Below are 42351 nucleotides of genomic sequence, written 5' to 3'. Positions count from 1 at the left end.
CTGGCGTGGCCAGGCCGACCGGCAGCGCCGCGGCACCGGCCTTCAGCGCCAGAAGGCAGGCACTCGACCTCGACCGGCTCGGCGCTCGCCAGCGGCGGCCCGGCGAGCAGCGGCAGCACCTCGAGGTCCGGCGCACTGGTGCGGCATGTCCAGGCTGACCGGCAGCGCCGCGGCACCGACCGGCAGGCCCTCGACCTCGACCAGCCCGGCACCGACCCGGCCAGTAGCGGCAGCGCCTCGAGGTCGGGCGCACTGGGCAGCGCAGCCAGGCCGAACAGCCGCACCGCCCGGCCAGAAACCAGAAAGCCGGCACGGGGCCGGCTCAGGTGGAGGCAAGGGGCCGCAGCCCCGGGAGTCAGGACAGCAGCGCCGCCCGGACCGTGTAGCACCTCGCCACGCTACCGCCAGGGAAGCGCCGGTTGCGCGTCAGGCGGCCCGCCTCATGGACAAGGTGCCCGGCATCCCGCAGCGCCGCAGCCACGGCAACCGCGTTCCAGCCCTTGCAGATGACTGAAGAGAACGTATGCGGGCTTATGACGTACTCGCCCCGGGCTTCGTCCATGAAGTCGGCCGCGGCCATGCGCTGCCCGGGTGTCGCTGCTGCTGCGGCCTGCAGCGTCAGCAGATCAGGCAGCGCCGGCCCGTGCTGGGTCAGCCAGTCCCGGACGACGGCCACCAGATCGGCCGGGCTCGGTCCTTCGGGTGCGCCCTTCAGGGGCGGCCGATCCGGCACCAGGTGCAGCAGATCGGGCGCGATCTCTTCCAGTACGCAACGAACCGCCGCATCCCGGGCCGGCCCCCGCAGCCCTCGGGCCTTCACTGCCTCGCCTGCCACGTTGAACACGTCGCGCACCCGTCGGGCGTGATCGTCCATCTTGTATCCGCCCGTCTTGCGGATCGACGGCAGAACCTCGCCCGTGACCCAGCGCCGGAACTGCCGCGCCTCGGGCTTGCGGCTCTTCAGGATCGCCGCATACAAGCCGGATTCACTGATGATGGTCATCTCCTGATCTCCGCCAGGGGTACGCACAATCTGCGTACCCTTTTCGTCGTCATCAAGGCTGCGCGTCATGTCCGGTGCATTGCGGTATTCGAGCACCGCCGCCAGGTCAGCAGCCACGAACCACGGTTCACCCTTGATCCGAAGGGACCGCACAGGCAGCCCGTCGAAGTTGAACAGCATCGGCGCAGAGGATGAGGCGCGACGGGTCGGCCGCGGCGTGCCGGTGTCGGCGTGGCTGGGCTGGTCGGCAGATGACGCCGGGACGGCCGGAAGCAGTGCACCGGACACCTGCACCTCGAAGGCCGGCGCGATCCATGCCGCATAGCGAAGGACCACCAGGCGGGCGCCGTAGGTGCCGCCGTAGCGGCCGGGCTCGGTTTTAATTGCTGGAATTCCAGCAGTTAGATCCGACGCCTCCAGGGCATCAAGGAAGGCTTGCACCCCGGCGGACTGCATGAAGTTGCCCGGTTTATGCGACTCCGTGGCACTGCCGGCAGCCATCGCCGCCCGGTGCAGATCGTTCAGGCTGTAGCGCCCGTGGTCGTCCTGCGCGATGTCCACGCCCACGACAGACAGCGGGCGGGCGTTCATGGTCTTGGTTTCTTTCATGGTGGTTCCCTTCAGTGAATGGACGGCCGCGCATCCGTGCCCGGCCCTTCTCGCAGGCATGCCGCCCGCATCAACATGGTTCCGTCAGGCCCCGTCGCGGCCATGCAGGCGAGTGCGCCGCGCAGGTCAATCCGGAACACGATCGCCCCGCTTTCGGCCTCGACCGACTGCGACAAGGCGACCAGGCGCCCGGCCGGCCGCCGCCCGCCCGCACGGGCCACGCCGACCACGCGCAGCAGCGCCAGGAAGACGGGTGGCAGCTCGGCGGCCAGGTCATCGGGCACAGGCACCGACCTGCAGCGGTCGCCGTCGTGGCCGGCCTCGACCACCTGCAGCAGCAGCGCGCACCGATCGACCGGACCCGACAGGGTGAACCGCAGCGCCGCATCCCCCAGCGCCACGCGCTGCAGCAGTTCGGGCGCGCTGGTCGGTCGTTCTCGCCCCAGAAGTCGGCGGGCGGCATCCTCTGCCCAGATCAGCACCGCCTCAGCGGCATCCGCCGCGGGCGCCAGCTCGGCAGGTGGCGTGAATGTCTCGGTCATGCTTCCAGCCCTTCCACGTCAACAGAGAAGATGGCCGGCAGGATGTGGAATACCCGAGTAACCCCCATGCCCGGTATCCGATGTTTCCTGTGCAACCGGCCCTTTTCATGGTTCAGGCATCCCGCATCCTTCAGCACCTGCGCCACGAAGTCGGGCCGCAGCCCCTTGCAGACCTCGCCCCGGAACTGCTCGGGAAGAATCAGGTACTCGAGACACAGCGAATCGTCATCCATGCTGCGCGCGCCATCCGGCGCGCGGGCGTCGCAGTAGTCGTCAGCCGATGTGCGTTTGACGGGCTCGCCTTGAGCGTTCACCCATCGCTTGAAACCGACCCGAAGGGTCGTATTCGGCCGATGGTCATCCGCTGCGCGGTGCCACCAAGTGAACAGCGCATCCCCGTTCTTCTCCAGGAAGGCGCGGACCTGCAGCAGCGCCGCGACCTTCTCACCGCTGCCGGTGTGACCGCGATTCGATAGCCAAGCCTCGAAGCAGCGCCGCGCCCCGGCCATCGCTTCGCCCTCGGGCCAGCCGGTCAGGCCGGCGCGGGTCGCCATCTCGCCGGCAGCAGCGGCCAGGGCGAAGCGCCGGGCCACCCGCCACACCTGCGGGTGCGCGTACTGCGGGACGGCTGCGGCCTCGAACTGGCCGACCAGCTCGCCGGCTTCGCCTTCCAGGCTGTCCATCCGGTCGGCCAGGTGCTGCAGCCAGCGCCGGCCCGCGTGCCCGTGGTGCGATGCCGTGACCCGCTGCAGGGTGTCGGAGAAGTCGCGCCCGCTCGGCAGGTCGTGCAGGGCTTCCAGCATGCCGAGCCCAGCGCCAGCATCCGCGACGATCGACGGCATGCGCACTTCCTGCCCTTCCTGCACCTTGCGGCCGGCCTCGCGCATGTAGTCGGACAGGCTGCGTTCCCCGCTGCTCAGGAACAGCAGGCGCCAGGTGCGCACACGCCGGGCCATGCCGCCCCGCGTGGCGCGGCCCTTCTCCATCTCGTTGCCGAGCATGTAGACGCACTCCCCGACGATGCGCCCGTCAGCCTGCCCGATCTCGTCAAGGATCAATGGCAAGTCGCAGTGTTGCGCCGCGACCGACTCCAGGGCGTTATCGGTCTGTCGCCATTGGCGCTTGTACTTGTGCGACCCCCACACGCTCGCCGCGACAAGTAGGGCGGTCGTCTTGCCCAAGCTCGAATCACCTTGCAGGTGAAACCCGCCCGTAGGCACGCCCAGCACATGCGCCAGGGGGGCCGCGAAGGCGCAGGACAGCACGAAGGAAAGACGGCTGTTGCCCACGCAGCGCCGCGCCACGGCATCGCGCCAGGTGTCGAAGTCGCCCGACGTGGACAGGGTATCTTCCACGCTGCTTTCGGACTGGAAAACGAACTGCCGGCCCGCCCCGGTTGGCCCGATGCTGGCACTCGGCGTCACGAACACGCCGTCATGCCAGCCGGTGCGATCGGTGCTGGTGATGCGCTCCGACGGATTGCGGGTGTCGATGAACTCCGCCAGCAGCGACCGCGCGCCGCGGGTCACGCTGGTGCGTAAGCCCATGTCACGCAGCCGGGCGAACCATTCGGCGCCATCGCTCGCCAGCAGCGCCGACGGGATCGCCCAGGACTTCGGCCGGCCGTCGCGGTCGGTGAACTCGACCAGCGCACCCCAGCCGTTCCCATCGGCGGCCCGGCTCACCGCCGTCACATGCAAGGGTGCCGACAGCCAAACCGGGGCCTTCAGTCCGCCTTCTGCATCGCGTGGCGTGTGCCACACACCATCGTCATCAAGCCTGAAGCGCCGATCCTCGGGGCTGACTTCGCCGGCGGATTCGCCGCGCCCCCCTCCGCTGCGCGGGCGGGACTTGCCGCGAGGCTTGGCGGGCTTGGCTGACTTGTTGGCCTTGCCGTCGGCTTCATCCTCGGGCGGGGGCTCGGGTCGCTGATCGTCGCTGTTCGGGGCCGGGTCATCGCTCCAGGGGGGCGAGGCATCGGCCGGCGCATCGTCGGGGGTGTCGGCCAGCTCGGCGGCATCGGCCTGCAGCAGCTCGGCGACCGCCGCGCCGACCTGATCGACCACCGCAGCCAGGCCGGCCGACTGGTGCAGGTCGTTGAAGTCGGACCCGCCATCCGGCAGGCCCTCGGGGAAGACGACACGGGCCAGGGCGCCAGCCGCACGGGCGGCCCGTGCTGCAGCCGCTGCAGCCTTGCGCCCCGGGTTGCCCTTGCCGCGTGCCTCGGTCGGCTTGTCGTCATCGCCGCAGACCAGCAGCCGCGCCGCAGGGAACCGCTCACGCAGCGCCGCCGCGACGTGCCGCAGGTTGCCGCCATCGAAGGCCACGGCCACCGGGTGCCCGTGCGCTTGGTGCAGGCTGGCGCCGGTCGCGTAGCCCTCGCAGACCAGCACCAGGGACACGGCCAGGGGGTCGGCATCGGCCTGCAGTCCGACCAGGTGGAACAAGCCGGTCTTGCGGGATCGCACCTTGTCGCGCCCACCCTTGCGTGGGGGCGGCCCGTAGAGCTTGCAGCCGATCACCTCGCCCGTGTCCTTGTCCACCAGGTCGGCCGGCAGAAGGCGCTGAAGGCTCCACAGCTTGCCGGCAGCGTCCCGCATGGGCACCAGCGCCGTGCCGTCGCGCAGGTAGCGCAGGCCCAGCCCCTGCACGCCCTTGCGCTGCAGGTAGGGCACGCCCTCGGCTGCGGGTGTCTCGCTGGCCTTCTCCCACAGCTCGGCGCAGCGCCGGGCCGCTTCCTCGTGTTCGGCCAGCAGCGCCGCCGCTTCCTCGGCTTCCAGGCGCTCGCGCTCGGCACGCTGCGCCGCGATCTCGTCAGGGCTCGGCGCCGGCCGGCCGGCCCGCTGCGGCTGCCCGTCCCGCTCGGCACGCGGGAACCGGAAGCCGTGCTGCTTGGCGATGTGAAACAGGGTGGACACCTTGACCGGGCCGCCCTTGCAGGCGCTGCGCCAGGTCGCGGCGTCTTCCGCATCGCTCGGGTTCTGGCGCCGGCCTGCCCACGCCTTCCAGGCATCGCCGCCGCTCGTGCCCAGCCCATCGAAGACCGCGAAGGCGACCCTGACCCGTTCATCGTGTCCGATGTCGGGCGGGATGAAGGACAGGGCCTGTTCAACCAGGTCGGGCGTGATTTCGTGGTGATGGCGCAGGGTCACGGCCGCCCCCCGCACTCAGATCGGGCACCAGGGGCCAGCCGGCCGGGCACACCGGCGGCAGACCGGGAAAAGGTCTTCAGTTTCATCGGGGATTTTCTGGAGGGTTTCGCCGGTCCGGCGCGAGGGGGCTAAGAGATACCCCGACCGGCGCGAGAAAGGGAATCGGCCTTCAGTCGGCTGCCGCGCCGACCTGCCGGGATTTGCCGGAATCTGCCGAAGGCACAGAACCGCCGTTCGTTTTCCGGTTCATCCATGCGATGACTGCCCGCTGATCCCAGACCGCACAACGTCGGGAAAGCTTGATGGCTGCGGGGAAGGGGTCGACCGCATCGCTCATCCGGTCGTAAATCCAGGTCTTGCCCATCCCCACCCGTTCAATGACCTGCGGGAGTCGCAGCCACTGCGGGGCGGTTTCGGCTTCGTTGCTCTGGGTGTGCATGCTCATGGCGCTAGTGGTTGAATGAGTCGTCATGGTTCGTTTGTCGTGCTGATTTGGGTTTGGTGCAAGGGATTCTTGAAGAAAGGCCGATTGGCTTCAAGACAATCATCCGGGGTCAGGCGAGGGGGGATCTTTGGGGGCCAGCACCAGGCCACGCCTCGCGTAGTCGTCTCGCCATTCCTTGACGAAGTAGCGCAGCGCCCCGACAGGACTCCCGCCCGGATAACCCGCAGAGAAGACCGCAGCACAGAGGCGACCGAAGCGCCCCCCCTCTGCCGCGATCACGCCGTAAGGCATGAGAAGGTGAGCAAGACCGGCGATGAAGCCAGCCAAGCGCGGTGTGACTGGAGGGCGGGACGATGGCACACGCCCGCGTTTCTCTGCCTCTTGCGCTGCGGCCTCCGCCAGTGCGGCCAGCAGATCGGCCGCCACGGACATGCGCCGGCCGATCTGCTCATCATCATCCAAGCCGATCAGCCCGACCAATTCGGCATCAATGCCAAGAAACACCCCGGTATCAGAGTTCGCCAACAGGGCATGAAGGTGAAGGGCGGATATGCGAATCTGCCGCGCTTGTTCTTCCAGATCGCGAGGCGTCGGCAGCTTTTCGAGTTGCTCCGCCCGGAATGAAGCCAGCTCGCGAGCGAGTGCCAACAATTCGCCGTCGACCTCTTCCGGCAGGCCCTCCAGTTCTCGAGCCGTGCGCAGGGCTTCCACTCGGGTGGGACTGATCTCCGGTGCAGGCGAATCGGCGCCGACCCGCTCGGCAGTTCTCCGGACAGTAATCCGCCACGGGGGGCGGTCTTCACCTAGAATCTCGCTCATGGTCTTCATCGTCGTGGTGACGAGGGGCGGCACGGCACCGGTGCCGCCCCAATTTTTTTGATTCGGGGAAATCCCCCGAAAACCTACTCACTGCCAGCCGATGCACGGGCCTGTGCTTCCTCATGCGTGATCCGGCCCGCAGCCAGCAGCGCCGCGACGTGGCGAGGGTTACGGCGGCAGCTTGGCGGCCTCGATGGCGGCCCGCAGGAAGCGGGATGCGACAACGGCAAGCGGGTTCGACCGCGCGGCCTCTTCCAGCTCTTCAAGCGCCATCTCAGCGCAGCGCAGCAGCTCAGGCGCTGCGGCGACCAGCCGGCCATTTGCATCGGCCTCTTCCAGCGTGGCGCATGGCCCACTGAAGATTGATGCGATGCACTGGCCGTCGGCGGTCAGGATGTCGCGCCCGTCACAACGCCACGGGCCGGGAGTGTGAGCGGTGCTCATGCGGCCCCCTTCGCTTTCGCCCAGGCGCTCGCATCCTCGGCGGTGATGCGGCCAGCGGCCAGCAGCGCGGCGACGTGGTGGGGGTCTAGGCAGTCGTCCCCCTCGGCATCGAACTCGCGCAGGGCACGAGACAGCAGCGCCCCTTCCATGTCGCCCGTGACGTGGTTGTCATCGGCGAGCATGCGCGCTTCGTCCTCCAGGGCGGCCAGCGCATCGGCCAGCGGTCGCCCGCTCCAGACCGCCCGCAGGCTGTTGGACGAGAACAGCCATTCGTCAGCAGTCCAGACGGCAACCAGGTTGTCCGGGTCGGCGCCGAAGTCGCGCAGCATGCGTTCCAGGTCATCGCTCGCGGCCCGTGCCTCGTCAGACAGCCGGCCGGAGTAGTTCCCGGCTTCGCGCCCATCGTGGACACGCTGGAACAGCTCGGCGTGCTCGCGCAGCAGGTCGGCCAGCCGGCCGGGCTTGGCGCATGGCTCCACGCTCCAGCGCAGCGACAGCCCATCAGCGACCTTGGAAGAGGTGCTGTACCGGCTCGGGTCCGGGTTGTAGCCGGCCGACACCTCGCCGTGCTGGTCCATCTCGACGTGCGCCGGCTGCGGCCGGTACTCGCGCGGGTACTGGCAGAACAGCGGCACGGCATCGGCGCCGGTCAGGTTGTCCAGGTTGAATGTGACGGCGCTCATGCTGCACCCCCTTCCGCCTTGATGCCGGCAATGCGCGCATCGTGCAGGGCGTCGACCAGATCAAGCCACATCGCCTTGATGGCGCGGTCGCTGGCAGCGTGGGAGAACGGCACGGCTTCTGCCTCGACGTCGCCCATCAGGTGCGACGCCGGGCCGTTGGTGGTGTAGACGGTCGACAGCTTCTCAGCGGCGGCCAGGATCGCCAGCAGCTCCGGCGCGTGGGTCTTCTTGCGGCTCATGCTGCACCCCCGACACGCTGAAGGACGGCGGCGCCGATGAACTGGCGTGCGGCTGCGCTGGTGGTGTCGGCTGCGTCGGTGGCGATGCCTTGCCCGAAGGCCAGGCGCCACGACATCAGCGCCAGGGCATCGCTCGCGACGGCATGCACTGCGGTCGGCTCGGCGCCGGCCAGCAGCTCGCGCAGTGCGTCGGCGTCGGTGCGCAGGTCTTCCAGAAGCAGCGCCAGGGCGGCCAGGGTGCCGGCCGGTGCGGTGTCGTCCGGCGATGGTGTCAGGCGGTCGGCGCTCATTGCAGACTCCCCGCCGCGACACCAGCCGGGAACACGATCACCACGAAGCCGGCCGGCAGGTCGGCGCCATCCTCGGCGGCCCGGGCCTTGATGGTCTGCAGGTCGGCGGGCTCATCCGACAGAATCGGGCCGATGCCGGCGCGGCCATCGTCGAAGACCGTCACCACAGTTCCGGCACCCGCGACAGCCAGGGCCAGCCCTTGCAGGTGTGCAACCTTTCGACCGTCTCGACGCATGGCGGCCAGGTCGGCAGCCAGGTCGGCCCGCTGTTTTGGGCTCATGCGAGCGGCCTTGCCGATGGTCGCCACGAGGGCGGCATCCGTCTTGAAGGTCTGCACCATAGCGTGCAGGAACAGGCCAGCCGGCGCAGGGCTGGTGATGTTGTCGGTGTGCATGCTCAGGCCCTCCCGCAGGCGGCCAGGCGGTCGGCGGCCACCAGCTCGGCAGCCTTGGCGCGCAGCTCGGCGCGACGCTGGGCGCGGCGCGCGGCGTTGCGCTCGGCACGCTGGCGAGCGATGCGCAGGGCGAAAGCCCGGGCGTACTCGGCGACAGGAACAGCAGGACGGGGAAGGGGCTGCGCAGGAAGGCGCAGGATCAGGCGGCCCGATGCGGGCGCGATGAGGGTGTCAGCCATGTGAAGGCTCCGAACAGACAGGTGTGCAACCTGCAACCCCCCCGACCAAGAGAGGGTGGCAGACCGTGCCGGGTTGGTCGACCGGGTTCGGACCGGCAGGGGTCTCCCCCTCCCAACACGGCCCGCCATAGACGGAACCATGCACGCAGTCTCACGCCATACAGACGTGAAAAAGCCGCGACGGGCGCGGCTACTGCGCCGAACTGCCGAGCGACCAAGCCCGGTCCGCCTTTCAGCGGTGAAGCCATCGTAAGCGAACAAGCGCGAACGATCAAGGGCGCACAGATCGCCTGCGCTCGATATTGTCGACTTGTTCACTGTCGGTGCTCCGCGGTGTTGGCTTGGTCTCGGATCTGTCGACCTATACGGTCGGCCGCCTGTTCGGCCAGGGTCTGCCGCAGTCCTTCCAGGCGATGCCCCTGCGTGCGCCGCTGCGCCAGGTAGGCACGGCGCAGTGAATCCGGCTCGGCGCTGAAGGCGATTCGGGCCGGGTCAGACACCCAGGTGTCGACCGCAGCGGCGCCGAAGATGCGGCGCAGCTCGGTCGCGGTGCATATCTGGCCGGTCGCAGCCTCGACGGCAAGGGCGGCTTGCCGGTGCCATATCCAGCCGTGAACCAGCCTGTCGACGCTGTCGACGCTGTCGACGCCGTGGTCTTCGTGGTCGTGGTCTTCCATGTGGGTCAATCCCCCTTGTCTGGCGCTGCTGCAAGCTGCGTGAACCGCTGCACCATGCGCTGCAGAACTGCGCGGTGTTCTTCATCAAGGACGGCTTGCACTTCGCGAGGGCTGCTCAGTCCGATGCAACGGCCAGCCGCGCGGCGGCCCATGCACGACAGAGCGTCGCGAACCTCGGTCATGATCGTTTCGACCGCCCGCCGCACGGGCTCGGCTTCGATCAGGGCGCCTTCCCGCTCCGCCAGGTCAATGGCCTTGATGCGCGCTTCTGTGCGCTCACGCTCCAGGCGGATGCGGTACAGCTCATCCCCTGAAGATGTCGGCGCCGCGGTGCCCTCGGCAATGGCCGATGCACGGGCCGCGGCAGCCTTGCCCGTCGCTCGCTTGGGCCGGGTGTTGCGCGTCCATTCGGCGTCCGCTGCATCAGGATGAATCCCGCCCTCGATGAGCGAGATTCGCCGCTCACGGATCGCACGACGCACGGCCCCTTCTGATACGCCGCGGTGCGCGGCGTACTCCTTGATGGACATGAGCATCTGACCACCCGGCGCCCGATCAAGCCGAAGGGCGCGCGGCTCGGCGTTCGCCCACATGGCGCGCGACTTCAGCGCGGTGCGCGTCTACCTTCGCCAGCAGCGCGGCGGCATCGTTGCGCCAGCTCGCCCAGCTCACGCCACCTTCCACCATCTCAGCCAGGCGCGGCAGGTCTCCGGCGTTGATGCACCGATCAGGGCCGGCCTGATCTCCGCCGAAGACGCGGGCCGGATCGAAGACCGGCAGCACCAAGCGCGCCAGGTCGTGAGAGTGCGGCAGGTCGCCACGCCATCCGGCCTGCAGCAGTGCGGATGCCGCCTGATCCCACGCCAGTTCCTGCGCCGACCGCTCGACCTCGGCGACGCTCTTGCGGGCGTGGTCTGCCGCCGCGGCAAGCTCGGCTTGCCGGCGCTCGAAAGCGGCGCGCAGCTCAGCCAGTGCGCCCGCCAGGGCTGCGGCGTCGCTCCGCTCGGCATCCGCCTCGGCGCGAAGCCGTGCAACCGCCGCACGATCGTCGCCGCGCTTCAGATCACCATCCGTGCCGCTCAGGACGGCCTGTGCGAAGCGTTCGGCCGCCGACTTCTCGAGGTCGTCCGCCTGCGTCGACAGGCTGGCGGCCAGGTCTTGCGAGGCTTTCAGCTTGGCTTCCACCGCCGACAGGCGCGGCTGTTGCTCGGCAGCGTGGCGCAACGCTGCCCCTTCGGCTGCCTGCAGTTCGGCCCGCGCTGCCTTCATGCGCTGGGCAAGCTCTTTGCCTTGCGCCTCGGTGATGGCGCCCAGCGCGTCAGGGTCATTCCGGGCGGCTGCACGCAGGCGCCGCGCACGCTGGATGAGCGCAAAAGATTCGCCGTGCAGCAGGCGGGCCACCTGTGCCAGTGCGCGGCCCTCGGCATCGCGTCGGGACGGATCATGCCGGGGGCTGCACAGGTCGTCATCGTGATAGACGGACATGAGCGCGCCCAAGGTTTCATCATCGGATTCGGTTTCGATGTCGGCGCTTTTCGGGAAGATCGCGCCACGGATGGAGGCAAGCAGGGTCACGGGAATTCCTCGGTGAAGAGAAGGAGGGGCAACGGTCACGCCGCGGCGCGGCCGTCGTCGGGCAAAGGCGCTGCGCTGATCGGGCCACGGAATACCGGGCCGACGGCATCGCCAGAAAGAACGAGGGTGCCGCGGCCCTCAAGGTAGACATGCACGGCGCAGACAGACCCGCGCTCATCAAGTGCGGCATCGGTGAGCAGGCGCAGGCGCTCGAAGGTCAAGCGATGCGTGAACCGATCGGGCCGAGCCCGGACGGTATCCAGTGCCAAGCGCCACAGCTTCCAGCACATCGGGGCGTCAGCTTCGACGGCCCGCCGGCCGGTGCGCTGCTGCAGCGCGGCGGCATAGAGGGCTTCACCGGCCAAGCCGACCAGCGCGCCAGGCGCTCGGATGCGGGCGGACCGGGCCGCATTGGCGGCAGCGTGAGCGGCGTTCATGTCCTTCATGATTCATCCTCTGGTCAGGGGCGGGCCGCTGCCCGAACCACGCTCAGCGCCCTCTTGCGGCATCCCAATCTAACGCTATGCGTTAGACGAAGATGAAGACTGTTGGTGAATGAAATTTGCATGATGAACACATGATGGTTCAAGTTGGAGATTTGGCAAACGGCCGGAAAGTGAGTGCAATTCTCCAAGCAGCCCGCCAAGAGGTCACCACAAACATCGGGGCGGCAACAGGGCAGGATGTTTGGGGGCGCCGGCCGGGCTGCAGCGGCAGCACCTCGAGGTCTGGCGCACTGGTGTGGCGCGGCCAGGCTGACCGGCAGCGCCGCGGCACCGGCCTTCAGCGCCAGAAGGCAGGCACTCGACCTCGACCGGCTCGGCGCTCGCCAGCGGCGGCCCGACCAGCAGCGGCAGCGCCTCGAGGTCTGGCGCACTGGTGTGGCGCGGCCAGGCTGACCGGCAGCGCCGCGGCACCGGCCGGCACACCTTCGACCTCGACCAGCTCGGCACCGGCCAGCAGCAGCCCGGCCAGCGGCGGCAGCACCTCGAGGTATGGCGCACTGGTGTGGCGTGGCCAGGCTGACCGGCAGCGCCGCGGCACCGACCGGCACACCTTCGACCTCGACCAGCTCGGCACCGGCCAGCAGCAGCCCGGCCAGCGGCGGCAGCACCTCGAGGTCTGGCGCACTGGTGTGGCGTGTCCAGGCCGACCGGCAGCGCCGCGGCGCCGGCCACCAGCGCCAGAAGGCAGGCACTCGACCTCGACCGGCTCGGCGCTCGCCAGCGGCGGCCCGGCCAGCAGCGGCAGCACCTCGAGGTCTGGCGCGCTGGTGTGGCGCGGCCAGGCTGACCGGCAGCGCCGCGGCACCGGCCTTCAGCGCCAGAAGGTAGGCACTCGACCTCGACTGGCTCGGCGCTCGCCAGCGGCGGCCCGGCCAGCAGCGGCAGCGCCTCGAGGTCTGGCGCACTGGTGTGGCGCGGCCAGGCTGACCGGCAGCGCCGTGGCACCGGCTGGCACACCTTCGACCTCGACCAGCTCGGCACCGGCCAGCAGCAGCCCGGCCAGCGGCGGCAGCACCTCGAGGTCTGGCGCACTGGTGTGGCGTGGCCAGGCTGACCGGCAGCGCCGCGGCACCGACCGGCACACCTTCGACCTCGACCAGCTCGGCACCGGCCAGCAGCAGCCCGGCCAGCGGCGGCAGCACCTCGAGGTCTGGCGCACTGGTGTGGCGTGTCCAGGCCGACCGGCAGCGCCGCGGCGCCGGCCACCAGCGCCAGAAGGCAGGCACTCGACCTCGACCGGCTCGGCGCTCGCCAGCGGCGGCCCGGCCAGCAGCGGCAGCGCCTCAAGGTCTGGCGCGCTGGTGTGGCGCGGCCAGGCTGACCGGCAGCGCCGCGGCACCGGCCTTCAGCGCCAGAAGGTAGGCACTCGACCTCGACTGGCTCGGCGCTCGCCAGCGGCGGCCCGGCCAGCAGCGGCAGCGCCTCGAGGTCTGGCGCACTGGTGTGGCGTGTCCAGGCCGACCGGCAGCGCCGCGGCACCGGCCTTCAGCGCCAGAAGGCAGGCACTCGACCTCGACCGGCTCGGCGCTCGCCAGCGGCAGCCCGGCCAGCAGCGGCAGCGCCTCGAGGTCTGGCGCACTGGTGTGGCGTGGCCAGGCCGACCGGCAGCGCCGCGGCACCGGCCTTCAGCGCCAGAAGGCAGGCACTCGACCTCGACCGGCTCGGCGCTCGCCAGCGGCAGCCCGGCCAGCAGCGGCAGCACCTCGAGGTCTGGCGCGCTGGTGTGGCGCGGCCAGGCTGACCGGCAGCGCCGCGGCATCGACCGGCACACCTTCGACCTCGACCAGCTCGGCACCGGCCAGCAGCAGCCCGGCCAGCGGCGGCAGCACCTCGAGGTCTGGCGCACTGGTGTGGCGTGGCCAGGCCGACCGGCAGCGCCGCGGCGCCGGCCACCAGCGCCAGAAGGCAGGCACTCGACCTCGACCGGCTCGGCGCTCGCCAGCGGCGGCCCGGCCAGCAGCGGCAGCACCTCGAGGTCTGGCGCACTGGTGTGGCGTGGCCAGGCTGACCGGCAGCGCCGCGGCACTGGCCTTCAGCGCCAGAAGGCAGGCACTCGACCTCGACCGGCTCGGCGCTCGCCAGCGGCGGCCCGGCCAGCAGCGGCAGCACCTCGAGGTCTGGCGCACTGGTGTGGCGTGGCCAGGCTGACCGGCAGCGCCGCGGCACCGGCCTTCAGCGCCAGAAGGCAGGCACTCGACCTCGACCGGCTCGGCGCTCGCCAGCGGCGGCCCGGCCAGCAGCGGCAGCGCCTCGAGGTCTGGCGCACTGGTGTGGCGTGGCCAGGCTGACCGGCAGCGCCGCGGCACCGACCGGCACGCCCTCGACCTCGACCAGCTCGGCGCCGACCTGCAGCAGCCCGGCCGGCAGCGGCCACCCCTCGAGGCCGGGCGCACTGGCGCGGGCTCCGGGGTGGTGATGTCGTCAGCTCATGCGCGCAGCAGTCGCCCGGGAGAGTCCGCACCAGGTCGCGACGCCTTGCAACAGCAGCGCCGCAGCCGCCTTCCCTCTTGCGCCCCTTGCGTCGTCACCGATCACGGGCGCAACGTACTTTCCAGCCAGCGCAGCCACTGGCGCGAGGGCGGGGGCCGAATTACCCGCACGCCTCGGGGCGTCGGAAGAACCTATAGGGGGGGGAGGAAGAGAAGAGAGAAGGTGTCCTGTCTTCTCCTCTTTCTCTTGTTCCCGCCTGTGGCCAGTCTGTTCCCGCCTCTATCCCCCTTTGTGGCCAGTCTGTTCCCGCTGCCGCTTCAGGCCCCCGATCCTGCTCTATGTTGTTGATTTCATTGGAGAAGTCGGCGGCACCCGGCCCTGTCGGGCTGCTCTGTCCCCACTGCCGCCCGCAGTTCGCCGGCAAATTCGCCCGGTCTCTGTCCTTGGCGCACCTTCTCAGAACGGCCAGATGCCGCGCGCAGACAGTCCCGCCGCCGCCTTCCCCGGCGGCCAGCAGCACACGCCCACAGGCCGATCAGCCTGCCCAGACCCTGCCCACACGACACGCCCAGCACTGCCCCCGCTGTCCTGTCCAGATGGACGAAGCCCGGCACGGGGCCGGGCTGGTGGTGTGCACAGAGGGCAGCAGGTCGGACCGTCGGCGCACGACAGCCAGGCCAGCACCAGGAGGAAGGGCGGCCCGATCAGGCGGCCCGGAACGGGATCACCGCGGCACCTCGCCGCAGCGTGTCCAGGTAGTCGGCCCATGCCTGCATCATCTGCCGGCGCTGTTCCGCGAACTCGGTTCGGTTGTACGCGCGCCCCAGCGCATCGGGCACGGCATGGGCCAGTTGTGCCTCTATGACGGGTTCAGCCACACCCAGCCGTTCGGCCAGCATCGTGCGGGCCATTGCCCGGAACCCGTGCGCCGTCATCTCGTCATTGCCGAACCCGAGCCGGGCCAGCGCCGCGCCTAGGGTCACGTCGCTGATGGGTCGCTTCGGTGAGCGCAGGCCCGGGAACACCAACACCCGGCCACCCGTCAGCGGCTGCAGCTCGCGCAGCACAGCCACGGCCTGCCGAGACAGGGGGACCAGGTGCGCCGGCCCCGTTGCCTTGCCTTGCACGCTGCGTTTCATCCGGTGCCCGGGGATCAGCCAGGTTCCCGCGTCCAGGTCAAACTCTGCCCACTCGGCGCCCCGTACCTCGCCCGGTCGCTGGAAGGTGAGGGCGCACAGCAGCAGGGCGGCCCGGGTCGTCGGCTGTCCGGGGTAGCTGTCCACGGCCCGCAGCAGCTCGCCAACGCGCTTCGGCTCGGTCAGTGCCGCATGGTGCGCAACGACAACAGGGCGCAGCGCGTCCCGCAGATCCCCTGACGGGTCACGCTCACAGTGCCCCGTGGCGATGCCGTACCGGAACACCTGCCCGCATGCCTGCTTCACCCGGTGCGCCGTCTCGACCGTCCCGCGCTTCTCCACTCGCCGCAGGCATTCCAGCAGCTTCGGTGCCGTCACGTCGGCCAGCGCCAGCCGTCCAAGCCACGGGAACGCGTGCTGCTCCAGGCGGATGCGGGTCCGCTCGGCATGGCCCGGGCTGACCTTGTGGGCGTGGACATCTGCCAGCCACTCGCGGGCCACGGCCTCGAAACTCCCCACAGGTGGCAAGCCCGCTGCTTCTCTCTGGCGCTGCTCGCGCTGGCGGTCGTGTTCAGCCTTCTCTGCCTTGCGCTTCTCGCTCGGGTCGATTCCCGCCGCCACCAGCGCCCGCGCCTCGTCAGCCCGGCGACGGGCCAGCGCCAGGCCGGTATCTGGATAGGTGCCCAGACTCAGGATGTTCCTGCGTCCGTTCAATGTGTACTGAAAGCGCCATCCGTGCGCACCACCCTTCACCCACAGCATGAGGAACAGCCCGTCCCCATCGTTCAGCCGCTTGACGGGTGCCCCGTCGTCATCGGTCGCGCCGGGCTTCAGTGCCTTGATGGTCTTGTCTGAGGGGATCAGGTGTCGTGCCATGAGGAAGAACTTTTCAGGGGAGAGAACCCTATTCTGTAGTTCTTCCTCCAGTTCTTCCCATAGGAACACGGAAGGAAACGAACTGACCCGAAGCCATGCGGACAAAGAAAAAGCCCTAGAGCGTTGATTCTCTAGGGCTTTTCTGTACTTCCGCGAACGCTTGAAAGTCGTCGCGGAACTTTGAATGGTGGAGCCGGGGGGAATTGAACCCCCGTCCGCAAGCCATCCTCAGGCAGTTCTACATGCGTAGTTCTCTGATTTGAGTCTCGCGCGCCAGGCGGGCAGGAACACCCTCTTGGACACGCCAGTCACGAGATCTCGACCTGAACCGTGTGACCCGGCTCAGACCCAGCCAATGTGAATGACCTCTCAGCCCTTGACCTTGCGATCTCAGGCCCGGCCCATCGGCCAACCGTTGAGAGGCTCACCGGTGTTAAGCGGCGAGGGCGAAACGTTCGTCGTTCGCAGTTACTTTGTTTCCAGTGGTTTTACGAGCGAACTGGTGCTCGGCATGCCCTGCTCCGATTCCGCACCCACGTCGAAACCAGGTCGGCCCCTGAACCCGTCATCTTAGCATCATCTGCTCAGCGGCCGGGCCGCAGCACCTCGAGCAGTCCGGCGGGCGTGCGTGCGAGATGGTCTGCGCCCCAGGCCTCGATCGGCTCGCCGTCGCCCAGATAGCCCCAGGCGGCGGCGACCGTGCCCATGCCCGCGGCCCGGCCGGCCTGGATGTCGCGCAGATCGTCGCCGACATAGAGGCAGTGCGCCGGATCGACCGCCAGACGGCGCGCGGCCTCCAGCAGCGGATCGGGAAAGGGCTTGGCGCGTGCGGTGGTGTCGCCGCAGACCAGCACCCGGCTGCGCGTGGCCAGACCGGTGCCGGCGACGACCGGCTCGGCGAAGCGGCTGTGCTTGTTGGTGACGATGCCCCAGGGCAGGGCGGCGGCGTCCAGCGCGTCGAGCACCGGCGCCATCGCGTCGAACACCCGTGTCAGCCGGGTCAGGCGCGTGGCGTAGATCGCCAGATACTCGTCCTTCAGCGCCTCGAAATCCGCATCCTCCGGCGTGGTGCCCAGCGCCACCCGCAGCATGCCGCGGGCGCCGGTGCCGGTCAGCGGCCGGAAGACCTCCAGCGGCAGCGGCGGCAGGCCGCGGCGCTCGCGCAGATCGTTGCCTGCGCCGCCGAGATCCAGTGCACTGTCGACCAGGGTGCCGTCAAGATCGAACAAGACCGCATGGACAGGACGATCGCGGCTCACTGTGCTTCCTTGCGGCAGGCGATCATGTAGTTGACGCTGGTGTCGCCGCTGAGCCAGTAGCGGCGGGTCAGCGGGTTGTATTCCAGACCGCGGGTGTGCTGCAGGTCCAGGCCGCAGTGGCGGCACCAGGAGGCCAGCTCGCTCGGCCGGATGAACTTGGCGTATTCGTGGGTGCCGCGCGGCAGCAGGTTCAGCACATACTCGGCGCCGACGATCGCGAACAGGAAGGACTTCGGGTTGCGGTTCAGCGTCGACAGGAAGACCCAGCCGCCCGGGCGCACCAGCTTCGCGCAGGCCTCGACGATCGCGCCGGGATCGGGCACATGCTCGATCATCTCCATGCAGGTCACCACATCGAAGCGGCCCGGCATCTCGGCGGCCAGCGCCTCGGCGGCGACTTCGCGGTACTGCACGTTCTGCAGGCCGGCCTCCATCGCGTGCAGCTGCGCGACCTTCAGCGAGCGTTCAGCCAGATCGACGCCCAGCACCTGCGCACCGCGTCGGGCCATCGCCTCGCTGAGGATGCCGCCACCGCAGCCCACATCGACGACCTGACGGCCGTCGAGCGAGCCTGCGCACTGCTCGATCCACTCGAGCCGCAGCGGGTTGATCTGGTGGAGCGGGCGAAACTCGCTCTCCGGGTCCCACCACTTGTGGGCCAGCTCGCTGAACTTGGCGAGCTCCTTGGGGTCGGCGTTCTGCATCATCCGGCGATGGTAGCGAAATCGGACAGGCAAGAAAAAACCCCGCCGGGGCGGGGTTCTCGGAGCGAGCAGCGAGCTGCTTACTTGGTGCGGGTACCGACGACCTCGATTTCCACGCGGCGGTTCTTCGCGCGGCCTTCGTCGGTCTTGTTGTCGGCGACGGGCTGCTTCTCGCCCTTGCCTTCGGTGTAGACGCGGTTGGCTTCGATGCCCTTGCCGACCAGGTACTTCTTGACGGCTTCGGCGCGACGCTGCGACAGCTTCTGGTTGTAGGCGTCGGAGCCACGGCTGTCGGTGTGGCCGACGGCGATGATGACTTCCAGGTTCACGCCCTTGACCTTGCTGACCAGATCGTCGAGCTTGGCGCCGGCGTCCTTCTTCAGGACAGCCTTGTCGAAGTCGAAGAACGCGTCGGCGGCGAAGGTGACCTTCTCGCTGACCGGAGCGACCGGGACGGGGACCGGAGCGGGCATCGGAGCCGGAGCCGGCGGAACGACGGCGGGGGCCGGAGCCGGAGCGGGGGCCGGAGCCGGTGCCGGAGCAGGCTTCGGAGCCGGAACGCCGTCGCAGCCCTGCACGCCGGTCTGCGGCGTCCAGTTGGCATCACGCCAGCACAGTTCGTTCGTGCCGTTCTTCAGCACGGTGCCATCGGCAGCGCGCCAGTTGTCGACGGCACCGGAGGTCGAGCCACCGGTCGCACAGGCGGCGAGAGCGGCCGACGCGAACAGCAGTGCAACCTTGTTGAGTTTGTTCATGGTTCTCCTCTCGAGAAAAGCCGCAGATCGGGCTGCAAGATGCAGAAAAGACGGCGGCCCAAGCTTGCCGATGAGAGCGCGGCACCAGGGACCGACAAATTCATTGTGCCATATGCGGTTTGCCGCCCTGTGCCACAGGAAGACGCCCCGGGACAGGGCTGTTGCGCGATGACGACATTGCGCGGATCGTAGAATGGCGGGTTCGATGCCCCGGCGCTGCAGTGCTTTTGTGGGCGTCCCCGCTGTGCAACGGCCCGACCGCATGACTCAATTCGCCAAAGAAACCCTGCCCGTCAGCCTCGAAGAGGAAATGCGCCGCTCCTACCTCGACTACGCGATGAGCGTGATCGTCGGGCGGGCGCTGCCGGATGCACGCGACGGTCTGAAGCCGGTGCACCGGCGCGTGCTCTACGCGATGCACGAGCTCAACAACGACTGGAACCGCCCCTACAAGAAGAGCGCGCGCATCGTCGGCGACGTGATCGGCAAATACCATCCGCACGGCGACATCGCGGTCTACGACACCATCGTGCGCATGGCGCAGGACTTCTCGCTGCGCCACATGCTGGTCGACGGCCAGGGCAACTTCGGCTCGATCGACGGCGACAACGCCGCGGCGATGCGCTACACCGAGATCCGCCTGGGCAAGGTCGCGCACGAGATGCTGGCCGACATCGACAAGGAGACCGTCGACTTCGGCCCGAACTACGACGGCAGCGAGCGCGAGCCGCTGGTGCTGCCGACCCGGCTGCCCAATCTGCTGGTCAACGGCTCGGCCGGCATCGCGGTGGGCATGGCCACCAACATCCCGCCGCACAACCTCAACGAGGTGGTCGACGCCTGTCTGCACCTGCTGCGCCAGCCCGACGCCACCATCGACGAGCTGATGGAGATCATCCCGGCGCCGGACTTCCCCACCGCCGGCATCATCTATGGCGTGGCCGGCGTGCGCGAGGGCTACCGCACCGGTCGCGGGCGCGTTGTCATGCGCGCGCGGGTGCATTTCGAGGACATCGACCGCGGCGCGCGCCAGGCGATCATCGTCGACGAAATCCCGTATCAGGTGAACAAGAAGACGCTGCTCGAGCGCATCGCCGAGCTCGTCCACGAGAAGAAGATCGAGGGCATCAGCCACATCCAGGACGAGTCGGACAAGTCCGGCATGCGCGTCGTCATCGAGCTCAAGCGCGGCGAAGTCCCGGAGGTCGTGCTCAACAACCTCTACAAGCAGACGCAGCTGCAGGACAGCTTCGGCATGAACATGGTCGCGCTGATCGACGGTCAGCCGCGCCTGTGCAACCTGAAGCTGCTGCTGGAGATCTTCCTGGAGCACCGCCGCGAGGTGGTGACGCGCCGCACGGTGTACGAGCTGCGCAAGGCGCGCGAGCGTGGCCATGTGCTCGAGGGCCTGGCGGTGGCGCTGGCCAACATCGACGAGTTCATCCGCATCATCAAGACCTCGCCCACGCCGCCGATGGCGCGTGCCGCGCTGATGGAGCAGGGCTGGGACTCGGCGCTGGTGCGCGAGATGCTCGAGCGCGCGGGCAGCGCCGCGCTGGGCGGCCGCGAGGCCTTCCGCCCCGAGGGGCTGCCGGCGCAGTACGGCCTGCAGGCCGACGGCCTCTACCGCCTGTCCGACGACCAGGCCGGCGAGATCCTGCAGATGCGCCTGCAGCGCCTGACCGGCCTGGAGCAGGACAAGATCGTCGGCGAGTACCGCGACATCATGGCGACCATCGCCGACCTGCTCGACATCCTCGCGCGTCCCGAGCGGGTCACCGCGATCATCGTCGACGAGCTGGGCGCGCTGCGCGCCGAGTTCGGCCAGACGAAGCTGGGCGCGCGCCGCTCGACCATCGAGCACAACGTGCAGGAGCTGGGCACCGAGGACCTGATCACCCCGACCGACATGGTGGTCACGCTCAGCCACGGCGGCTACATCAAGAGCCAGCCGCTGGCCGAGTACCGCGCGCAGAAGCGCGGCGGCCGCGGCAAGCAGGCCACGCAGACCAAGGAAGACGACTGGGTCGACCAGCTCTTCATCGCCAACACGCACGACTGGATGCTGTGCTTCAGCGACCGCGGCCGCGTCTACTGGCTGAAGGTCTGGGAGGTGCCGCAGGGCGGACGCGCCAGCCGCGGCAAGCCGATCGTCAACATGTTCCCGCTGCAGCCGGGCGAGAAGATCACCGTGGTGCTGCCGCTGACCGGCGAGTTCCGCAGCTTCCCCGCCGACCACTACATCTTCATGTCGACCGCGCTGGGCACGGTGAAGAAGACGGCGCTCGACGAGTTCAGCAACCCGCGCAAGGCCGGCATCATCGCGGTCGACCTGGACGAGGGCGACCACCTGATCGGCGCGGCGCTGACCGACGGCGAGCATGACGTGATGCTGTTCTCCGACGGCGGCAAGGCGGTGCGCTTCCACGAGGGCGACGTGCGCCCGATGGGCCGCAACGCCCGCGGCGTGCGCGGCATGTCGCTCGAAGAGGGCCAGAACGTCATCGCGATGCTGGTGGCCGAGGACGAGTCGCAGAGCGTGCTGACCGCCACCGAGAACGGCTACGGCAAGCGCACCAGCATCACCGAGCACACCCGCCACGGCCGGGGCACCAAGGGCATGATCGCCATCCAGCAGTCCGAGCGCAACGGCCGGGTGGTCGCCGCCACGCTGGTGCGCGCCGAGGACGAGATCATGCTGATCACCGACCGCGGCGTGCTGGTGCGCACCCGGGTGTCCGAGATCCGCGAGATGGGCCGCGCCACCCAGGGCGTCACGCTGATCGCGCTGGACGAGGGCACCCGGCTCTCGGGCCTGCAGCGCATCGTCGAGAACGACGCGAACGAGTCCGCCGAGCCTGGCGTCGATCCGGCCGCCGATCTGGCTGCCGAGGCTGCCACCGATTCCCCCACCGACACCGGCGCCAGCGCCGGGGAGACTGCCTGATGACTTGCCTGTCCACTCTGCGTCGCCTGGCGCTGATTCCTGCCGCGACGCTGGTGCTGCTGGCGGCGCTGCCGGCGCAGGCCGCCGAGCCGAGCCCGGCCAAGAAGGAGCTGATCGCCAAGGTCATCTCGCTGCAGCAGGGCGGCATCGACGGCATCGCCCGCAGCCTGGTCGAGCAGCCGGCGATGGCGCTGATGCAGCAGGCCGGCATGATCCTGCAGACCCGCGTCGCGCCGGAAAAGCGCGAGGCGCTGGCCAAGGAGATCCAGGCCGACGTGCGCAAGTATGTCGAGGAGGCCACGCCGATCGTGCGCGAGCGTGCGCAGAAGGCCGCGCCGGGCGTGATGGGCGCGCTGCTCGACGAGCGCTTCACCGAAGACGAGCTCAAGCAGCTGGTCGCCTGGCTGGAGTCGCCGGTGGTGCGCCGCTACCAGCAGATGACGCCCGACATCCAGAAGGGCATGTCCGAGAAGCTGGTGGCCGACACCCGCGCGGCCGTCGAGCCCAAGCTGCAGGCGCTCGACCGCAGCATCAGCACCCGCCTGGGCGTGCAGCCGCCGGCCTCGGCGCCGGCGAAGAAGTGACTCTCCTGAAGACCTCCTGAGCCGACGATGACGATGACTGCGCGCCCCTACAACTTCTCCGCCGGCCCCGCGGCGCTGCCCGAGGAGGTCCTGCAGCAGGCTGCGGCCGAGATGCTCGACTGGCACGGCTCGGGCATGAGCGTGATGGAGATGAGCCACCGCGGGCGCGAGTTCATCTCGATCGCCGAAGCCGCCGAGGCCGACCTGCGCGAGCTGCTGGCGGTGCCGGCGGACTTCCGCATCCTGTTCATGCAGGGCGGCGGCCTGGCCGAGAACGCCATCGTGCCGCTGAACCTGTCGCGGGGCGGCGCGGCCGACTTCGTCGTCACCGGCGCCTGGTCGCAGAAGTCGGCCAAGGAGGCGCAGCGCTACTGCGACGCGAAGGTCGCGGCCAGCAACGCCGAGGGCGGCCACCTGTCGATCCCCGCGGCGGCCGGCTGGGCGCTGCGCGCGGACGCACGCTATGTGCACCTCTGCAGCAACGAGACCATCCACGGCGTCGAGTTCCAGACGCTGCCGGACCTGGCTGCCCTGGGCAGCACGGCCGAGCTGGTGATCGACTGCTCCTCGCACATCCTGTCGCGCGGCATCGACTGGTCGCGGGTGGGCCTGGCCTTCGCCGGCGCGCAGAAGAACATCGGCCCGGCGGGCGTCACCATCGTCATCGTGCGGGAAGACCTGCTCGGCCATGCGCTGGCGATCTGCCCGAGCGCCTTCGACTACAGGCTGGTGGCCGACAACGCCTCGATGTACAACACGCCGCCGACCTACGGCATCTACATCGCCGGGCTGGTGTTCCAGTGGGTGAAGCGCCAGGGCGGCGTGGCCGAGATGGAGCGCCGCGCGATCGAGAAGGCCGGTCTGCTCTACGGCTACCTGGACGGCGAGGGCGCGGGCTTCTATGTCAACCGCATCGATCCGGCCTGCCGCTCGCGCATGAACGTGCCCTTCCAGCTGCGCGACGAGTCGCTCAACGCCGACTTCCTCAAGGGTGCGCAGGAGCGCGGCCTGCTGCAGCTCAAGGGCCACAAGAGCGTCGGCGGCATGCGCGCCTCGATCTACAACGCCATGCCGCTGGCCGGCGTGCAGGCGCTGGTGGACCATCTGCGCACCTTCGCCGCCGCCCGCGGCTGATCCGACTCCTCGACCCCCACAAGACCGGGACCCTCCTGCCATGACCACGCCCGACCACGACGCCGCGTCGCCCGCTCCGACGCTGCCGGAGCTGCGCGACCGCATCGACGCGCTCGACCGCGAGCTGATCGCGATGCTCAACCGCCGCGCCCGCCTGGCGCAGGAGGTCGGCGAGATCAAGAAGAGGGAAGGCTCGGTCGTCTTCCGTCCGGAGCGCGAGGCGCAGGTCATCGACGGCCTGAAGCAGTTCAACCCGGGTCCGCTGAAGAACGAGAGCGTGGCGCCGATCTGGCGCGAGATCATGAGCGCCTGCCGTGCGCTGGAAACGCCCACCCGGGTGGCCTATCTCGGCCCGGCCGGCACCTTCAGCGAGGAGGCGGCGCTGGGCTTCTTCGGCTCGTCCATCGTGCGCGTGCCGTGCGCCAGCATCGACGAGGTCTTCCGCAACACCTCGGCCGGCGTGGCCGACTTTGGCGTGGTGCCGGTCGAGAACTCGACCGAGGGCATGGTGGCGCGCTCGCTCGACATCTTCCTGACCACGCCGCTGTTCATCATCGGCGAGACCAGCCTGTTCGTGCGCCACAACCTGCTGCGCAAGGAGAACGCGCTCGACGGCATCGAGGCGGTCTGCGCGCACCCGCAGGCGCTGGCGCAGTGCCACGACTGGCTGTCGCTGCACCTGCCGCATGCCGAGCGCCGGCCGGTCTCCAGCAACGCCGAGGGCGCGCGCCTGGCCGCGCAGGACAGCCGCCTGGCCGGCATCGCCAGCGCGCGTGCGGCCAGCGAGTACGGCGTGCATGTGGTCGCCCCGGCGATCCAGAACGATCCGCACAACCGCACCCGCTTCGCGATCGTCACCGACCCGCACCGCCATCCGGCGCCGCAGGCCTCCGGCCATGACTGCACCAGCCTGGTCGTGTCGGTGGTCAACCGGCCCGGTGCGATGTACGACATCCTCGCGCCGCTGAAGCGCCACGGCGTGTCGATGACCCGGCTGGAGTCGCGCCCGGCGCGCTCGGGCCAGTGGGAGTACTACTTCTTCATCGATCTGCAGGGCCATCCCGAGCAGCCGGCGGTGCAGACCGCGATGCACGAGCTGCGCGAGGCCTGCGCCTTCTTCAAGGTGCTCGGGGCCTACCCGATCGACGCCCACTGATCTCCCCTCTGCCGGCAGGTTCTCCAATCATGTTCAATCAACTCGGGGTGATCGGCTGCGGCCTGATGGGCGGCAGCTTCGCGCTGGCCCTCAAGCGCGCCGGTCTGGTGCAGCGGGTGGTCGGCTACAGCAAGTCGCCCTCGACGGTGGAGCGGGCGCGCCGGCTCGGCGTCATCGACATCGCGGCCGAATCGGCGCTGCTGGCGGTCTCGGGCTCGGACATCGTGCTGATCTCGGTGCCGGTGGCCGCCAGCGATGCGACCTTCAAGGCGATCCGCCACATGGTCGAGCCCGGCACGCTGTTCATGGATGTTGGCAGCACCAAGCGCGATGTGGTCGACGTGGCCCGGCGCGTGCTGCGCGAGCGCATCGGCAGCTTCGTGCCGGCGCATCCGATCGCCGGCAAGGAGGTCGCCGGCGTCGAGCATGCCGATGCCCAGCTCTACCAGGGCAAGCAGGTCATTCTCACGCCGCTGGCGCAGACCGATCCGGTCATGGTGCAGAAGGCCACCGACGTCTGGGCCGCGATCGGCTGCCAGGTGCTGCGCATGACGCCGGAGAACCACGATGCGGCCTTCGCCGCGGTCAGCCATCTGCCGCACCTGCTGGCCTTCGCGTATTTCAATGCGGTGATCTCTCAGCCGGCCGGGCGCGAGTTCCTGTCGCTGGCCGGTCCGGGATTCCGCGACTTCACCCGCATCGCCGCCGGCGACCCGACGGTCTGGCGCGACATCCTGCTGGCCAATCGCGAGGAGGTGCTCAAGCAGTCGCAGCGCCTGCGCCATGCGCTCGACGCCTTCGAGGTGGTCATGCGCTCGGGCAACCAGGAGGCGCTCGAGGACCTGATCCGCACCGCCTCCGAGGGCCGCTCGGGCTGGCAGATGAATGCCCGCCCGGCCACCGCCCGCTGAATTTCCAGGCTGATCCCGCAGCAGACAGATTCGACTCTCCGCGCATGTACTCGATCCCGCATCTCGACCTTCCGCCGCTCGGTCACGCCGCCGGCACCGTGCAGCTGCCCGGCTCCAAGAGCATCTCGAACCGGCTGCTGCTGCTGGCGGGCCTGAGCGAGGGCACGACGACGCTGGTCGACCTGCTCGACTCCGACGACACCCGGGTGATGCTGGCGGCGCTGCGCACGCTGGGCTGCGCCATCGTCCAGGACGGCCGCCTCACCCGCATCACCGGCTTTGCGGGGCGCCCGGCGGTGGCCGCGGCCGAGCTCTTCCTGGGCAATGCCGGCACCGCGATGCGCCCGCTGACCGCCGCGCTGGCGGTGCTGGCCACGCAGCAGGGCGGGGCGGCCTACACGCTGGGCGGCGTCAAGCGCATGCACGAGCGTCCGATCGGCGATCTGGTCGACGCGCTGCGCGGCCTGGGCTGCACGGTCGACTGCCTGGGCACCGAAGGCTATCCGCCGCTGCGGGTGGCCGGCGGCACGCTGGATCTGGCGGCACCGGTCAAGGTGCGCGGCGATGTGTCGAGCCAGTTCCTGACCGCGCTGCTGCTGGCGCTGCCGCTGGCCGCCAGCGACCGCGCGGTGACCATCGAGGTGGTCGGCGAGCTGATCTCCAAGCCCTACATCGAGATCACGCTGAACCTGCTGGCGCGCTTCGGCATCGCGGTCGAGCGCCAGGGCTGGGAGCGCTTCGTCATTCCGGCCGGCAGCCGCTATGTCACGCCGGGCGAGGTGCATGTCGAGGGCGACGCCTCGTCGGCGTCGTACTTCATCGCGCTGGGCGCGATCGCCGGCGTCGACGCGCCGGTGCGCATCGAGGGCGTGGGCGCGGCCTCCATCCAGGGCGACATCCGCTTCAAGGAGGCCGCCGAGGCGATGGGCGCTGTGGTGCATGCCGAGCCCAATGCGCTGGAGATCCGCCGCGGCGCCTGGCCGCTGAAGGCGATCGACCTCGACTGCAACCACATTCCCGACGCGGCGATGACGCTGGCGGTGATGGCGCTCTACGCCGACGGCCCCTCGACGCTGCGCAACATCGCCAGCTGGCGCGTCAAGGAGACCGACCGCATCGCCGCGATGGCCTGCGAGCTGCGCAAGCTCGGCGCCACGGTCGAGGAGGGCGAGGACTTCCTGCGCGTCGAGCCGCTGGCGCGCTTCCAGCCCGCCGCGATCCACACCTACGACGACCACCGCATGGCGATGTGCCTGTCGCTGGCGGCCTTCAACCGGCTGAATCCGGCCGGCGACGGCGAGCGTGCGGTGCCGGTGCGCATCCTCGACCCGAAGTGCGTCGCCAAGACCTTTCCCGACTATTTCGAGGCGCTGTTCTCGGTGGTCGAGGCCCGCGCGGCCGACATTCCGGTGATCACCATCGACGGCCCGACCGCCTCCGGCAAGGGCACGCTGTCGGCCAGCGTGGCCGCCGGCCTGGGCTGGCACACGCTGGACTCGGGCTCGCTGTACCGGGTGACCGCGCTGGCGGCGCGCCGCGCCGGCGTCTCGGCCGACGACGAGCAGGGCCTGGCCGCCACCGCACGGGCGATGCAGCTGCGCTTCGAGGGCGTGCGGGTGCTGCTCGCCGGCGAGGATGTCAGCGACGAGCTGCGCGACGAGGCGGTGGGCATGATGGCCTCGCGCATCTCGGCCTGGCCGGCGGTGCGTGCCGCGCTCTACGACCTGCAGTGCGGCTTCCGCCAGCTGCCCGGCCTGGTGGCGGACGGCCGTGACATGGGCACCGTCATCTTCCCCGACGCCGGCCTGAAGATCTTCCTGACCGCGACCGCAGCCGCGCGCGCCGAGCGCCGGCTCAATCAATTGATCGCAAAGGGAATTTCTGCTAGCCTCGACGACCTTCGTGCCGATCTGGAGGCGCGCGACGAGCGGGACCGCACCCGTGAGACCGCCCCCTTGAGACCGGCCGAGGACGCGCTCCGGCTCGACAACTCCCAGCTCGGCATCGAGGCTTCGGTGCAGCAGGTGGTGGCCTGGTGGAACGCACGGCAGCCCTTCGACGCGCCCTGAGCGAGCCGGATCGACCGCCACCTTTCCTGCCTTCTGGCCCGGAGTTCCGGCCGAGTGCGCGATGCACCGACGGAGCCCCGGATCGTCAACTCAACCCCGCCACGGAAGTGGCACCCGCCGCCGGCCCGTCGCCGGTGCAGAAAGTCCCCAATGTCCCAAGCATCTATGGCCGATCTCGGCATGGAATCCTTTGCCGCGATGTTCGAGGAGTCGCTCCAGCGCGCCAACATGCGCGCCGGCGAAGTGATCTCCGCTGAAGTCGTCCGCGTCGAGCACAGCTTCGTCGTCGTCAACGCCGGCCTCAAGTCCGAAGCCTACGTTCCGCTGGAAGAGTTCAAGAACGACCAGGGCGAAGTGGAAGTCCAGGTCGGCGACTTCGTGTCGGTCGCGATCGACGCCATCGAGAACGGCTACGGCGACACCATCCTGTCGCGCGACAAGGCCAAGCGTCTGGCCTCGTGGCTGTCGCTGGAAAATGCCCTGGAGTCGGGCGACTTCGTCACCGGCACCGTCAACGGCAAGGTCAAGGGCGGCCTGACCGTTCTGGTCAACGGCATCCGCGCCTTCCTGCCGGGTTCCCTGCTGGACACCCGTCCGGTCAAGGACATGAGCCCGTTCGAGGGCAAGACCATGGAGTTCAAGGTCATCAAGCTCGACCGCAAGCGCAACAACGTTGTGCTGTCGCGTCGCGCGGTGGTCGAGGCCTCGATGGGCGAAGAGCGCGCCAAGCTGCTCGAAACCCTGCGTGAAGGCGCCATCGTCAACGGCGTGGTCAAGAACATCACCGAATACGGTGCGTTCGTCGACCTCGGCGGCATCGACGGCCTGCTGCACATCACCGACATGGCCTGGCGCCGTGTCCGTCACCCGAGCGAAGTGGTGACGGTGGGTCAGGAACTGACCGCCAAGGTCCTGAAGTTCGACGCCGAGAAGAACCGCGTCTCGCTGGGCCTGAAGCAGATGGGCGACGATCCGTGGTTCGGCGTCTCGCGCCGCTACCCGTCGGGCACCCGCCTGTTCGGCAAGGTCACGAACATCGCCGACTACGGCGCGTTCGTCGAGATCGAGCCGGGCATCGAAGGCCTGGTCCACGTCTCGGAAATGGACTGGACGAACAAGAACGTCGCTCCGTCCAAGGTCGTCTCGCTGGGCGACGAAGTCGAAGTCATGGTCCTGGAGATCGACGAAGACAAGCGTCGCATCTCGCTGGGCATGAAGCAGTGCCGTGCCAACCCGTGGGACGAGTTCGCGCAGAACTTCAAGCGCGGCGACAAGGTCAAGGGCCCGGTCAAGTCGATCACCGACTTCGGCGTGTTCGTCGGCCTGGCCGCCGGCATCGACGGCCTGGTGCACCTGTCCGACCTGTCGTGGAACGAGCCGGGCGAAGCCGCGGTCCGCAACTACAAGAAGGGTCAGGACGTCGAGGCCGTGGTCCTGGGCATCGATGTCGAGCGCGAGCGCATCTCGCTGGGCATCAAGCAGCTCGACGCCGATCCGTTCACCAACTACACCTCGGTCAACGACCGCGGCATGACGGTGACCGGCAAGGTCAAGTCGGTCGACCCGCGTGGCGCCGAGATCCAGCTGAACGACGATGTCACCGGCTACCTGCGTGCTTCGGAAATCGCCCGCGAGCGCGTGGAAGATGCCCGCAACGTGCTGAAGGAAGGCGACGAAGTCACTGCCCTGATCATCAACATCGATCGCAAGACGCGCTCGATCCAGCTGTCGATCAAGGCCAAGGACAACGCCGAGAACCAGGAAGCCATGCAGCGTCTGTCGGCCGACAGCAGCCGCGAGAATGCTGGCACCACCAGCCTGGGCGCCCTGCTGAAGGCCAAGCTGGATCAGGGCAACTGATCCTGATGCCGGACGCCACGGAACCGCTGTCTGCATGACCCGCTCCGACCTCGTCAATCTGCTGGCCGCACGCTTCGGCCAGCTGACCCATCGTGATGCCGAGTTCGCCGTCAAGACGATGCTCGACACGATGACCGAGGCCCTGGGGCGGGGCCACCGCATCGAGATCCGTGGCTTCGGCAGCTTTGCCGTCAATCGCCGGCCGCCGCGCATGGGGCGCAATCCCCGTTCCGGCGAGCCGGTCGTCATTCCCGAGAAGCTGGTGCCGCACTTCAAGCCGGGCAAGGCCCTGCGCGAAGCCGTCGACCGCACCGCCGCTGCTTCCACTCCCACGCCTGCCTCCGCCTCCGGCGAGAAGGCCTGACCGTCCGCCCGGACGGCCGCGCACCCCGCGCGGCGCATCCCGCACGACACGCACTAGAATCCCGGTGCGATGCGATTCTTCTCCTGGCTATTTCGAGCCGCCATCTTCTTCGTGCTGTTCGCCTTCGCGCTGAACAATCAGCACGAGGCCCGGATCCGCTGGTTCTTCGGCTTCGAGTTCCGTGCACCGATGGTGCTGATGGTGCTCGTGGTCTTTGCCGCCGGTGCGCTTTTCGGGGTCCTGGCGATGATGCCGAACTGGTGGCGCCAGCGCCGTCGCGCCCGGGCCTCGACCGAGCCGCAGACCCCGGTGACCACCACCACCGCGGCCGTGCCGGCGCTGTCCGGCGTCACTCCTGTCCTGCCTGACGTACCCCTGGGCGCTCCCCCCCGCGATGGACTTTGACCTGCAGTGGCTGCTGCTGGCCCTGCCGCTGGCCTTCGGGCTGGGCTGGCTGGCCTCGCGCCTGGACATGCGTCAGTGGAAACGCGACATCGAGTCGTCTCCGCGCGCCTATTTCAAGGGCCTGAACCTGCTGCTCAACGAGCAGCAGGACAAGGCCATCGATGCCTTCATCGAGGCGGTCCAGCATGACCCGGGCAGCTCGGATCTGCACTTCGCGCTCGGCAACCTGTTCCGGCGCCGAGGCGAGTACGAGCGGGCGGTGCGGGTGCACCAGCATCTGCTGGCACGTGCCGACCTGCCCACCTCCGAGCGCGACCGCGCCCAGTACGCGCTGGCGCAGGATTTCCTGAAGGCCGGCCTGTTCGACCGGGCCGAGGCGGCCTACCGTGCTCTGGAGGGCTCTGCCTTCGCGACCGATGCCCGCATGGCGCTGCTGACGCTGCATGAGCGCTCGCGCGACTGGAAGGCCGCGATCGAGGTGGCACGCCAGCTCGAGGCGGTGGCGGCCGGATCGTTTGCGCCTCGCCTGGCCCATTACTGGTGCGAACTGGCGCTCGAGGCCGATGCCCGAGGCCAGGGTGACGATGCGCGTGCTGCGCTCGACAAGGCACGCCAGGCCGCGCCGCAGGCGGCCCGGCCCCTGGTGCTGGCCGGCCAGCGTGCGGCGCGTGCCGGTGCGCATGAGCAGGCGCTGCAGGCCTGGCTGCCGCTGGTGGCGCTGTCGCCGGGTGCCCTGTCGGTCATCGCGGCGGACTTCGCGGCCAGTGCGCAGGCCTGCGGTCGCGCGGACGAGGCCCGTGTCGCGCTGTCCGAGCTGCATCGCCAGGTGCCGACCTCCGACCTGCTGGCCGCGCTGCTTGCACTCGATGCCGATCCGGCCTCGCGTCGCCGGCGGCTGCTCGATCACATGAAGGTCCAGCCCGGCCTCGGTCCGGTGCTGAGGCTGCTGCGCGAGCCCGAAGGCGCTGCGCTGTCGGTCGAGGAGCATCAGGCGGTGCAGGGCAGCGTCGCGCAGGCGCTGCGACCGCTGCAGCGCTACCGCTGCGCGGCCTGCGGCTTCGAGGCGCAGCAGTATTTCTGGCAGTGTCCCGGCTGCCAGGGCTGGGAGACCTTCCCGCCGCGCCGTCTCGAGGATCACTGACCTCGAGGATCGCTGTCCCCCATCGGAGGGCCCCCGGAAGAGGGCCCTCCTGATGGGGATGCGCCGCGGCTGACCGCGCTCCTATCGTGGACTCACGCCGGCATCCGTGCCGCCGGCGCCACCGATCCGCCCCGCTGCGAGCGGATCATCCCTGTCCGCGAACCACCCCCGCACGGGGTCCGGGAGCATCACGATGATGACGATCCGCAATCTGCTGGCTGGCCTGGCGCTGGCTCTGGCCTCGGTGACCTGTCTGGCCACCGACATCAACAAGGCTTCTCAGGCCGAGCTGGAGTCGATCAAGGGCATCGGCCCTGCGATGTCCGGCCGCATTCTCGAGGAGCGCAAGAAGGGTCCGTTCCGGGACTGGGCCGATGTGATGGAGCGCGTCAAGGGCATCAAGCAGGCCTCCGCGACCCGCTTCTCCGGCGGCGGGCTGACGGTCAACGGGAGTGCCTTTGTCCTGCCCGCCGCGCCAGCCACCACGCCTGTCGCTGCGGCGGGCCCCGCGACGACGGCGCTCACGCCGGTGAAGAAGCCCTGACCGTGAGCGGCTGCGCCGCCATGTCGCTGTCGGCGCAGGCCGGCAGCGCGGGTCGCACTGCATGGTCATGGTCATCGGCGAGCCGGGCACGGGTCGGTGGCGGGCGCTGTCCGGCGCCCGACTGCCAGCCGAAGAAGCGCAGCACATCGGCGCGCCGCGCCATCGCGTCGGCCTTGCCCAGTGCGATCAGCTCCCGGGTGTAGCCCGACTCGAACAGCAGGTAGCTGGCCAGCGCCGCGCCGCGTGCCGAGGAGCCCCGGCCACTGACACCGACGCCGCGCAGCAGGCTGCGCACCGTCAGCGGCAGGCTGTCGAGATGGCGGCCGGCGATCTCGTCCAGACGCTGGCTGGGCGCGATCACCAGCGCCTCGATCGGCCGCAGCGTGGTCTGCGCCAGCGCCTGCGGTGGCAGCAGCGCCAGCGTCGAGTTGATGCGCTGCAGCCGCTCGACATCGACGGCCAGCGCGTCGAGAAAGATGTTCGACATCGCATGGCCGGCGATCTGCGCGATCGTCGGGTAGCCGCTGATTTCCAGATGAGCGCCCGGCGGCTCGTGCATGCGGCCGGCGCCGATGATCAGGATGCGCTCCGCGCCCAGATGCACCGCGGGCGAGATCGGTGCGGCCTGGCGCATCGAGCCGTCGCCGAACCAGCCGGTGCGCTCGCCGCAAGGCAGCTCGACCGCCGGAAAGACGAAGGGAATCGCTGCCGAGGCCAGCAGGTGGCGTACTCCGAGCCGGGCCGGCACCGCGAGGCGCTGCGAGCGGTTCCAGGGGGCGATGTTCTCGCGGCTCTCGTAGAAGGTGACATGCTCGCCGCTGGTGTAGCTGGAGGCCGTCACCGCCAGCGCATCCAGATGGCCGTCGTTCATCAGCCGCTGCAGCCGGTCGAAGCGCACCATGCGCAGCAGCAGCGATTCCAGCGGGCTGTTGTCCAGCAGCGAGCGCGGGCGCAGTCGCCGCCAGCGGTGCAGCAGCCAGCCGAAGGACATCATCGTCAGCCATGGTGCGCCGGTGCGCAGCACGCCCAGCGAGTCGGTGCGGTAGACCTGCTCGGAGCGGAACTGCGCCCAGACATCGGCGATCTCGCGCACCGCTGCATCATGGCGGTCGGCCTGGCAGGCCAGGGCGGTCGCGTTGATCGCGCCGGCCGAGGTGCCGGCGATGATCTGGTAGGGGCTGTGTGTCGGCGCGCCGACCTCGCGGGCGATGTCGGCGATGGCCCGCAGCACGCCCACCTGATAGGCCGCACGCGCCCCGCCGCCGGTCAGCAGCAGCCCGGTGCGCGGCTGAGACCGTGCGGGAGGCGGCGAGCTCATCGCCGGCAGCGAGATGGCCTTGTCCATGCCCCTCAGTCTATCGGCAGCCTGTCTGGAGGTCGGCCGAAAACCGCCCGACTCCGGGGCCAGTCCCCCGCCTGGGGCGGTGGCTTGCGCTTGCGTGCTGCTGACGCAAGCTGGTGCTGTCAGTCGTGGTGATGGCGCTGGCGGCGCATCAGCCGGCGCTGCAGCAGTGCGATCGAGAGCAGGCCCGCGGCTGCCAGCGCCGCCGGATGGGATTCGCCGTCCGACAGCGCACCGGTGCTGGCCGAAGCGGCGACCGTCGGCTGTGCGGGCAGCGTCGGATGTGCGACCTGATGTGCAGCCTGATGGGATGGCACCGCCCAGGCGGCGGTGCATGCCAGCAGGCTCAGCGCCGATCCCGCCGCGGTCCGTCTCAGCGACCGATGCGACAGGCGTGGCGATGCGCAGAAAGTGAGAGAGAACATGTCGGGCTTCCCTGGCGTTGCGGCCGAATCGAGGTGACGTCCCGGCATCGATCGGATGTCACGCCTGGGACGGTACGGCCCCATTCTATTCAGGGATTCAGGATCTGATCAGTGGAAACCCTGATCAAAAGGTGTGCAGCTGTTCATGTCATGTCCGCCAGATCCGGGGCGCAGATTCGGCCAGCGACCAGCCGTCCTGGCGCCAGGCTGCCCGCACGGCCACCAGCAGCTGCATCAGCGGCTCGACCCGTTCTGCCAGCGCGCGCAGCACGATCACCCGGTCATGGACCGCGCTGACTCCGGCGCTGTCCGCCAGCGGCGAGGCTGACAGCCGATCGCGAGCGAGTTCCAGCAGTCGCGCGGTGCGCTCCCGGCCGATCGCCTCGCCGCTGCCGAACCACATCGTGCCCAGCACCCGTCGGCCCGCCCAGCCGAGCGGGCCGTCAAGCAGCAGCGTGTCGCTGGCGTCGATGCGGGCCTGCTCCAGCCAGACACCGGGCAGTTCCAGGTGCTGCTGGTAGCGCCCCCGGCTCCAGGCTTCCCCGGCGGCAGGCAGACCGAGCGCCAGCAGATCCCAGCCGATCATCTCGGCCTTCGGCGCCAGGTCGAAGCGCATCCGGTTGATCGCATGGCAGTCGCGGTAGGCGATCGTCTCCAGCGGCAGCCATTCCAGCCGGGCATGGTCGGCCAGCCGGGCCTGCACCTGCTGCATGCCGGGCGCACCGGCGCTGCGGTAGTAGCGGGTCGCGCCGGGCGTGGTGATCAGCGCATGGGTGCCTTCCTCGAGCTTCGCCTCGATCTCGAGCGTGTCGCCGCCGACGATGCCGCCGGGCGGATGCACCAGCACATGGTGGCAGATGCCCGGCCCTTCCGGGTACAGGCGCTGCAGCACGCGCAGCGGACCATGGTGGCGGTCCAGCGCGATCGTGCGCTCGCCATCGCGGGTGTAGTGCAGGTTCAGGCGGCCGGGCCAGCTCATGGGCGTGTCGAGGAAAGGGCGGGTGGCAGAGGCGAAAGGGCGGGAGTGTAGCGGGCCGGCCTGGCGCAGTGGTCCTGCATCGGACCGGGTCAGGCCGCCTCGGGCAGCGTGGTGCGACGGTACATCTCGATGATGTGCTCGCCGGCGGTGATCGGCGGATAGCGAGGCGGATCGCCGGCGTCATGGCAGCCGGGCAGGGCGGCCACCTGGGCGTGGTAGTCGATGTCGTGGAACCAGGCGATCGAGAAGCGCTCGCGCCCGCTGTGGCGGTTGACGACCCGGTGCAGCGAGGAGCGGTAGCGGTCGTTGGTCCAGCGCTGCATCAGGTCGCCGAGGTTGACCACCAGCGTGCCGGGCATCGGCGGCACGTCGATCCATTCGCCTTCGCGCTGGACCTGCAGGCCGCCGGACTCGTCCTGGGCCAGCAGCGTCAGGCCGCCCCAGTCGGTGTGCGCGCCCGAGCCGATCTGGCCGTCGAGCCGGCTGGCCGACTGCGGCGGATAGTGCAGCAGCCGCAGCACCGGCATCGGATTGCGCTGGAAGGGCTCGAAATGCTCGCGCGGCAGCTTCAGCGCCAGCGCGATCAGGCCCATCAGGTGGCGGCCGAGGCGGGTCATCGTCGCCTGGTAGGCCTCGACGGTGGCCTGGAATCCGGGCACCAGCGCCTCGTCGGGCCACTGGTTCGGGCCGTGGTTGGGCGTGCCGGCGCGCACCAGCGCGTCCCAGGGGCCGCGGTCGACGCCGAGGTAGAAGCTCTCCTTCAGGTCGGCGGGGCGGCCCGATTCCAGCGCCTGCCAGCCCACCGGGTCGTAGCCCCGGCACAGCCCGCCCGACAGCTCGACATGCCAGCGCCGCTTGACCTCCTCGGGCAGCGCGAACAGCCGGCGCGACAGCATGAAGAGATGGTGGCTGAGCGCCAGCGGCACGCCGTGGCCGGTGACGTGGAAGAAGCCGTCGCGCCGGCAGGCCGCGTCGATGCGGGCGGCGATGGCGTGCAAGGCCTGGGGGTCGTGACCGAAGCTGGGGGCCAGATCGATCACCGGCAGCGGGCTGTCCGGCATGGGGCGCTCCTGATGGCGAAAAATGAGATATTCGTCACGAAGAATCGCACGAGCCATGCCAGCCGCTTGCGCGCGCGATGCACCGATCGCGGGCGGGCGGACCGCTCAGCGGCCGAGCCAGAAGCGCGCGTGCACTGCAGCGAGTTCGTCCTCGATCGCGGGAATCGGCCCCCAGACGCGGATCGGCTTCTGGCCGCGCGAGAACACCTCGCGGCAGGGCACGTCCAGCGTCGGGTTCTCGGGATGGCGGCCGGTGGTGGCGCGCAGCCGCGTCTCGCTCATGCCGTAGACCAGCCGCCCGATGCCGGCCCAGTACTGGGTGCCGGAGCACATGCAGCAGGGCTCGACGGTGGTGTAGAGCGTGCAGTTCCACAGCAGCTCGGCGTCGAACTTGGCCGCGGCCTGGCGCGCGAGCACCGCCTCGGCATGGTTGACGCTGTCGACATTGCCCTGGATCAGCAGCACCGTCTCATGGTCCGGGCCGACCAGCAGCGCGCCGAAGGGGTGATGGCCCTGCTCCATCGCGGCGCGTGCGATGTCGCTGGCCTGGCGCAGGTGCAGCAGCATCTGCTCCATCGTCGGGTCGGGCGTGGTGAAGGCATGCATGGGCACGATCATGCGCCTTTTTCACGTTTCAGTGCGCGTTCGAGCCGCGATGCGCCCAGCCGGTCGTGCGCTTCTCCACCACCGAGAACAGCTCGTACATCACCATCGCCATCGCGCCGACCACCACCAGCCCGGCAAACGCCAGCCCCATCTGCATCGAGCTGCCGGCCGAGATCAGCAGGTAGCCGATGCCCTCGTTGGCCGCGGTCATCTCCGACACCGTGGTGCCGACGAAGGCCAGCGTGATCGCCACCTTCAGCGAGCCGTAGAAGTAGGGCAGCGAGCGCGGCAGCCCGACCTTGACCAGCACGTCCCAGCGCCGCGCGCCCAGCACCCGCAGCACATCCTCCAGCTCGGGCTCGAGCGTGGCCAGGCCGGTGGCGATGTTGACCATGATCGGGAAGAAGCTGATCAGGAAGGCGGTCAGGATGGCCGGGCCGATGCCGATGCCGAACCACACCACCAGGATCGGCACGAAGGCGGCCTTGGGCAGCGCGTTGAAGGCGGTCATCAGCGGATAGACCGCGGCGTAGGCCGCGCGCGAGCTGCCGATCAGGAAGCCCAGCAGCACGCCCACCACGATCGACAGGCCGAAGCCGGCCATCGTCACCCAGAAGGTGCGCCAGGCATGACCGGCGATGGTGGCGGCATGCTCGGCCAGCGCCGTGCCGATCGCCGCCGGGCTCGGGAAGATGAATTCCGAGATGCCGAAGGCCGAGCACAGCGCCTGCCACAGCAGCAGCACCGCGACCAGCAGGATCCAGGGCGACCAGCGTTCCATCTGGCGGGCGTTCATTGGGCGATCTCCGAGGCGGGGGCGAGGCCGGCGACGGGCTTGCGCATCGCGCCGATGTGGCCGCGCAGCTCATGCACGATGGCGGTGAACTCGGGCGTGTAGGTGATCTCCAGGTCGCGCGGGCGCGGCAGGTCGATCTCGCGCTTGACGACGAAGCGGCCCGGGCTCTTGCTCATCACATAGACCGTGTCGGCCAGGAACACGCTCTCGCGCAGGTCGTGCGTGACCAGGATGACATTGAACTTCTGCGCGGCCTGCAGGTCGCGCAGCGCGCACCAGAGTTCCTCGCGGGTGAAGGCGTCGAGCGCGCCGAAGGGCTCGTCGAGCAGCAGCATCTTCGGCTCGTGGATCAGCGCGCGGCAGATGCTGGCGCGCTGCTGCATGCCGCCCGAGAGCTGCCACGGGAACTTGTCTTCCATGCCGGCCAGGCCGACGCTGGCCAGCAGCCGGCGCGCCTTCTCGCGGTACTCGGCCCGCTTCTGCTTGAAGCTCGAGCGGTAGGGCTCGACGATCTCCAGCGGCAGCAGCACATTGTCGATCGTGGTGCGCCAGGGCAGCAGGCTCGGCGCCTGGAAGGCCATGCCGGTGATCTTCAGCGGCCCGGTGACCTCCTGGCCACCGATGGTGACGGTGCCGCGGCTCGGGCGCTTCAGGCCGGTGGCCAGCTTCATGAAGGTGGACTTGCCGCAGCCCGAGGGCCCGACGATGGCGATGAACTCGCCCTCGCCGACCTGCAGGTTGATGTCCTCGACGGCGAACTGCTGCTTGGCCAGCAGCTCGTCGTTGTAGGCCAGCCAGACATCCTTGAAATCGACGAAGGCGGTCATCGCATCAGTCCTGTGCGGTCATTGCGGTCATTTCTTCGCGGTGGCGAAGATGTTGCGGTCGGTGGCCGAGGGCAGGAAGCTGCCGTTCCAGATCGCGTCCGGGTTGATGCGCTCCTTGGTGGCGAAGGCGTCGGCCACCTGGCTGGCCATCAGGCTCAGGCGCGGGCCGCTGACCGCGCCGAAGCCCTCGGCCCGGGCATCCGGCGTCAGCACCGAGGCGTCGAGCGCCAGCTTCAGCCGGCGCAGCTCCAGGTCGGCGTTGATGATGCCGTCGCGCGCCTTGACCAGATCCACGCCGGCCTTCGGATCCGCGATCACGTCCTTCACGCCCTTGGTGAAGCCGCGCAGGAAGGCCTTCACCGCCTCCGGGTTCTTCTTCAGGAAGGCCTCGCCGACGATGATCGCGTTGCCGTAGAGCTTCACGCCGTGCGCGGGATAGGGCAGCACGACCACATCCTCGGTCTTGACGCCGCGCGCCTCCAGGTTCAGCAGCGAGGTGAACGAGAAGCCGGTGATCGCGTCGATGTCGCCGCGCACCAGCATGGTCTCGCGCAGCGGCGGGTCCATCGCGGTCCAGGCCACGTTGCTGATGCCGTTGGCCTTGGCGAAGATCGGCCAGGCCTTGCGGCCCGCGTCGAAGACCGGCGCGCCCAGCTTCTTGCCGTTCAGGTCGGCCGGCGTCTTGATGCCCGACTTCTTCAGCGCCAGCACCGCCGCCGGCGTGTTGTTGTAGACCATCATCACCGCGACCGGCTTGTTCGGCGCTGTCGGGTTGTTGGCGTGGAACTCCATCAGCGCGGCCAGGTCGGCGAAGCCCATGTCGTAGGTGCCCGAGGCCACGCGGGTGACGGTGCCGCCCGAGCCGTTGCCGGCATCGATCGTCACATCGAGCTTCTCGGCCTTGAAGTGGCCCTTGGCCACCGGCGCGAGGAACAGCGCGGCCGGTCCCTCGAAGCGCCAGTCGAGCTGGAACTTGACCGGGGTCTCCTGGCTGTGCGCCGGACTGGCGAGCAGGCCCAGCGTCGAGGCGGCGGCAAGCACCATCGCGGTGCGTCGGATCGGCGAGAGAACGGACATCGTCATGGGCTCCGAGGTGTATACAGTTTGCGGGGAACCTGGCTTGCAATATCCATGCACACCCGGATGAACCGCGCGGGTCCGGTCCGGGCCTGCCGCCGACGCCCCCGCGAGCCGGTGGGCGCGTCGATCCGGGATTCAGGGGCTGGCGGCCGAGGCCAGCGCCGTGGCGAGATCGTCGATGCGCGGGTGCAGGCGCAGATTGCTCTCGACCTCGGCGATGTGCGCCTCCATCAGCCGCACCGCCTCGTCGGCATCGCCGCGGGCCAGTGCGTCGACGATCTGCACATGGCCGGCCTGCGAGTGCTCTGCCGAATGCGAGGACTGGTACATCAGCGAGATCAGCGAGGAGCGCGAGAGCAGGTCGGCCAGCAGCTGCGCGAGCACCTCGTTGCCGAGCTGGCGCGCCAGGATGATGTGGAAGTCCGCCAGCAGCCGGGTGCGCCCGGGCACGTCGGTGCGCTGCACCGCCGAGGCCTCCGCGCGCAGATGTGCGCGCAGTTCCTCGACCTGTTCCGGCGTGATGTCGCGGGCGAGCTGGCGCACCATCGCCGTCTCGAGCATCAGGCGCACGCCGAAGACCTGACGCGCCTCCTCGACGCTTGGGCGGGAGACGAAGGCGCCGCGTGCGGGCTCCAGCGTGATCAGCCGGTCGCGGCTGAGCTGCATCAGCGCCTGGCGCACGATGGTGCGCGAGACCTTGAAGATGTCGGCGATCGGCTGCTCGGCCAGCTTGGTGCCGGGCATCAGCCGGCGCTCGACGATCGCCGCGGTGATCGCCTCGGCGATGCGCCGGGTCATGGTGGCGCCGGGGTCGGCGCTGTCGCCCTCGGCCGGAGGGCTGGCATCGGCCTGCAGGGCCTTGGGCATCAGGGAGCTGGCACGACTCATGAACGACTCATGATGAAAAAATCGGTTCCGAAAGATCCACCGGAACATGCCGGTGACATACGCAATACGGAGGCCAGTCTGTCGCAGCACTTCACGACCCGGTTTTCAGGAACTCCCGAAAACTGTGCATTCAACTGTATACAGTTGGTGCATGTGCACGCCATCGGCGCATTCCCGAGGACTGGAAAATCGGGCGCGGTGGCCGGGCTGGCTCCGAAGGGGGGATCATGCTGCATCTGCTGAACCTGTTCGCCGCGATCGCGCTGCTGATCTGGGCCACCCAGCTGGTGCGCACCGGCGTGCTGCGCCTGTTCGGCGAGAGCCTGCGCCGGATGCTGGCCGCCAGCATGGGCGCCTGGCCCAAGGCGATGTTCTCCGGGATGGTGGTGACCTGCATCGTGCAGTCGAGCACCGCGACCTCGCTGATCGTGTCGTCCTTCGTCGGCAAGGGGCTGGTGGCGACCGCGCCGGCGCTGATGGTGATGCTCGGCGCCGACATCGGCACCAGCGTGATGGCGCTGGTCTATTCCTTCGACCTGTCGTGGCTGTCGCCGCTGCTGATCTTCGCCGGCGTGGTCGCGCACCTCTCGCGCGAGAAGAGCAGCACCGGCCAGCTCGGCCAGATCGGCATCGGTCTGGGGCTGATCACGCTGGCGCTGCAGCTGATCGTCGGCAGCACCCGGCCGCTGGTCGAGGCGCCGCTGGTGCGCACGCTGCTGGTGTCGATTCCCAACGATCTGGGCATCGAGCTGGCGGTGGGCGCGGTGCTGGCGATCCTGTCGTATTCCAGTCTGGCGGTGGTGCTGCTGGTGGCGACGCTGGCCGACCAGGGGCTGGTGCCGGTGCCGACCGCGCTCGGGCTGGTGCTGGGGGCCAATCTGGGCCGGGCGCTGGTGGCGGTGCTGTCGGTGCTGCGCTCGGATGTGGCGACGCGGCGGCTGCCGATGGGCACGCTGGTGTTCAAGATCGCCGCCTGCGCGCTGGCCGCGCCCTTCATGGGCCTGTTCCATGTCTGGCTGCAGGAGGGCGTGCCGCAGGTGCTGCAGCAGATCGTCGTCTTCAACCTGATGTTCAACCTGGCGCAGGCGCTGCTGTTCGTGCCGGTGGTGAAGCCGCTGGCGCAGGCGCTCGAGCGCTGGATGGCGCCGCCGCCGCAGGTCGACGAGCGCACGCCGCGCCACCTCGACCGGCTGGCGCTGGACACGCCCTCGCTGGCGCTGAGCTGCGCCGCGCGCGAGGCGCTGCGCCAGGCCGACGCGGTCGAGACGATGCTGCGCGGCATCGTGCCGGTCATCCGTGGCAACGATCTCGGCGAGGCCGAGCGGCTGCGCGACATGGATGACGTGGTCGACGCGCTCTACAGCGCCATCAAGCTCTACCTGACCCAGATCTCGCGCCAGCCGCTGTCCGAGCGCGAGAGCCAGCGCTGGACCGAGATCGTCTCGTTCACCATCAACATGGAGCAGATCGGCGACATCATCGAGCGGGTGCTGCAGGACGTGGAGGACAAGAAGATCCGCAAGCAGCGCCGCTTCTCCGAGGCCGGCATGGCCGAGATCATCCATCTGCACGAGCGGCTGATGGCCAATCTGCGCCTGGGCATGAGCGTGTTCCTCGATGGCCATCCGCGCGACGCGCAGCGTCTGCTCGAGGAGAAGGCGCGCTTTCGCGAACTCGAGCATGCCTATGCCGGCAAGCACCTCGACCGGCTGAAGGAGAACACCGCCGACAGCATCGAGACCAGCTCGCTGCATCTGGACCTGATCAGCGACCTGAAGCGCATCAACTCGCACATCTGCTCGATCGCCTACCCGATCCTGGAGCCGGCCGGCGCGCTGGCCAAGACCCGGCTGCGGCCGTCGCGCATGGCGGGGCTGGATGACATTCGGGGGTGAAAACGCCGCAGATCCCGGCTCGTGGACGCGAGCACGGTCAGCGTTCACTGAAGCAAGGAGGTATCACCATGGACATCAAGCCCATTCGCAACGACGCGGATCTGCGAGACGCCTTCAAGCGCCTTGAACTGATCTTTCAGGCGGAGGCGGGGACGCCTGAATTCGATGAGATGGAAGTACTGACCACGCTCATTGAGGTGTACGAGAACAAGCACCCTCCGATCAAGGCGGCGAGCCCTCTGGATGCCATCAAGTTCAGGATGGAACAGCAAGCGCTGTCCCCCAAAGATCTGGAAGCCTATATCGGTCCCAGTGGGCGCGTTTCCGAGGTCTTGAACGGGAAGCGTGCGCTCAGCCTGCGGATGATCCGGAACCTGCACGACGGGCTGAACATTCCCTACGAGAGTTTGATGTCCACCAGCCCGGTCCTCTCCGTCAGGTCAGGCTGACCGTCGGCGGCGGCACGGGCTGCCGCTCAGGGCTGTTCACTGCTAACACTGACCTGCGGCAAACTGCGCGGCTGACCGAGGCAGATGGAACGGGACGACGATGTCATGGC

44 protein-coding genes and 1 other RNA gene are annotated in these 42351 nt (G+C 69.3%); 15 read left to right on the top strand and 30 right to left on the bottom strand.

Features of this window, described 5'->3' with window-relative positions; translation table 11 throughout:
• Positions 1 to 355: 355 nt before the first annotated feature.
• The 16 genes from NFT33_RS14975 to NFT33_RS14900 form a co-directional block, all read right to left on the bottom strand.
• On the bottom strand, positions 356 to 1612 hold the full coding sequence (locus NFT33_RS14975; RefSeq protein ID WP_251676537.1) for a BRO family protein: 1257 nt from the start codon (positions 1610 to 1612) through the stop codon (positions 356 to 358).
• An 11-nt stretch (positions 1613 to 1623) separates the two neighbouring features.
• On the bottom strand, positions 1624 to 2154 hold the full coding sequence (locus tag NFT33_RS14970; RefSeq protein WP_251676535.1) for a hypothetical protein: 531 nt from the start codon (positions 2152 to 2154) through the stop codon (positions 1624 to 1626).
• Complete coding sequence (locus tag NFT33_RS14965; protein WP_251676533.1) at positions 2151 to 5306, bottom strand: DUF927 domain-containing protein; 3156 nt, start codon at positions 5304 to 5306, stop codon at positions 2151 to 2153. Before NFT33_RS14965 ends, NFT33_RS14970 begins: the two co-directional genes overlap by 4 nt.
• Positions 5307 to 5475: 169 nt before the next feature.
• Positions 5476 to 5751 (bottom strand): helix-turn-helix transcriptional regulator, encoded by a 276-nt coding sequence (locus tag NFT33_RS14960; RefSeq protein ID WP_251676531.1) that lies wholly within the window; start codon positions 5749 to 5751, stop codon positions 5476 to 5478.
• Between the two features lie 99 nt (positions 5752 to 5850).
• Positions 5851 to 6579: a hypothetical protein gene (locus tag NFT33_RS14955; protein ID WP_251676529.1), complete on the bottom strand. Its 729-nt coding sequence runs from the start codon at positions 6577 to 6579 to the stop codon at positions 5851 to 5853.
• 159 nt (positions 6580 to 6738) lie between these two features.
• Positions 6739 to 7014: a hypothetical protein gene (locus tag NFT33_RS14950; RefSeq protein ID WP_251676527.1), complete on the bottom strand. Its 276-nt coding sequence runs from the start codon at positions 7012 to 7014 to the stop codon at positions 6739 to 6741.
• The gene (locus NFT33_RS14945) at positions 7011 to 7697 is read right to left on the bottom strand and encodes a hypothetical protein (protein WP_251676524.1); all 687 of its coding nucleotides are present in this window, start codon (positions 7695 to 7697) and stop codon (positions 7011 to 7013) included. The genes NFT33_RS14950 and NFT33_RS14945 overlap by 4 nt, the downstream gene beginning before the upstream one ends.
• Complete coding sequence (locus tag NFT33_RS14940) at positions 7694 to 7936, bottom strand: hypothetical protein (protein WP_251676522.1); 243 nt, start codon at positions 7934 to 7936, stop codon at positions 7694 to 7696. The genes NFT33_RS14945 and NFT33_RS14940 overlap by 4 nt, the downstream gene beginning before the upstream one ends.
• The gene (locus tag NFT33_RS14935; protein WP_251676521.1) at positions 7933 to 8226 is read right to left on the bottom strand and encodes a hypothetical protein; all 294 of its coding nucleotides are present in this window, start codon (positions 8224 to 8226) and stop codon (positions 7933 to 7935) included. Before NFT33_RS14935 ends, NFT33_RS14940 begins: the two co-directional genes overlap by 4 nt.
• On the bottom strand, positions 8223 to 8621 hold the full coding sequence (locus NFT33_RS14930; protein WP_251676518.1) for a hypothetical protein: 399 nt from the start codon (positions 8619 to 8621) through the stop codon (positions 8223 to 8225). The genes NFT33_RS14935 and NFT33_RS14930 overlap by 4 nt, the downstream gene beginning before the upstream one ends.
• A 2-nt stretch (positions 8622 to 8623) precedes the next feature.
• On the bottom strand, positions 8624 to 8860 hold the full coding sequence (locus NFT33_RS14925) for a hypothetical protein (RefSeq protein ID WP_251676516.1): 237 nt from the start codon (positions 8858 to 8860) through the stop codon (positions 8624 to 8626).
• 314 nt (positions 8861 to 9174) lie between these two features.
• Positions 9175 to 9537, bottom strand: a complete 363-nt coding sequence (locus NFT33_RS14920; protein ID WP_251676514.1) for a hypothetical protein — start codon at positions 9535 to 9537, stop codon at positions 9175 to 9177.
• A gap of 5 nt (positions 9538 to 9542) precedes the next feature.
• A complete protein-coding gene (locus NFT33_RS14915; RefSeq protein WP_251676512.1) occupies positions 9543 to 10130 on the bottom strand; it encodes a hypothetical protein in 588 nt (195 codons plus the stop codon).
• Complete coding sequence (locus tag NFT33_RS14910; RefSeq protein ID WP_251676510.1) at positions 10093 to 11112, bottom strand: hypothetical protein; 1020 nt, start codon at positions 11110 to 11112, stop codon at positions 10093 to 10095. Before NFT33_RS14910 ends, NFT33_RS14915 begins: the two co-directional genes overlap by 38 nt.
• A 35-nt stretch (positions 11113 to 11147) precedes the next feature.
• A complete protein-coding gene (locus tag NFT33_RS14905) occupies positions 11148 to 11558 on the bottom strand; it encodes a hypothetical protein (RefSeq protein WP_251676508.1) in 411 nt (136 codons plus the stop codon).
• 337 nt (positions 11559 to 11895) lie between these two features.
• On the bottom strand, positions 11896 to 12099 hold the full coding sequence (locus NFT33_RS14900; RefSeq protein WP_251676506.1) for a hypothetical protein: 204 nt from the start codon (positions 12097 to 12099) through the stop codon (positions 11896 to 11898).
• Between the two features lie 19 nt (positions 12100 to 12118).
• Here NFT33_RS14900 and NFT33_RS14895 point away from each other — a divergent pair, with 19 nt between their 5' ends.
• The gene (locus NFT33_RS14895; protein ID WP_251676504.1) at positions 12119 to 13906 is read left to right on the top strand and encodes a hypothetical protein; all 1788 of its coding nucleotides are present in this window, start codon (positions 12119 to 12121) and stop codon (positions 13904 to 13906) included.
• Complete coding sequence (locus NFT33_RS14890; protein WP_251676502.1) at positions 13894 to 14034, top strand: hypothetical protein; 141 nt, start codon at positions 13894 to 13896, stop codon at positions 14032 to 14034. The genes NFT33_RS14895 and NFT33_RS14890 overlap by 13 nt, the downstream gene beginning before the upstream one ends.
• 718 nt (positions 14035 to 14752) lie before the next feature.
• On the opposite strand, the gene NFT33_RS14885 is transcribed toward NFT33_RS14890, so the two are convergent.
• From NFT33_RS14885 to ompA, 5 genes are all read right to left on the bottom strand, one after another.
• The gene (locus tag NFT33_RS14885) at positions 14753 to 16060 is read right to left on the bottom strand and encodes a tyrosine-type recombinase/integrase (RefSeq protein ID WP_251676541.1); all 1308 of its coding nucleotides are present in this window, start codon (positions 16058 to 16060) and stop codon (positions 14753 to 14755) included.
• 185 nt (positions 16061 to 16245) lie between these two features.
• Positions 16246 to 16617: a transfer-messenger RNA gene (gene ssrA, locus NFT33_RS14880) on the bottom strand.
• Between the two features lie 27 nt (positions 16618 to 16644).
• The gene (locus NFT33_RS14875) at positions 16645 to 17289 is read right to left on the bottom strand and encodes an HAD family hydrolase (RefSeq protein WP_251676500.1); all 645 of its coding nucleotides are present in this window, start codon (positions 17287 to 17289) and stop codon (positions 16645 to 16647) included.
• A 26-nt stretch (positions 17290 to 17315) separates the two neighbouring features.
• Positions 17316 to 18023 carry a bifunctional 2-polyprenyl-6-hydroxyphenol methylase/3-demethylubiquinol 3-O-methyltransferase UbiG gene (ubiG, locus tag NFT33_RS14870; protein WP_149505146.1) on the bottom strand — a complete coding sequence of 236 codons (708 nt, stop codon included), beginning with the start codon at positions 18021 to 18023 and terminating at the stop codon, positions 17316 to 17318.
• A gap of 80 nt (positions 18024 to 18103) precedes the next feature.
• A complete protein-coding gene (ompA, locus tag NFT33_RS14865; protein ID WP_251676497.1) occupies positions 18104 to 18778 on the bottom strand; it encodes an outer membrane protein OmpA in 675 nt (224 codons plus the stop codon).
• A gap of 262 nt (positions 18779 to 19040) precedes the next feature.
• Here ompA and gyrA point away from each other — a divergent pair, with 262 nt between their 5' ends.
• From gyrA to NFT33_RS14810, 11 genes are all read left to right on the top strand, one after another.
• The gene (gene gyrA / locus NFT33_RS14860) at positions 19041 to 21725 is read left to right on the top strand and encodes a DNA gyrase subunit A (RefSeq protein WP_251676495.1); all 2685 of its coding nucleotides are present in this window, start codon (positions 19041 to 19043) and stop codon (positions 21723 to 21725) included.
• Positions 21725 to 22309, top strand: a complete 585-nt coding sequence (locus NFT33_RS14855) for a DUF2059 domain-containing protein (RefSeq protein WP_149502693.1) — start codon at positions 21725 to 21727, stop codon at positions 22307 to 22309. Before gyrA ends, NFT33_RS14855 begins: the two co-directional genes overlap by 1 nt.
• A gap of 27 nt (positions 22310 to 22336) precedes the next feature.
• Positions 22337 to 23443: a 3-phosphoserine/phosphohydroxythreonine transaminase gene (gene serC / locus NFT33_RS14850; protein ID WP_251676493.1), complete on the top strand. Its 1107-nt coding sequence runs from the start codon at positions 22337 to 22339 to the stop codon at positions 23441 to 23443.
• A 40-nt stretch (positions 23444 to 23483) separates the two neighbouring features.
• Entirely contained in the window at positions 23484 to 24599 is a 1116-nt protein-coding gene (gene pheA, locus NFT33_RS14845) for a prephenate dehydratase (RefSeq protein WP_251676490.1), read from the top strand.
• Between the two features lie 29 nt (positions 24600 to 24628).
• Positions 24629 to 25510 (top strand): prephenate dehydrogenase, encoded by an 882-nt coding sequence (locus NFT33_RS14840; protein ID WP_149502696.1) that lies wholly within the window; start codon positions 24629 to 24631, stop codon positions 25508 to 25510.
• A 44-nt stretch (positions 25511 to 25554) separates the two neighbouring features.
• Positions 25555 to 27579: a bifunctional 3-phosphoshikimate 1-carboxyvinyltransferase/cytidylate kinase gene (locus NFT33_RS14835; RefSeq protein WP_251676488.1), complete on the top strand. Its 2025-nt coding sequence runs from the start codon at positions 25555 to 25557 to the stop codon at positions 27577 to 27579.
• Positions 27580 to 27759: 180 nt separating this feature from the next.
• Positions 27760 to 29439 carry a 30S ribosomal protein S1 gene (gene rpsA / locus NFT33_RS14830; RefSeq protein WP_149505147.1) on the top strand — a complete coding sequence of 560 codons (1680 nt, stop codon included), beginning with the start codon at positions 27760 to 27762 and terminating at the stop codon, positions 29437 to 29439.
• 34 nt (positions 29440 to 29473) lie between these two features.
• Positions 29474 to 29803, top strand: a complete 330-nt coding sequence (locus tag NFT33_RS14825; RefSeq protein ID WP_149502698.1) for an integration host factor subunit beta — start codon at positions 29474 to 29476, stop codon at positions 29801 to 29803.
• 69 nt (positions 29804 to 29872) lie between these two features.
• Positions 29873 to 30208 (top strand): LapA family protein, encoded by a 336-nt coding sequence (locus NFT33_RS14820; protein ID WP_149502699.1) that lies wholly within the window; start codon positions 29873 to 29875, stop codon positions 30206 to 30208.
• The gene (lapB, locus tag NFT33_RS14815) at positions 30198 to 31349 is read left to right on the top strand and encodes a lipopolysaccharide assembly protein LapB (RefSeq protein ID WP_149502700.1); all 1152 of its coding nucleotides are present in this window, start codon (positions 30198 to 30200) and stop codon (positions 31347 to 31349) included. Before NFT33_RS14820 ends, lapB begins: the two co-directional genes overlap by 11 nt.
• 196 nt (positions 31350 to 31545) lie before the next feature.
• On the top strand, positions 31546 to 31893 hold the full coding sequence (locus NFT33_RS14810) for a ComEA family DNA-binding protein (RefSeq protein ID WP_251676486.1): 348 nt from the start codon (positions 31546 to 31548) through the stop codon (positions 31891 to 31893).
• Here NFT33_RS14810 and NFT33_RS14805 read toward each other — a convergent pair.
• The 9 genes from NFT33_RS14805 to NFT33_RS14765 form a co-directional block, all read right to left on the bottom strand.
• Positions 31871 to 33238: a patatin-like phospholipase family protein gene (locus NFT33_RS14805; protein ID WP_251676484.1), complete on the bottom strand. Its 1368-nt coding sequence runs from the start codon at positions 33236 to 33238 to the stop codon at positions 31871 to 31873. The two genes, NFT33_RS14810 and NFT33_RS14805, sit on opposite strands and share 23 nt — an antisense overlap.
• A gap of 119 nt (positions 33239 to 33357) precedes the next feature.
• Positions 33358 to 33660 (bottom strand): hypothetical protein, encoded by a 303-nt coding sequence (locus tag NFT33_RS14800; RefSeq protein WP_220786292.1) that lies wholly within the window; start codon positions 33658 to 33660, stop codon positions 33358 to 33360.
• Positions 33661 to 33808: 148 nt separating this feature from the next.
• Positions 33809 to 34639: an urease accessory protein UreD gene (locus NFT33_RS14795; protein WP_251676482.1), complete on the bottom strand. Its 831-nt coding sequence runs from the start codon at positions 34637 to 34639 to the stop codon at positions 33809 to 33811.
• Between the two features lie 89 nt (positions 34640 to 34728).
• Positions 34729 to 35700 (bottom strand): isopenicillin N synthase family dioxygenase, encoded by a 972-nt coding sequence (locus NFT33_RS14790; protein WP_251676480.1) that lies wholly within the window; start codon positions 35698 to 35700, stop codon positions 34729 to 34731.
• Between the two features lie 105 nt (positions 35701 to 35805).
• Positions 35806 to 36318 (bottom strand): nucleoside deaminase, encoded by a 513-nt coding sequence (locus NFT33_RS14785; RefSeq protein ID WP_244954420.1) that lies wholly within the window; start codon positions 36316 to 36318, stop codon positions 35806 to 35808.
• 16 nt (positions 36319 to 36334) lie between these two features.
• Entirely contained in the window at positions 36335 to 37102 is a 768-nt protein-coding gene (locus tag NFT33_RS14780; protein ID WP_220786295.1) for an ABC transporter permease, read from the bottom strand.
• Positions 37099 to 37929, bottom strand: coding sequence for an ABC transporter ATP-binding protein (locus NFT33_RS14775; RefSeq protein ID WP_251676478.1), 831 nt, complete (start codon positions 37927 to 37929; stop codon positions 37099 to 37101). The genes NFT33_RS14780 and NFT33_RS14775 overlap by 4 nt, the downstream gene beginning before the upstream one ends.
• A gap of 27 nt (positions 37930 to 37956) precedes the next feature.
• Complete coding sequence (locus NFT33_RS14770) at positions 37957 to 39012, bottom strand: ABC transporter substrate-binding protein (protein ID WP_376744171.1); 1056 nt, start codon at positions 39010 to 39012, stop codon at positions 37957 to 37959.
• 132 nt (positions 39013 to 39144) lie between these two features.
• Positions 39145 to 39897 carry a GntR family transcriptional regulator gene (locus tag NFT33_RS14765; RefSeq protein ID WP_149502707.1) on the bottom strand — a complete coding sequence of 251 codons (753 nt, stop codon included), beginning with the start codon at positions 39895 to 39897 and terminating at the stop codon, positions 39145 to 39147.
• Positions 39898 to 40124: 227 nt separating this feature from the next.
• On the opposite strand from NFT33_RS14765, the gene NFT33_RS14760 reads away from it, so the two are divergent.
• A complete protein-coding gene (locus NFT33_RS14760; protein ID WP_251676476.1) occupies positions 40125 to 41792 on the top strand; it encodes a Na/Pi cotransporter family protein in 1668 nt (555 codons plus the stop codon).
• Between the two features lie 68 nt (positions 41793 to 41860).
• Entirely contained in the window at positions 41861 to 42241 is a 381-nt protein-coding gene (locus tag NFT33_RS14755; protein WP_251676474.1) for a helix-turn-helix domain-containing protein, read from the top strand.
• Positions 42242 to 42351: the final 110 nt, after the last annotated feature.

It is taken from the genome of Sphaerotilus sp. FB-3 (assembly GCF_023706025.1).
GTDB lineage: Bacteria > Pseudomonadota > Gammaproteobacteria > Burkholderiales > Burkholderiaceae_C > Sphaerotilus > Sphaerotilus sulfidivorans.
This window is presented reverse-complemented; position numbering and strand designations above follow the sequence as displayed.

What these genes read in the sequence shown, in the direction of transcription:
- NFT33_RS14975 (WP_251676537.1), bottom strand. Translation starts at nt 1,612, where the DNA reads ATGAAAGAAACCAAGACCATGAACGCCCGCCCGCTGTCTGTCGTGGGC.
- NFT33_RS14925 (WP_251676516.1), bottom strand. Translation starts at nt 8,860, where the DNA reads ATGGCTGACACCCTCATCGCGCCCGCATCGGGCCGCCTGATCCTGCGC.
- NFT33_RS14770 (WP_376744171.1), bottom strand. Translation starts at nt 39,012, where the DNA reads ATGACGATGTCCGTTCTCTCGCCGATCCGACGCACCGCGATGGTGCTT.
- ompA (WP_251676497.1), bottom strand. Translation starts at nt 18,778, where the DNA reads ATGAACAAACTCAACAAGGTTGCACTGCTGTTCGCGTCGGCCGCTCTC.
- NFT33_RS14760 (WP_251676476.1), top strand. Translation starts at nt 40,125, where the DNA reads ATGCTGCATCTGCTGAACCTGTTCGCCGCGATCGCGCTGCTGATCTGG.
- NFT33_RS14795 (WP_251676482.1), bottom strand. Translation starts at nt 34,639, where the DNA reads ATGAGCTGGCCCGGCCGCCTGAACCTGCACTACACCCGCGATGGCGAG.
- NFT33_RS14820 (WP_149502699.1), top strand. Translation starts at nt 29,873, where the DNA reads ATGCGATTCTTCTCCTGGCTATTTCGAGCCGCCATCTTCTTCGTGCTG.
- NFT33_RS14935 (WP_251676521.1), bottom strand. Translation starts at nt 8,226, where the DNA reads ATGAGCGCCGACCGCCTGACACCATCGCCGGACGACACCGCACCGGCC.
- NFT33_RS14840 (WP_149502696.1), top strand. Translation starts at nt 24,629, where the DNA reads ATGTTCAATCAACTCGGGGTGATCGGCTGCGGCCTGATGGGCGGCAGC.
- NFT33_RS14855 (WP_149502693.1), top strand. Translation starts at nt 21,725, where the DNA reads ATGACTTGCCTGTCCACTCTGCGTCGCCTGGCGCTGATTCCTGCCGCG.
- ubiG (WP_149505146.1), bottom strand. Translation starts at nt 18,023, where the DNA reads ATGCAGAACGCCGACCCCAAGGAGCTCGCCAAGTTCAGCGAGCTGGCC.
- NFT33_RS14905 (WP_251676508.1), bottom strand. Translation starts at nt 11,558, where the DNA reads ATGAAGGACATGAACGCCGCTCACGCTGCCGCCAATGCGGCCCGGTCC.
- NFT33_RS14805 (WP_251676484.1), bottom strand. Translation starts at nt 33,238, where the DNA reads ATGGACAAGGCCATCTCGCTGCCGGCGATGAGCTCGCCGCCTCCCGCA.
- NFT33_RS14920 (WP_251676514.1), bottom strand. Translation starts at nt 9,537, where the DNA reads ATGGAAGACCACGACCACGAAGACCACGGCGTCGACAGCGTCGACAGC.
- NFT33_RS14915 (WP_251676512.1), bottom strand. Translation starts at nt 10,130, where the DNA reads ATGTGGGCGAACGCCGAGCCGCGCGCCCTTCGGCTTGATCGGGCGCCG.
- serC (WP_251676493.1), top strand. Translation starts at nt 22,337, where the DNA reads ATGACGATGACTGCGCGCCCCTACAACTTCTCCGCCGGCCCCGCGGCG.
- pheA (WP_251676490.1), top strand. Translation starts at nt 23,484, where the DNA reads ATGACCACGCCCGACCACGACGCCGCGTCGCCCGCTCCGACGCTGCCG.
- NFT33_RS14835 (WP_251676488.1), top strand. Translation starts at nt 25,555, where the DNA reads ATGTACTCGATCCCGCATCTCGACCTTCCGCCGCTCGGTCACGCCGCC.
- NFT33_RS14780 (WP_220786295.1), bottom strand. Translation starts at nt 37,102, where the DNA reads ATGAACGCCCGCCAGATGGAACGCTGGTCGCCCTGGATCCTGCTGGTC.
- NFT33_RS14945 (WP_251676524.1), bottom strand. Translation starts at nt 7,697, where the DNA reads ATGAGCGCCGTCACATTCAACCTGGACAACCTGACCGGCGCCGATGCC.
- NFT33_RS14955 (WP_251676529.1), bottom strand. Translation starts at nt 6,579, where the DNA reads ATGAAGACCATGAGCGAGATTCTAGGTGAAGACCGCCCCCCGTGGCGG.
- NFT33_RS14755 (WP_251676474.1), top strand. Translation starts at nt 41,861, where the DNA reads ATGGACATCAAGCCCATTCGCAACGACGCGGATCTGCGAGACGCCTTC.
- NFT33_RS14775 (WP_251676478.1), bottom strand. Translation starts at nt 37,929, where the DNA reads ATGACCGCCTTCGTCGATTTCAAGGATGTCTGGCTGGCCTACAACGAC.
- NFT33_RS14765 (WP_149502707.1), bottom strand. Translation starts at nt 39,897, where the DNA reads ATGAGTCGTGCCAGCTCCCTGATGCCCAAGGCCCTGCAGGCCGATGCC.
- lapB (WP_149502700.1), top strand. Translation starts at nt 30,198, where the DNA reads ATGGACTTTGACCTGCAGTGGCTGCTGCTGGCCCTGCCGCTGGCCTTC.
- gyrA (WP_251676495.1), top strand. Translation starts at nt 19,041, where the DNA reads ATGACTCAATTCGCCAAAGAAACCCTGCCCGTCAGCCTCGAAGAGGAA.
- NFT33_RS14825 (WP_149502698.1), top strand. Translation starts at nt 29,474, where the DNA reads ATGACCCGCTCCGACCTCGTCAATCTGCTGGCCGCACGCTTCGGCCAG.
- NFT33_RS14930 (WP_251676518.1), bottom strand. Translation starts at nt 8,621, where the DNA reads ATGCACACCGACAACATCACCAGCCCTGCGCCGGCTGGCCTGTTCCTG.
- NFT33_RS14940 (WP_251676522.1), bottom strand. Translation starts at nt 7,936, where the DNA reads ATGAGCCGCAAGAAGACCCACGCGCCGGAGCTGCTGGCGATCCTGGCC.
- NFT33_RS14885 (WP_251676541.1), bottom strand. Translation starts at nt 16,060, where the DNA reads ATGGCACGACACCTGATCCCCTCAGACAAGACCATCAAGGCACTGAAG.
- NFT33_RS14785 (WP_244954420.1), bottom strand. Translation starts at nt 36,318, where the DNA reads ATGATCGTGCCCATGCATGCCTTCACCACGCCCGACCCGACGATGGAG.
- NFT33_RS14950 (WP_251676527.1), bottom strand. Translation starts at nt 7,014, where the DNA reads ATGAGCACCGCTCACACTCCCGGCCCGTGGCGTTGTGACGGGCGCGAC.
- NFT33_RS14810 (WP_251676486.1), top strand. Translation starts at nt 31,546, where the DNA reads ATGACGATCCGCAATCTGCTGGCTGGCCTGGCGCTGGCTCTGGCCTCG.
- NFT33_RS14960 (WP_251676531.1), bottom strand. Translation starts at nt 5,751, where the DNA reads ATGAGCATGCACACCCAGAGCAACGAAGCCGAAACCGCCCCGCAGTGG.
- rpsA (WP_149505147.1), top strand. Translation starts at nt 27,760, where the DNA reads ATGGAATCCTTTGCCGCGATGTTCGAGGAGTCGCTCCAGCGCGCCAAC.
- NFT33_RS14970 (WP_251676535.1), bottom strand. Translation starts at nt 2,154, where the DNA reads ATGACCGAGACATTCACGCCACCTGCCGAGCTGGCGCCCGCGGCGGAT.
- NFT33_RS14800 (WP_220786292.1), bottom strand. Translation starts at nt 33,660, where the DNA reads ATGTTCTCTCTCACTTTCTGCGCATCGCCACGCCTGTCGCATCGGTCG.
- NFT33_RS14790 (WP_251676480.1), bottom strand. Translation starts at nt 35,700, where the DNA reads ATGCCGGACAGCCCGCTGCCGGTGATCGATCTGGCCCCCAGCTTCGGT.